Genomic DNA, 47,609 nt, shown 5'->3' with positions numbered 1-47,609 from the left:
GAGGCCCTCCTCGTATGCGCCGAGCACCCGACGACCACCCGATCGGGACGACCGTTCGATCACCAAGTCCCAGGAGCGGTACGACAACGGCTACTGAGTCCGTCGGGGCTCATCCGGCCCGGGACGGCGCGCCCGCCGGTGGAGAGCACGACGTCCCTGAGGGTTCCTCCCTGCACGGTGACACGACCGCTGTGCTGCACGGATGTGTGGCTCTGACCGTCCGTCACCGCCAGGACGATCTGAAAAGGGGGCCTCTTACCGGATTGTGTGCTGCCATGTGCTCCGGCGGCGCCGGAGCTGCCCCCTGCCCTGTCTTGGCCATCGGCGCCGCACCCGGCGAGAAGGAGTGTCAGAACAATCGGTATGGCGGCCGAGGTGGGCAGTCGCATGGGATGCACGGGATCTCCGGTCTGCGTCGAGCGGCAAGAATGAACAAGGATGAGCCCGGACGGCGGAAAGCCCTGCACAGATGTACGGACGACGCCGCGACCGACGAGAGCCGCATGTCACGCGTTCGTGCATCGACCACACCGCACTCACTCGCCATGGGGCACGGCCACAGGTTGGCAGGCGGTTTTCAGGAAGTTGTCAGGATGCGAGATACCACTCTTTGCATAGGATCCGCAGGTCAGCATGGTTAGAGTCATCGCCGTGTGCGCGCATATCCTGATTGCCGAAGACAATGAGCTGCAGTCCGCACTGATCCGACGACTACTGCTGTCGGAGGGTCATGAGGCGGTCGTGGTGCACGACGGCAGGGCCGCCGTCGACGAGGCGCTGAAACGTGTCCCGGATTTGATCGTCCTCGACGTGATGCTCCCCGAGATCGACGGAATCGGCGTCTGCCGCGCTGTGCGGCGCCATCACGACATTCCGGTGCTCATGCTCACCGCTCGTTCCACTGAGGAAGACGTCCTGGCCGGTCTGGACGTCGGCGCGGACGACTACATGACCAAGCCCTACAGCCCCCGGGAGCTCCTGGCCAGGATCCGCAGCGTGCTGCGCCGGACTCAGCGCCACACGGACGGGCGCGACCCGCTGCTCCGGGCCGGTGACATCACGGTCGACCCAGTACGGCACGAGGTCAGGTGCGCGGGCCGGATCGTGCTCTGCACCCCCGGCGAGTTCGAGATCCTGCTCGCCATGGCCGCCGAGCCCGGGCGCGTCTTCTCACGCCGCCAACTGCTGCAGCACTCCAGCGGCTTCGACCGTGCGTCCACCGCTCGGGCCGTGGACGTACACATCATGAACCTGAGGAAGAAGATCGAACCGAATCCCCGCAAACCAATACATCTGCAGACCGTATTCGGTGTAGGATACAAGCTCGTCGGCGGCCGTGGTGCTTCCTGAAGTTCCTCTCCACCGCAGCCTGCTCTTCCGGCTGCTGCTCACCTCAGTGGTCATCGCCGTATGCTCGGTGGCCGCCACCACCTGGCTCGCCGTGCAGACCACGACCAGGGCCGTGACCGAGGCCCGCGGCCACATCCTGTCCGAGGACACGGACATCCTCCGGCGCCTGAGCGGATTCGCCGCCACCCACCCCCGCTGGAACGGTGTCCAGGGCATCGTCACCGAACTGTCCCGCACCACAGGCCGCCGTATCTCCCTCACCACGACGAGCGGGGTCGTCATCGCGGACTCGGCCTCGCAGGACGTCCGCCCCTCGACCCAGGCGTCGGCCATCGTGGATCCGCTCCACGTGGATACCTATACATCGCCCGGGGCACAGCTCAGCGGAATCGATCCGCGTGCGGTGGGACCCTACCGGCTGTCCGACACCGACAGGGAACACCTGCGCACCCTCGCCGACGAACGCCTCGCCTGCCTGCGCAGCCAAGGAGTTGACGGTGCCATCGAAGAGGCTCCGAGCGGTCGCCTCAGTGTGACCAGCGCCGAGCAGACCCCCTGGGAGTGCGCCGACGGCAAGCTGAACACCCCCACACCAGGCGAACTGACGGCGCTGAACAAGCTGAACGACTTCTTCCAGTCGTGCCTGGGCAGCCACGACGCGTTCCTCTCGCTACCGGGGACCGAGCGGGACTCCTACATCCACAGCAAGCCCATCAACGAAAAGCACGGCGAGAAGGCGCGGAACTGCGCGGACGAGGCACGTCGCAGACAGCTCGGCCCCTACGTCGCGCCAGTCGCCGAGCTGTACCTCGGAGACGTCTCACGCAGCGACCCGCGCTTCGACCTCTCCACCGCCAACAAGGTCAAGATCATCGGCGTTACGGGGCTGGTCCTGGCTCTCACGATCGCCATCACCTCCGTGGTCGCCGTCCGGCTCGTACGCCCCCTTCGAGTCCTGGCGGCCGCCGCCCAACGCCCCGCCGACCAGCACATCCTGGTGCCCGTCACCACTCGGGACGAGACCGGATACCTCGCTGCCGCGTTCAACGAGTTCACCGCGCGCCGCGAGCTTTTGGAGGCGCAACGCAAGGCCATGGTCAGCGACATCGCCCACGAACTGAGGACGCCCCTCACCAATATCCGCGGGTGGCTGGAAATCACCCGGGACGGGATCGCGGAACCCGCCCCCGAGCTCATCGCGAGCCTCCACGAGGAAGCCCTCCTGCTGCAACGCGTCGTCGACGACCTCCAGGACCTCGCCGCAGCCGACGCCGGCACACTGAAGCTGCGCCGCGAACTCCTGTCGGCCCGCGAACTCCTCGCCCACGTCGCCGCGGCACACGGAGCACAGGCCGAGGCATCGGGCATCACCCTGCTCCATCAGGTGCCCGACGAGGTTCAACTGGAAGCAGACCCGGACCGGATACGCCAGATCGTGGGAAACCTGGTGTCCAACGCCCTCCGCCACACCTCCGCAGGGGGCACGATCACCCTCACCGCCGAACAGACCGACGACCACGTCCTTCTCACGGTACGTGACACCGGAAGCGGCATCGCTCCGGAGGATCTTCCGCACATTTTCGACCGATTCTGGCGGGCGGAGAAGTCACGCAGCCGACGAACGGGTGGAAGTGGCCTGGGGCTGGCCATCGTGCGGAACCTCGTCACCGCCCACGGCGGCACCGTCACGGCCACGAGTGATCCCGGCGTCGAGACGGTGTTCACGCTGCACCTGCCGAAGCCGCAGCGGGTGTAGCGGCACCAGGCGTAAGCGATGAAGCGTCTCCGGTCACCTGTCTGGCTTTGTCGCTGAGAACCGACAGCGCATGCAGGTGAGTTTCGACAGGCACTTCGTGATCGGTTGGCGGAGGAACGTCGGTCAGTTTTGGCAGCACCAAAGCCCCGCCCGACGTTTGGCCGGGTGCGGTGATCACCCTCGTGTCCGTCACTGCCTGCCATGGAATGAGAGGACGGAGAAGACGTGGATGTGTATGAAGCCGTGGACAGTCGTAGGGCTGTGCGGGCGTTCAGCGATGAGAGGGTGCCCAGGGAAGTTCTCGGATCCGCTACGAGATACGCGGCGACCTCCACCTCGGCCTGCTCCAACTCGCCTGCAGCATCATCTGCTTGAGACGACTCCGGACCTCATTCTGAAATGATCAGTAAAGGGGGCCAGCCAAGCCAGGAAGGTGTGGGCGGCCTGTTCGGGGTCATTGGGGCCGGCCCGGCACACCTCCACACCGGCCTGCGCGTGGGCTGCAACCACGGCCGAGCGGTCGGCAGCGGTGACCCAGAGCAGGACATCGAGGCCCTGGGTGTCCCAGGCGGTGCGGGCGTAGTCGGCGGCGTCCTGGGTCTTGCCCATCCCGGTCAGTACCTGGCACAGAATGGCGGTGTCGCCCCCGCCGACCGCGGCCCGCAGGCGCTCCACCTCGGTGCGCTGCTGGAAGAACTGCGCCTTGGATGGGATGACACCCACCTGGTGCGGCCACTCCCCCGGCTCCCGTGGGCCAAAATGCCGGTGCCGGTGGATTCCGCCGGTGACGACGCCGGCGGCCGAACTGCACTCGCCGGTGCGCTCGGCCAGCAGGGTCGGCACCACGCCCGTGGATGTGGAGGATGGCTTCTTCCGCGGGTCGAGCCCGACCCGTGCGGTCGAGAACCAGGGACACGGCGGCGGAGTCCATGACAGCTCCGTCAGGTCAGCGCGAGGGGCGGCGTCGGCGGGAACTGGACGGGTAGGCCGGTCAACGACCGGTGAAAAGCGCCCGGGGCGGTAGGTCAGTTGCTCAGCGAGAAGGGCCACCGCCATCTCGGGCAGGGCGTCGCGGATCTGTTCGATGGCGCCACCTGGGCGATCAGTGAGGCCAGGGGTTGTGCGGGGCGGAGATAGGGGCCACCGCCCCACGTCAGGTGCGCCCTGCAACACCCCTGCCTCGTGACCACACTGCGCCCGGGCTCCGACCGCCTCCCGCCTCGCCGTTGGGGAGCCAACCTCCCCTGTTCCATCCTCCAGCGCCTGTCCCGTCCATTGACAGAACGTCACACCAATCGCATCATGGGAGCGCTCCCATACGCGGGATTCGGCCGCCGCCCCGCCCGCGCACGAACACACCGCAACCACGCACCGTCCCCCGTGTCACCGACGCGGAACGTCCTGCCGCCGCGCCGGCACTCCGCCCGTCCGGCCGCACGGTCCGGCACCCGCTGCCCCCGCCCGTGCCATCGGACCCCCGAGGGAGGACCCACATGCCCTTACCGCAGAGATCCGGCCGGCCGGCCGGTACCGGCCCCCGCCACCTCGCACGCACCGCCGCCGCCCTGGCCGCCGCGCTCGCCCTGCTGTCCCCGCCGAGCGCCGCCGTCGTCGCGTCCGCCGTCGCGCAGGAGGCGCCCGCCGCGGACGTGGATGTCCGGGTCAACACGCAGGCGTCGCTGGGCCGCATGCCCGACACGGCACGCGGCGTCAATGCCGCGATCTGGGACTCGCACATGAACGATCCCGAGGTCGCCGGCCTGATGAAGGCGGCCGATGTCGGCGCGATGCGCTATCCCGGCGGTTCGTACGCGGACATCTACCACTGGAAGACACACACGGCACCCGGCGGATACGTCGCCCCCGGCACCGACTTCGACTCCTTCATGGGTACCGTCCGCGCCACCGGCGCCCAGCCGATACTGATCGCCAACTACGGTTCCGGCACACCCGAGGAGGCCGCCGGCTGGGTCCGGTACGCCAACGTCACCAAGGACTACGACGCGCAGTACTGGGAGATCGGCAACGAGATCTACGGCAACGGCCACTACGGCAACGGCTGGGAGCACGACGAGCACGAGGACAAGAGTCCCCGGGAGTACGCCCGTCAGGTCCGCGCCTACGCCAAGGCCATGAAGGCCGTCGACCCGACCATCAAGATCGGCGCGGTCCTCACCACCCCGGGCCAATGGCCGGACGGCGTCGTCGGCGAAGGCGATCCGGGCGACTGGAACCACACCGTGCTCTCCGAAGTCACCGACGTCATCGACTTCGTGAGCGTCCACTGGTACGCGGGCGGCTCCGACACCACCGCCGAGGACGCCATGACCAGGCTGACCAGCCTGCCCGGCGAACTGCGGGAGGTACGCAGCCAGATCAACCGGTACGCGGGCGCCGACTCACCGCGCCTCGGCATCGCCCTCACCGAAATCAACACCAACACCGGCGGCGCCAGGCTCACCGCCCGCCCCAACGGCCTTTTCGCCGCCGACGCGTTCATGACGGCTCTGGAGAACGGTGTCTTCACCGTCGACTGGTGGAACACCCACAACGGCCCGGACCAGATCACCACCGTCGACGGCGAGACCGATTACGGCGACATGGGAATGCTGTCCAGCGGTTCCTGCACCGGTGACGTCTGCGAGCCGGCAACGAACACACCGTTCCACCCGTACTACGGCATGAAGATGACCGGCGAAATGGGCACCGCGGGCGACACCCTGGTCGCCACCGCGTCCTCCGCACAGGACGTCTCCGCACACGCCGTGCACCGTCGCGACGGACGTCTGAGCGTCCTGCTCATCAACAAGGACCCGGACGCCCCCCGGACCGTGGGCCTTGAGTACACGGGCTTCACCCCGTCCGCCGCCGCCCCCGAGGTCCGCCGCTACGCGCGCGGCGACAGCGACATCACCCACGTCACCGACGGCGGGTCGTCCGCCTCCCGGGTCACCGTGCCGCCGCTCGGGATGCTCACCGTCACCCTCACCCCACAAGCCGGCACCGGGCCCGGTGCCTCTGATGCCGAGGCCCCGGGGACTCCGCGGCTGGAGGCGGTGACCGACACCACCGCGCGCCTGTCCTGGGAGAGTGCGCGGGGCTCCGCCCGCTATCTGGTCCAGGAACGCGACGGCGCCCACACCTGGCTGGTCGGCGAGACCACCGGCACGTCCGTGACCCTGCGGAACCTGCCCCCGGGCAGCACCCACACAGTCAACGTGCTGGCGGCCGACGCCTCGGGACGGCTCTCCGCCCCGTCCACTCCACTGACCTTCACCACCGGCACCCCGCCGGACGCCACCTGCGTGGTGACCTACCACCACGACACGGGCTGGGGCAACGGATTCGTGGCCACGGTCACCGTCCAGAACCTCTCGGACACCCCGATCACCGGCTGGACCGTGGACTGGGACTGGCCGACCGACCGTCAGTCGGTGACCTCCGGCTGGAACGCCACGTTCCACCAGACCGGCCGGCACGTACGGGTGACCGCTCCCGAGGATGCCGGGCCGCTGGCCCCGAACGGTGGGTCGACGGCCTCGTTCGGCTTCGTCGGCGCCAACGACGGGCCCAACCCGGAACCGACGGTCTTCCGCCTCAACGGCACCGTCTGCTCCAGCGGCTGACGCCCGGCCCGCCCGGGACCAGTGACAGGATGACCTGCTCCCGGGCGGGCCGGCCGACCCCCATCGTGGCCCAGGCCACTCAAAGGGGCCGGTACGGTGAGCTTCCGCCAACCTGCCGGCTGTTCATCGGTCGTGACCACGCTCTACAGAAGAGCACATGCTGGACGGGTTCACGACCATGATCCCCGCTCACCAGGAGCTTCGCGTACTTGTCTACCCGTCGTGCCGTCCGCTTCGCCAGTCATGCCGGGCCAGAAGGCCGGGAGCCCCGAGCCCGGGGCCACGAAGAAGGTAACGGGGCGGGTGGGTGAGTGATGCCGATACGGTTCGCAGCGCGGTCAGGCGGCGCTCTTCTTACGGCGGCGTCCGCTGCTGGCGAGGGCGTCGATGAGCTGCTCGCGGCTCATCTTCGACCGGCCGGGAACGTCCACTTCGGTCGCCCGCCGGTAGAGCTGGTCCTTGCTCAGCTCCTGCAGCTCACTCCTGCCGGCGCTGCCACGGCCGCGGGCCCGTGCCGAAGCCGCCCCGGCCTTCTTCGGCGGAGCCTTCCGCGCCGCCGTCTTCGCCGGCTTGCCTGTCGCAGCAGGCCTGCCGGTCTTGCCCGGCGCGGCCTTTTTCTTCTGCTCCTCCGGTCGCGCCTGGCCGCAGCGGCTGGAGCCGGCGGCCTGGAGGCTGTCCTCGAGGGCCTTCATCAGGTCGACGACGTTCGTCGCCTCCGGCGGCTCCTGCGCTGTGGCGATCTCCTGGCCCTCGGCCTTGGCCTTGACCAGCTCGCGCACCTTCTCCTGATACGTGTCCTGGTAGCGGGCCGGGTCCCAGTCGGCGCTGAGGGTGCCGACCAGCTGCAGAGCCATCTCCAGCTGCTTGCCGCGCTCCGCCCGGCTGGAGGGCAGCTCGGGCAGTTCCTGGCCAGGGTCGCGGACCTCGTCCGCCTCGCAGCCGACGCCCCCCGTTACCTTTTTCGTGGCTCCGCAATGGGGCCTCCGGCCTTCGGGTCCGTTATGACTTCCCCCTCCTGTTGTTGATGATCCGGGGGGGTGGTGTCACCGGGTCCGGAGGCATCGACGGACCGCTGATGAGGGGCTTGAGCACCGGCTTCACGCGAGCCGAAAGAGCTCTCCGTAACGTGGATGTGGCAGTTCGGTGCCGAGGTAAGGCCGGGCGAAAGCGTGATGGAGGGGCCTGCACGTGATCGACACCGGCTTCATGACGTCTTCCTCGGCCTGGACGTCGGCAAGGGCGAACACCACACCACTGCCGTGACACCCTCCCGAGCAAGCCCGGACAGCAAAAACGGCCAAACCCGTGATCCCAACTCGGCACACTCCCTAGTCGAGATACCGCAGGCCAGAGGTCCTCAGGCAGCCGACGTAGGCCTCATCCGTTGCCGGTCGTGACAGGCGTGCGCAGGGTGTCCCTGGCGCCCCGGTGGCCCAGCCCCGCCGTGGCGGAGGCCGAAGACAGCCGGTCGGCCACTCTGGGTTCTCTGACGGACGCCGTCGCCGCCGTGGTGGCGGACGGCGACGGCGTCGAGGTCAGGCACGGTCCCCGGTCGGATTCAGGCCGTCGAGCATGCCGCTGCTCGCGTGGGGGCTGACTGGTCAGCCGATGTGGTAGCTGTCCCCGTACACCTTCCAGTCCAGCGGCGGGTTGAGGTTCAAGTTGCCCTTGCGCAGGAAGACCCGCTGTTCGGTGTCGACCCGGCTGGTGTCGCTGTGGGCCTCCTCCTGCTTCATGGCCCAGACCCGCGCGTCGAGGAAGGCGTTCAGGTACGCCACCTCGTCGCCGCCCTGCGCCGGCGGCTTCGCCGTGCGCAGGGCGCGCTTGCGGATGTTGCGGAAGCTCGTGGGGTCGCTGCCGTCACCGTGCATGACGATGGCGTCGTAGTACGTGAACTGCCCCAGAACTCCGAGGCCGTCGGCCTTGCCCTGTTGGACGGCCGGGTTGAAGGACACCCGGTCGCGTTCGTCGTTCTGGGCCTGTTGGAAGGCCGTGTCCTGTGCCGCCTTGCGCCAGTCACCGGGGAAGTTCGGATCGAGTCCGGCATGCGAGTCGGTGCCGTTCACCCGGCGCAGGGCCGGCAGGTACTTGGCGAGGACGTTGCCGGGCTTGCGGTCGGTGTAGAGCTGCACGAGGTCGAGCATGTCGCCGGTGCCGGAACAGAATCCGATGATGCCGGCGGTGTAGCCGCGGCCGTCGCGGATGTCCTCGATGTACTTGTACTGGGCCTTCCAGTCGAGGGAGGAGTTCTCGGCACTCGACACCAGCTTCATGGCGATCTCCTTCTTCGCCGGGTCGTCGAGTCCGATCGCCTCGGCGGACACCGGGGACGCCGCGACGCCCGGGGCATTCAGGAACGGGACTGCCACCAAGGACGCGCCGATCAGGGCGAGGAGCGAACGGCGCGAGGTGGGGAAGCGGTCTGCGGCGTCGTGGGCTGAGTGGACCACGGGGCCTCCAAATGAGTGTGGGGGGTGGCCAGTTGGAGTCACTGATAGGAAGGTTTACTATCAGATGATCCAAGAGGTGAGTACCCGTCAGGTAAGAAGTTCGTAGGGATGAACAAGCCGCTCATTCCACCGGCCACACCCACATGCCCCACCCGCACCGCTGCGCCGCAGGAGTCACACGCGCGCCACCTGCCGCTTCGCCTTCGACCGCAGTGCTTCGACCCGCGCCGACACCACGTCCATGCCGAATGCTGCGGCCGTCTGCTGACAGGTCAGCGGCTCGGTACCCCGGGCGGCCCCCTCACGAACGGTCGGGGTCAGCGTCCGCAACGGCCCGCAAAGACCCTCGTGACGATCGCCCGCAGAGGTGCTCGGCTCTCCGACCGCCAGGCCGGGCAACGGCACGGGACGGGCCGGGTCATCGGTGGCGGCGCCGGGCGTGCAGTGCGGCGGTGAATTCGTTCAGGGCCGCGAGATTGTGGGCGCTGACAACGGCGTCGCAGTAGGGCAGTGCCGCGGCCATGCCGGCCACGAGCGGACGGTAACGCGGGCTTGCCGTGCGCGGGTTGACCCATACGACGCGGTAGGCGACCCGGGACAGCCGCGCCATGTGAGTGGCGAGGTCGGCGGGCGCGCCGGTGTCCCAGCCGTCGGAGATGAGGGCGACCACGGCACCGTGCGCCATGCCGCGTCGGCCGAACCGCTCGTTGAACTCCGCCAGACAGTCCGCTATCCGGGTACCCCCGGACCAGTCCGGAGCCGCCCGTCCGGCCCGTGCCAGGGCATCGTCCGGTCCGCCCCGCCGCAGGACGGGCGTCAGGCGGGTGAGCCGGGTGGCGAAGGTGAAGACCTCGGCATGGGTGGCGCGGGCGGCGCAGTAGAGCAGTTGGAGCATCGCGCGGGCATAGGGCTCCATCGATCCGGAGATGTCGCAGAGCACGATGAGGTCGCGGGGGCGGGCGCGGACCGCGAAGCGGTGCAGCCGCAGCGGGTATCCGCCGGTGCGCCGGCCGGCGGAGAGGGTGCGGCGCACGTCGATGCGTGCGCCGTGGTGCGCTGTGCGGCGCCGGCGGGACGGCCGGGTCGGAGTGCGCAGCACGAGGGTGCGCATCACCTCGGCAAGCCGTGCCAGTTCCTCGGCGGACAGGTCCGCGAAGTCGCGGTCCGCGAGACGGTCGAGCGGACTGGCGGCAAGGGGCACGGGAGCCGTCCGCGGCTGTGCGCCGGCATCCCGGCCCCGACCGTCCGCGGTGCCTTTCCGGTCGGCGGGGGCGTGGCCGGGAACGGTGTTCGGGAGCGATCGGGGCGGGTCGCCGGGTTGGCCGCGCTGTGCACCGTGGTCGGCCGGGTCGCCGAAGACCTCGTCGAAGACCTCGTCGAACAGGTCGATCTGCTCGGGGTCGGACACCAGGGTGGCGAGCGCGCAGTGCCGCAGTTCGCGCGTCGTCGACGGTGCCAGCACGGTGAGCGCCCGAGCGAAGCTCCGGGTACGGTCGGGGCCCACCGCGACCCCCGCGTCGTGCAGGGCGACGGTGAACGAGGCGGCCAGCTCCGGCAGATCAGGAAGGCCAGACAGGCCAGGCAGGTCAGACATCGGTGCGGGCCTCCGCGTCGACCAGTTCCGCCAGTCCGGCCCGGCGTACGGCCTCCAGGTCCTCCGCGTATTTGAGAACCGCCCCCAGGGTGCGGTCGGCGGCGTCGGCGTCGAGGACGGAGAAGCCCAGCGTGTGCAGCGCGCCCGCCCAGTCGATCGCCTCGGCGATGCCGGGCGGCTTGGTGAGTTCCTGGCGGGCACGCAGGCGCGCCACCCCGCGCGCCACGCGCTCGGCCAGCCACCCGGCCGACTCCGGTACCCGTCTGCGGATGATCGCGGCGACTCGTGCGGTGTCCGGGTAGTCGATCCAGTGGTAGAGGCAGCGGCGTTTGAGCGCGTCGTGCAGATCCCGGGTGCGGTTGGAGGTCAGTACCGCCACCGGCGGCACCACCGCCGTCCGGGTGCCGAGTTCGGGGACGGTGACCGCGGCATCCGCGAGCAGTTCCAGCAGGAACGCCTCGAACTCGTCGTCGGCGCGGTCCACCTCGTCGATGAGCAGCACCGCCGGCCGCGGTCCCGGATGGCGGATCGCGGCGAGCAGCGGCCGTGGCAGCAGGTAGTCCTCGGTGAACAGATCGGCGTCCCGCAACGGCTCCCCGCGGGACTCGGCCAGCCGGATGGCCAGGAGTTGCCGGGGGTAGTTCCACTCGTAGAGGGCCTCGGCCGCGGACAGTCCCTCGTAGCACTGCAGCCGGATCAGCGGGGTGTCGAGCACGGCGGCGAGCGCTCGGGCCGCCTCGGTCTTGCCGACGCCGGGCTCGCCCTCCAGCAGGATCGGCTGCCGCATCCGCACGGCCAGCAGCAGCGCCGTGGCCAGGGCGTCGTCGGCCAGGTAGCCGGCTGCGTCGAGACGCGAGCGCAGGGCGGGGACATCGGGTACGAGGGGGTCGAGGTCAGGCATGCGCGTAACGGGAGGGGTCGTCGGCGAAGGCGTGCCGGCACCCCGGCCCGCAGAAGTACACCCTGCTGCCGGCCCGGTCCAGCGAGAGGGTGTCCGGCGTGACCGCCACGGTCATGCCGCACACGGGATCCACGTCCCCGGTCACGGTCTGCGGCGCGGCGGCTGATCCGGCTCCGGGGCACGCGGCCCGGGCCGCCCGCGGCCGCAGAGCGATGATCTCGGCGTACACCGACAGTGCGACCTCCGCCGGGGTCCGCGCGCCGATGTCCAGCCCGGCCGGGGTGTGAATACGCGCGCGTTGTTCCTCGGTGAGCTCCAGTGCGGTGAGTACCGCCGCGCCGCGCTTCGGGCTGGCCACGAGCCCGATGCACGGGACCCCGGCGCGTGCGGCCTCGGTCAGTACGGTCTCCTCGTCGCGGCCGTGCGTGGCGATGACGACGACGTCCAGGTCGGGCGGCAGCGGCTCCCCGCGCGAGGCCGGGCGGGCGTCGAGGCCGAGCACACGACCGACGTCGAGCAGAGCGCGGGCGATGGGGGCGTGTCCGTAGACGTACGCCAGCGCCGGAGGGAGGTTGGCCTCCAGGAAGATGTCGAGCGTCCCGCCCGACAGGCAGGGATTGGCCACCGTGGCCAGGCCTTCGACAGGCTCCCGCGGGCCCTCGGTGCCGGTGTCCGCGCCGGGCGTGATTCTCAGCAGCAGCGACTCGCCTGTCTGCAGCACGCGCAGGCCCTGCAGTTGCACCGTCGTCTCGGCGCAGCTGCCGCCCACGAAGCCCTCGACGGTGCCGTCGGGCAGCACCAGTGCACTGTCCCCGGGCTTGGCGCTCGTGGGCCGCTCCGCGTGGACGACGGTGGCCAGGACGAACGGGGTACGGCCGTGCCGGAGCGCGGCCGCGCGGGTCAGCAGTTCGGTGTTCGTCATCACGGGGCCTCAGGTGATGGCCATGTCGGTACGCAGCGGCCGGCCCTGGGCCGCCCGCCACACCGCGGCGGGCGTCAGCGGCATGTCGACATGACGTACGCCGAGCGGCTTCAGGGCGTCGACCACGGCGTTGACCACCGCGGCAGGCGATCCCACCGTGGCGGACTCACCGACGCCCTTGGCTCCCAGCGGGTGGTGCGGAGAGGGGGTGACGGTCTCACCGAGCTCCCACGAGGGGCATTCGACCGAAGTGGGCAGGAGATAGTCCATGAACGACCCGCCAAGGCAGTTGCCGTCCTCGTCGAAGGCGATCACCTGCATGAGCGCCATACCGAGGCCGTCGGCGAGTCCGCCGTGCACCTGACCCTCGACGATCATGGGGTTGATCCGATTGCCGCAGTCGTCCACGGCGATGAACCGGCGCACCTTCACCCGGCCGGTGCCCGCGTCCACGTCGGCGACACATATGTACGCACCGAACGGGAAGGTCAGGTTCGGCGGATTGTAGACACAGGTGGCGTCCAGTTGGCCCTCGACACCGTCGGGGAGTTCCAGGTTGGAGTGCGCGGCGAGCGCGATCTCGGACATGGTCCGTCCCTGGTCGGGGTCGCCCGTGACATACCAGCGGCCCTTCTCCCATTCCAGGTCGTCCGGGCTCACTTCGAGCATCGCGGAGGCGACGAGCTTCGCACGTTCACGCACCTTGCGGGCGACGATCGCGGCCGCGGCTCCGGAGACCGGCGTCGAGCGGGATCCGTAGGTGCCGAGCCCGAACGGGGTCTGGTCGGTGTCGCCGTGCACCACCTCGACGTCCTCGGGCGGGATACCCAGTTCCTCGGCGACGATCTGCGCGAACGTCGTCTCGTGGCCCTGCCCCTGAGTCTGCACGGAAATACGCAGAACAGCCTTACCCGTCGGGTGGACCCGCAGCTCGGCACCGTCGGCCATGCCCAGTCCCAGGATGTCCATGTGCTTGCGCGGCCCCGCGCCGACAGCCTCGGTGAAGAAGCTGACCCCGATGCCCATCAGTTCGCCGCGCCGGCGTTTCTCGGCCTGCTCCCGGCGCAGGTCCTCGTAGTGCGCGATGTCCATGGCCAGCCGCAGGGCGCGCGGGTAGTCGCCGGAGTCGTACTCCCACCCCGTCCGCGTCCTGTACGGAAACTGCCCGGGCCGCAGCAGGTTGCGCATCCGCAGCTCGGCCGGGTCCGTGCCGAGCCTGTCCGCGAGCACGTCGACCATCCGCTCGACCAGGTACACGGCCTCGGTGACGCGGAACGAGCAGGCGTAGGCGACGCCGCCGGGGGCCTTGTTCGTGTAGACGCCGGTCACGGCGCAGTGCGCGGCGGCCAGGTCGTACGAGCCGGTGAAGACGCCGAAGAAGCCGGCCGGGAACTGCGTCGGCTGCGCGGTGGCGTTGAACGCGCCGTGATCGGCGATGACGCGGACCCGCAGGCCCAGCATCTTCCCGTCTTCCGTCGCCGCGATCTCGCCGTGCATGTGGTAGTCACGCGCGAAGGAGGTGCTCATGAGGTTCTCCGAGCGGTCCTCCACCCACTTCACCGGCTTCCCGGTGACGATCGAGCCGACGACCGCGCACACGTAACCGGGATAGATACCGACCTTGTTGCCGAAGCCGCCCCCGATGTCCGGGGAGATGATCCGGATCTTGTGCTCCGGGATGCCGGCCACCATCGCGTAGATCGTGCGGTGGGCGTGCGGGGCCTGGGTGGTGGACCACACCGTCAGCTTCCCGGTGATGGCGTCCATGTCCGCCACGGTGCCGCAGGTCTCCAGCGGCGCCGGGTGCACCCGCGGATAGAGCATGTCCTGCTCCACCACGACGTCGGCGGCCGCGAAGACCTCGTCGGTTCGCTCCTTGTCCCCCGCCGACCAGTCGAAGATGTGGTTGTCGGTCTGCTGGTCCTTGTCGTCGCGGATCACCGGCGCGTCCGGGTCGAGCGCCCGGCGGGCATCGACGACCACGGGGAGCGGTTCGTACTCCACGTCGATCAGCTCGAGGGCGTCCCGGGCGGCGTAGCGGTCCTCGGCGACGACGAAGGCGACCTCCTGGCCCTGGAAGCGCACCTTGTCGGTGGCGAGCACGGCCTGCGTGTCGTACGAGAGCGTGGGCATCCAGGCCAGCCCGAGACCGGCCAGGGTCTGTCCGGTGATCACGGCCTTGACCTTCGGGTGCGCCTCGGCCGCGCTGGTGTCGACGGACACGATCCGGGCGTGGGCCAGCGGGCTGCGCAGGATCGCGCCGTGCAGCATCCCGGGCAGCCGTACGTCGTCGACGTAGGTCCCGTGGCCGCGGACGAACCGCGCGTCCTCCTTGCGGGGCATCCGTCCGAAACCGACCGGCCGTTCCTCGGTGGTCGTCATGCCCGCACCTCCTCGCGGCCGGGCGCCGGCTCGGTGTCCGCGTCCGCGGTCCGCGCCCCAGCTTCGTGCTCGGCGGCCCAGCGGATGGAACGCACGATGTTCTCGTAACCGGTGCAGCGGCACATCTGACCGGAGATGGCCTCCCGGATGTCCTCCTCGGACGGATCCGCGTCGTGGTCGAGCAGCCAGCGGGCCGTCATCATCATCCCCGGCGTGCAGAAGCCGCACTGCAGCCCGTGGCAGGCGATGAATCCCTGTTGCACCGGGTCGAGTTCGCTCCCGTGCGCCAGTCCCTCCACGCTCCGCACCACATGGCCGTCGGCCATCACCGCGAGCACGGTGCAGGACTTGACAGGCGTCCCGTCCAGCCAGACGGTGCACACCCCGCAGTTGGAGGTGTCACAGCCCCAGTGGGTGCCGGTGAGTCCGAGTTCGTCACGCAGGAAGTGCACGAGCAGCAGCCTGGGCTCCACGTCCCTCGTGTGCTGTTCGCCGTTCACGGTCACGGTGATCCGCATGTCACGCCTCCTGCCCCTGGGCACGTGCGGCGGCGACGCGCAGCGCCCGCGTGGTGAGCTCCCCGGCCAGATGCCGCTTGTAGTCGACCGGGCCGCGCTGGTCGGCCGTCGGCCTGCACTCCCGCGCGGCGATCCGGCCTGCCTCCTCGAAGCTCTCGTCGTCCGGCCGCCGGCCGCGCAGGAAGTCCTCGGCCTGCTCGGACACGAACCGTGGGGCACCCACCGCGGTCAGCCCGATCCCGGCCTCGGTGACGACCCCGTCGGAGATCTCCAGCACCGCTCCCGCGGCGACGACCGCCCAGTCGCCGACCCGGCGCTCGACCTTGTGGTAGGCGCTGGCGTGCGAACGGATGGGCACGCGGATCTCCACCAGAAGCTCCGCTTCGTGCAGCGCGGTCTCGTACGGACCGAGGAAGAACTCCCTGATCCCGATGGTGCGCCTGCCGTCGGGGCCCTGAGCGACCAAGGTCGCCCGCAGTGCCGAGAACGCCGCGGACAGGTCCTCCGACGGATCGGCCTGGCACAGCGAGCCGCCCACGGTGCCGCGGTTGCGTACGAGCGGATCGGCGATGACCCGTTCCGCGTCCCGCAGGATGGGGAAGTGCTCGCCGACGACCGGCGACGCGAGCAGCTCCGCGTGGCGGACCATCGCCCCGACGGCCAGATCGTGCCCGTCCACCCGGATCAGCGCCAGCTCGCCGAGGCCGTTGATGTCGATCAGAGCTTCGGGCTGAGCCAGCCGCAGCTTCATCATCGGCAGCAGGCTGTGTCCGCCCGCCACCACCCGGGACTCGGGGCCGTAGCGTGTGAGCAGCTCGATCGCGTGCTCGACGCTGGTGGCCGATTCGTACTGGAAGGCAGCTGGAACCTGCATCGGGCCCTCCTGAAACGCTGTGCCCCTTCAGGCTGCGCTCTTCCGCACCGGCCGTGCAATGGGTCGATAAGCATTCACTTATCCGTCCAAATGCGGGAAAATCAGGTGGTGACCGTCACACAGCTCAGCACCTTCGTGCTGGTCGCCCGGCTCGGTTCCGTCGGCGCGGCGGCACGAGCCCTGGGGGTGAGCGAGTCCGCCGTATCGCAGGCGCTGACCGCGCTGCGCACCCACTACAGCGATCCGCTCATCCGGCGCACCGGCGGCGGTGGGATGCGTCTGACGCCCGCGGGCGCGCGACTGCTGCCGGTCGCGTCGCAGATGGTCGCGCTGAGCGCGGATGCCGAGGCGGCGGTACGAGCGGCACGGGGTGCGCCCGACGAGCTGCGGGTCGTCGCCACGAGCACGCCGGCCGAGTTCGTGCTCCCCTCGCTCGTGGAGGCTTTCGCCGACCGCTCCGGGCACAGGACCGAGACCTCCTTCGGGGTGGCCGCCGACCACGAGATACGTGTGCTGATCGAGAACCGGCTGGCCGACGTCGCGCTCGGACCGTATCTCGGCGCCGACCATGGGGGCGAGCTGGTCAGCGAGCCACTGTTCCGCACCCGGCTGGTCGTGGTGACCGGCGCCAGGTCACCGCGGCCGCCCGGACCGCCGTCGCAGTGGTCGTGGCTCGTCGATTCCTCCGGGACCGATCCGGACGCGGACACCGGGCGGCTGCTACGTGAGCTCGGAGTGGCCGAAGGACACGTGTGGGTGTTCCCCAACCAAGCAGCGACCTGGGCTGCTGCCGCCGAGGGCGCGGGGGTGGCACCGGCGTTGGCCCATCTGGTGTCGCCCCGCATCCGACGTGACGAGCTGCGCGTTTTGGATACCCCGGCCACGCCGTCGGACGCCACCTGGCACGCCACCGTCCTGCAGGCCGAGCATCGTTCCCCGGCCACCGACGCGTTCCTGCACTTCCTGCACACGCCCGCGGCGACCCGCATCATGCGCGCGCCCGGCGCGGGCGTCCCGCCGTCCCGCTTCCGGCCCCCGGTGTACGTCACGCTCTGGGGCACGTAGGAGAGCAGGTTCTCCTGTGGGACGGATGGCGTCCTCGACGCGGGCGCGCTTGGCGTAGCGCTGTGTCCGGGCGGCTGCGCGGCGGAGGCGGAGACCCCCCGGCCTGCCTGACGGCATCAAGACGCGCTACGTTCCTTTGGGCTTCGCCGGCACGCACAGCCACGCCAGGCCTGCGGCGGTCAGGTAGGCGAGGGCGCCGATGGCCATGCTGGTGCGCAGCCCGGTGTCGTAGTGGGTGGCCGTGGCGAGCAGGCTGCCGCCGAGCGCCACGCCGGTCGCGCTGCCGACCTGGCGAGTCGTGTTGAACAGGGCGGAGGCGGCCCCTGAATACGCCGGGGGCGCGGCGCCCATCACGGTCGCGGTCGAACCCGTGAGGGCGAAGGAGGTACCGAACCCCGCGGCCATCATCGGGGCCACCAGCACCGGGTAGGCGGGGTGGGCTCCCGATGAGGCCCAGCCGGCCAGGCCCAGGGCAGCCACGAGCATGCCGGAGATCACCAGCGGACGATCGCCGGTGCGGCGGCTCAGCCGCCCGGACAGGACGGAGGCGAACATGGTCATCGCCACCGCCGGGAACAGGGCCAGTCCGGTGCCGAGGGCGCTGAAGCCGCGCTGGTGCTGGAATTCCAGGCTCGCGGTGAACACCATGCCGTAGAAACCGAAGTTGAACAGCAGGCCGATGACGGCTCCGCCGATCATCGTACGAGACCGCAGCAGGCTCAGCGGAAGGGCAGGAGACCGGGCCAGCCGCTCGCGCACCGCGAACGCCGCGGCGGCCAGCCCGGCCAGGCCCACCCCGGCGAGAACAGCCGGAGCGGACCATCCCCGCCGTCCGGCCTCGTTGAGCGCCGCGGTCAGCAGCGCCACCGCCGCCACGACCGCGCACTGCGCCGGCCAGTCCAGGCGTCGCGCGGCGTGCCGGGGCGAGCGTGCCACATGCCGCAGCGTCAGCACCAGGCAGGCCGTACCGACGGGCAGGTTGATGAGGAACACCCAGCGCCACCCGACCGTGGAGGCGAGCAGCCCGCCCAGCAGCGGCCCGGCGGAGGCCGCGATGCCCGCCATCGAACCCCACAGCCCGAAGGCGCGCGAGCGTGTGGCCGGCGCCGGGTAGGCCTGCTGGAGCAGGGCCAGGGACCCTGGCACGATCAGCGCCGCGCCGAGCCCTTCCACCAGCCGCGCCGCCACCAGGAAGGGGGCGTTCGGCGCCAGCGCGCACGCGGCCGAGGACACGGTGAACACCGCCACGCCCGAGCAGAAGACGCGGCGGTTGCCCAGCCGGTCGCCCAGCGCGCCACCGGTCAGCAGGAGGCCGGCGAAGACCAGGGTGTACCCATCGGTGATCCACTGGATGCCGGTGAGCGAGGCCGACAGTTCCCGGCCGATCACCGGCACGGCGACATTGATGACCGTCACATCCAGGATCACCATGAAATACCCGGTGCACACCGCCAGCAGCGGCGCCCAGGACCGTGGCCGGGACTTCGGGGCCGACTCGGGCGAGGGCATGGACCGACCGCCACCGGCCGACTCCGCGAACGTCACGGCCCCAACTCCATCCCTTCCGCGGAGACCCTAAACCGAAAGCCACAATAAGGGACATATGTGCCAGCTTGTGAGCTCAGCTGCTCACATCGCCTCCAGGCCGTGTCCCCCAATGTGATTGGTTCGCTGGTCACGGATATATCGGGCAGGCATCCGCGATGCCCTCCGGGGCCTGTTCCGTACCCTGGCGGGTATGCGCATGCGCCCCACGCTGAGTTGGACCCCTGCCGAGGACCTACCGCCCGGCACCACGGATCCGGAGCCGGTCGCCGATGCCCTCGGCACCGGCGGGGTGCTGGTACTCAGCGGGGCTGGCCTCTCCACGGAGTCGGGCATTCCCGACTACCGGGGCGAGGGCGGCAGCCTGAGCCGGCACACCCCGATGACCTACCAGGACTTCACCGCCGGCGCCCAGGCCCGGCGCCGTTACTGGGCGCGCAGCCACCTCGGATGGCGCACCTTCGGCCGCGCCCGCCCCAACGCCGGGCACCGGGCCGTGGCCGCGTTCGGACGGCACGGTCTGCTCTCGGGCGTGATCACCCAGAACGTCGACGGCCTGCACCAGGCCGCCGGCAGCGGGGACGTCGTGGAACTCCATGGAGGCCTGGACCGGGTCGTCTGCCTTTCCTGCGGCGTCCTCAGCCCGCGCAGCGAACTCGCCCGGCGACTGGAGGAGGCCAACGCGGGCTTCGAGCCGGTGGCCGCCGGCATCAACCCGGACGGTGACGCCGACCTCACCGACGAACAGGTCGGGGATTTCCACGTGGTGCCCTGCACGATCTGCGGCGGCATCCTCAAACCGGACGTGGTGTTCTTCGGCGAAGCGGTTCCGCAGCGGCGGGTCGAGCACTGCCGCGAACTGGTCCGTGAGGCGGCCTCGCTGCTGGTCCTGGGCTCCTCACTGACGGTGATGTCCGGGCTCAGGTTCGTCCGCCAGGCGGCCCAGGCCGGGAAGCCGGTACTGATCGTCAACCGCGACCCGACCCGGGGCGACCGCCACGCCCTCACCCGTATCGCACTCCCTCTGGGAGCCGCCCTCACCATCGTCGCCGACCGACTGGACATCCCCCTCGATGACCAGGCAGCGGCCCGGTGAGAAGGTGACGGTGGTGGGGGTGTCGCCGGGGTGCACCGCGTAAGCCCCGGCCTGCGCGGCCGGCGCGGCCAGCGGCCGGTGGTCAGAGGTGCATCGGCCCCTTGTCGATGAGCTGGGCCAGCCGGCGGGTGAGTCCTGGATGAGCGCGGAGGACGGGTCGGAGTCCGCCCGCGCCATGGGAGGCGGTTGCTAGATCGCGCCAGCCTGCCACCTGGTCGTCGCCGACCAGAGCGCATCGCCCACCTCGGTCCGTGTCTCCCTGCAGGTCATGGAGGAGACCCAGGGCATCTCCGACACCGTCGACGCTGTCAGCCACCCGACCGCCGCCATCGACTCTGGGGGCTGGTTGCTCAGGAAGGCGGGTGGGCGGGTGCGCCGGCACGAGCCCTACGGGTGCGGCGGTGTCTGTGGTGCGGGCAGGTCCAGAGCCCGGCCGAGGGCGGCGGTGACAGGGGTGGCGTAGTCACGCAGGTGCAGGGCGGCCCAAGCGGCGGCCAGTTGGAGGAAGTCGGTCAGGTCGCGCTCCGCGCCGGCAAGCAGGCGTCGCAGGTCGGTGACGGGTAGCTCGATCACTGGGCTGTCGTCGTGCTCGGCATCGACGGTCAATCGGACGACTTCGCGGTCACGTTCAGCGAGCGGAGACGGGTCGTGACCGAAGGAGGCCCGGCCATCGCCGTCGACGACCTCAAGCCAGTCGCGCCTCTCGCCCAGCCCGTTACAGCAGCCCGGCAGGACTGTAGTGCCGGTTTCGGTGTCAGTGATCCGCAGGCCGCCCGATACAAAGAGGTCGTCCGTGGTGAGCAGTCCGTGCAGGAAGCCCCCGAGTGGGTCGGCGGGACGCGGCGGGCGACCACCGTCCTCAGGGTCGATGTTGTTGCAGTCGGCAATGCTCATGACGGCTGTGCCGACCTCGGCAGGATCGAGTACGCCGCTGAGCGGTAGGAAGCCGTACGGCGCGGACTCCGCGACAGGCCAGAGGGTCAAACCGTCCGTGGGGTGGATCTCCAGGACGGGCTGCAGAACGATCACGCGGGAAGTCTGCGGCACGCCTGCTCGCGCCGCACTGCGATTACTACGCGACCTCCTGTCGAACTCGGCAACTGCGCCCACCCTTAGGCTCAGGACGTGAGCCGCCCGCATACCTCGGCAGCCAGCCCGTCAGCGGCATCGAGCACGGTGTGCAGAACGTCTGAGGTCGTGCCGGGCATGGCGAACAGTCCGTGAGCCCGCGCCGCGAAGTCCGCCGGAGCAGCCGGGAGTTGTCCCGCAGCCTGAACAGCTCCCTTCTCGTTCAGCACCCAACGACCCGCGTGGGCATGCAGGCCCTGCACGAGAAGCCCTACCGCGCGGAAGATGCAGCCGGCGACATAAAAGGCGTCTCCGCGAATTGCTCCCTTGCGGGCGTTGGCCAGGGTGAAGGGAGCCTCCCACTGCGCGTTGGCGATCAGCGCCTCGCGCAACGGCTCCGGATAGCGGCGGGTCTCCTGCTGCAGGGCCCGCAGTTCGCCACCGGGATCGGCGAGAACGCGCCCAACGGACACCTCGCCGACATAGGCATGGGAGTACACCCCAAGCGGGTGACCAGCCTGCATGCCCACCTCGAAGCGCCCCGCCCGGCAGTCTTCCCAGATCCGGTGAACGCGCTCCAGATCGCGGTAGATCCAGTCGACACGGCAGCCGTCGACGGTCAGCCAGGCCCCACCGTCCACCCACGGCCCCCAGCCGCCCGGTTCCGTCACGCCGACCGACTCGCCAGTCAGCTCGGACGCGAGGAAACGCAAGGCAGCAGTGTCCAGCGGCGGCCGGTAGTACAGGCCCAGGTCGACATCCGAGTCAGGCCGGTGCGTTCCCGTCGCTCGGCTGCCGCCCAGACACACCCCGGCCACTCCGCCGACGCCGGTCAACCGATCCGCCATCTCCATCAGACGATCCACAGACCAGAGTCTGCAGAACCAGATCACTCACTGCGACCGCATTTCTGAGCACCCTCCGCCCTCAGGCCCATCCAGCCGGGTGAAGTGCGGAGAAGGCCGTGCAGGGCGTAGGCGAGGTGGCCTCGGGCTGCGAGCCGGAATGTGCTCGATTCCGTCGTTTGCACACTTGATTCGAGCGAGGCGATGCGTCATCGTACTTGAAACGATGACACGACTTGCCGTTCACGCAGACGAGGGAGGTCCTTCATGGACGACATCGACCGGGCCATCCTGCGGGAGCTACAGGTCGACGGTCGCATTCCCTATGCCGAGCTGGGGCCGAAGGTGGGACTGTCGCCCTCGGCCGCGAGGCACCGGCTGCAGCGCCTGTTGGACAGCAAGGCGGTCCAGGTCGTCGGGGTGACCGACCCGATGACCATGGGCCAGCAGACGATGGCTCTCCTGGGCCTGCGCATCGGGGGCGATTCCCGGGCGGTGGCCGATGAGCTGTCCCGGCATGAAGAAGTCGTGTACACGGTCCTGACCTCCGGCCGCTACGACCTGTTCGCCGAGGTCGTGTGCAGTCGCCCCAGTGATCTTCTGGACTTCATCAACGACGTCGTACGGGCCGTCGAGGGCGTCGCGTCCGTGGAGAGCTTCCCCTACTTCGCGATTCACACGCACCGCTTCCTGTGGGAAGTCGACTGAGGCATCCGAGCGTCCGAGCCCAGCCCGCCCACACCACGCTCCACACCAGCCGAGGAACCTCGCATGCCGCACGACGAGCACCGCACCATCGACTTCTTCGCCCAGGAAGCGCTTCCCGTGCCCAAGGTGACAGCCACTCAGGCAGAGCACATCGCCGCCCGGCACTTCGGCATGAACGCTCGCGCGGAGGCGTTGGGAAGCCAGCAGGACGCCAACTTCCTGCTGCGCGGCGATGACGGGACGGCTCTGGCGATTCTGAAGATCGCCAACCCCGCCTTCAGCCCCACGGAGATCGAGGCCCAGGACACCGCCGCCGACCTCATCGCCGCGGCTCACACGGAACTGCGCGTCGCCACCGTCCTGCGCCAGCCCGACGGCTCCCCGTACCGCGCAACGGTGGACACCGAGAGCGGGCCGGCCCTCGCGCGGCTCCTGCGATACCTGCCCGGCGGCGCGCTCTCGGGACCACGGCACCTGTCCCCGAGCACCGTGGCGGCCATGGGCACGATCGTCGGAAAGGTCAGCACCGCCCTGCGCGACTTCCACCACCCGGGCCTCGAACGCGTTCTGCAGTGGGACCTGCGGCACGCCGATCGCGTCGTCGCCAAGCTCGCAGAGCACATCGACGAGCCGGACCGGCGCGCCGCCGTTCAGGTCGCGACCGCCGACGCCTGGGCGCGGGTCCAACAGCTTGCCGCCGCGCTCCCGTCGCAGGCGGTGCACCTGGACCTCACCGACGACAATCTGATCCGTTCTCCCGACGAACGCCTACCCATGCCCGACGGAGTCATCGACTTCGGTGACGTGACCACGAGCTGGGCGGTCGGCGAACTCGCCGTCTCGCTCTCCTCGATGCTCCACCACGACGGGGTCGAGCCCCATCACCTGCTGCCCGCCGTCCGGGCCTTCCACGCTGTTCGGTCGCTGTCCCCGGAGGAGGCGGAGGCGTTGTGGCCGCTCGTGGTCCTGCGCGCGGCCGGCCTGGTCGCCAGCGGCCGGCACCAGGCCGCCGTCGACGAGGAGAACGCCTACGCCACGGCCGCGCTCGACCGCGAGTGGCGCATATTCGAGCAGGCCACGCGTCTGCCCATGCCAGTGATGGTCCACCTCGTCAAGGACGCGATCGGCCTGGCCGACGTCCCTGCCCGCGCCGATTCACCGGCGCGCTTCCTGCTGCGCGGCCTCGCCGCCGACGACATCACCCTCCTCGACCTGTCCACCAACGCCGACTCCATGGACCACGGAGCCTGGCTCGAAGCCGGCACCGAGGACCGGCTCGCGGCCTCGGCGCTCGCGGACGGAGCAGCCGCGGTGGCCACCCGGTACGCGCACCCACGGCTCACTCAGGCTCCGGCACTGTCGGCCGTTTCCGCTCCCACGGTGCCCACCGGCATCGACCTGTGGCTCGGCCGGCCCGCCGAGGCGCAGGCCCCGGCCGCGGGGAAGGTCCTCGCCGCGGCACCGGGCCGGGTGGAGATCACCTACGGCCCGCGGACACTGACCTTGTCCTTCCCCCGCACGGTCCACCCAGTGGTCTCCACCGGCTCGACGCTCCAGGCAGGCGAGGACCTCGCCCAGCTCCCCTCCGGAACCCCGCTCCACCTTGCGCTGCGCAACGCCGACGGCCCTTCCGTCCCCGCCTCGGTGCGCCCCGAGTACGCCGCCGGCTGGCTCGCGCTCACCGCGGACCCCGCCCCGCTCATCGGCCTCCGGGCCGCCGGCCGTGCGCAGGACAGAGACCTGCTCGACCGACGTGACGCCGTGTTCGCGACCGTGCAGGAGCACTACTACGCCGAACCTCCCCGCATCGAGCGTGGCTGGCGCCACCATCTGCTCTCCACCGACGGCCGCTCCTACCTCGACATCGTCAACAACGTCACCCCGCTGGGCCATGCGCACCCCCGCGTCGAGCAGGCGGTCTCCCGGCAGTTGCGGCGGCTCAACACCAACTCGCGATTCCACTACGCCTCGGTGGTGGAGTTCACCGAACGCCTCGCCGCCCTCCTGCCCGAGCCTCTGGACACGGTGTTCCTGGTCAACTCCGGTTCCGAGGCGGTGGATCTGGGCCTGCGGCTGGCCATCGGAGCCTCCGGACAGGACGACGTCGTCGCACTGCGAGAGGCCTACCACGGCTGGACCTACGCCTCCGACGCGGTCTCCACCTCACTCCAGGACAACCCGAACGCTCTGGCAACCAGGCCGGGTTGGGTGCACACCGTGGACTCGCCCAATTCCTATCGCGGCCTGCACCGCGGGGCGGACGCGCTGCGCTACGGGCCCGAGGCCGCCGCGGTGATCGACGAACTGGCCGCCTCCGGCCGCCCGGCAGGGGCTTTCCTCAGCGAGACCTTCTACGGCAACGCCGGAGGAGTCGCCCTGCCCGACGGCTACCTCGCCGAGGTGTACGCGGCGGTCCGGCGTCACGGTGGCCTGGCCGTCGCCGATGAGGTCCAGGTCGGCTACGGCCGCCTGGGACACTGGTTCTGGGGTTTCGAGCAGCAGCAGGTCGTCCCCGACATCGTCTGTGTCGCCAAGGCCATGGGCAACGGGCACCCCCTCGGCGCCGTCATCACGTCCAAGTCGGTTGCGGACCGGTACCGCGACCAGGGTTACTTCTTCTCCTCCACCGGTGGCAGCCCGGTCTCCAGCGTCGTGGGCCTCACCGTCCTGGACGCCCTGCGGGATGAGGACCTCCAGGGCAACGCGGCGCGCGTCGGTGGCCGTCTGAAGAGCCGGCTGGAGGCCCTGGCCGACCGCTACGGCATCATCGGCGCCGTCCACGGCTCGGGCCTCTACCTGGGCCTCGAACTCGTCCGCGACCGCGTCACCTTGGAACCCGCCACGGAAGAGACCGCCGAACTCTGCGACCGCATGCTCGACCTCGGCGTCGTCGTCCAGCCCACCGGTGACCACCTCAACATCCTGAAGATCAAGCCGCCGTTGTGCATCGACACCACCGCGGTGGACTTCTTCGTCGACATGCTGGACCACGCCCTCGCCCAACTCGGGCACTCTCACTGACGTCGTACGCCCGGCACCCGGATCGGACGCCGCCTCCGAGACGGGTGCCGGTCCGGTCGGCATAGCCGTCGTCGTCTCCGGCGGGCCGGCACCCGCGGCGAGCTCTCCGGCGCATCGACCGAGCGCGGAGATGGCTTCGGCACGCTGCTGCTCCGCGGAAGCTCTCGAGGTGAGGGATAACCCTCGAATCGGCGTTCGCCGAGTGACATGAACCGATCAATGCTGCCACTCTTCCTCCAGCCACGACCGGACCGTCGCGGTGTGACGGTTCCCCACGCACCGTTCAGCTCGTTCCGGACAGCACGTCCCGTCTGCCCGGTCTCTCAACGGCCGCAGGACTCGCGGCCGCAGCAGGAGGAGTACGAGTGAGACACAATCCCCGTCGGGCGATGGCGGCAGGCGCTCTGGTGGCGTCCACCACCCTGCTCGTCCTCGGCACTCAGGTCGTCCCCGCGACCGCCAAACCCGCCCCCCACACCGGTTCCCTGCGAACGGGCGCGCTGCAGGCGAAGCTCACCGGCGCCCAGCGCACCGCGCTGATCAAGAGCGCGCATGACAACTCGGCGCGGACGGCGCGCTCCCTCGGCCTGGGCTCGAAGGAGAAGCTGGTCGTCAAGGACGTCGTCAAGGACAACGACGGTACGGTGCACACCCGCTATGAGCGCACCTACGACGGTCTGCCCGTCCTCGGCGGCGACCTGGTCGTACACACCCCGCCGGCCTCCGAGGCGTCCGGCACGGTGAGCACCACCTTCAACAACAAGCGCTCCCTCAAGGTGTCCACCACCACCGCGACGGTCACCAAGTCGGCCGCCGAGACCAAGGCGCTCAAGACGGCCAGGGCCCTCGACGCCGAGAAGCCCGCGACGGACAGCGCCCGCAAGGTGATCTGGGCCGGCGACGGTACCCCGAAGCTCGCCTGGGAGACGGTGGTCAGCGGTTTCCAGGACGACGGCACGCCCAGCAAGCTGCATGTCATCACCGACGCGACCACCGGCGACGAGCTGAACCGCTTCGAGTCCGTCATGACCGGCACCGGCAACACCCAGTACAGCGGCACGGTGACGCTGAACACCACGCTGTCCGGCTCGACGTACCAGCTGTACGACACCACCCGCGGCGGCCACAAGACGAACACCCTCAACGGCGGCACCTCGGGCACCGGCACCCTGATGACCAGCTCCGACGACGTCTGGGGCAACGGATCCGGGTCCAACACCGGGACCGCGGCCGCGGACGCCGCCTACGGCGCCCAGATGACCTGGGACTTCTACAAGAACACCTTCGGCCGCAGCGGCATCAAGAACAACGGTGTCGCGGCCTACTCCCGGGTCCACTACGGCAGCAACTACGTCAACGCCTTCTGGGACGACAGCTGCTTCTGCATGACCTACGGCGACGGCTCCGGGAACACGCACGCGCTGACCTCGCTGGACGTCGCCGGCCACGAGATGAGCCACGGCGTCACCGCCAACACCGCCAAGCTGAACTACTCGGGTGAGTCCGGCGGCCTGAACGAGGCCACCTCCGACATCTTCGGCACCGGCGTGGAGTTCTACGCCAACAACCCCGCGGACCCCGGTGACTACCTCATCGGCGAGAAGATCAACATCAACGGCAACGGCACCCCGCTGCGCTACATGGACAAGCCCAGCAAGGACGGCGCCTCCGCCGACTACTGGTCCTCGACCGTGGGCAGCAAGGACGTGCACTACTCGTCCGGTCCGGCGAACCACATGTTCTACCTGCTCGCCGAGGGCAGCGGCGCCAAGACCATCAACGGCGTCAGCTACGACAGCCCGACCTCGGACGGCGTCGCCGTCACGGGCATCGGCCAGGCTGCGGCCTTGCAGATCTGGTACAAGGCGCTGACCACGTACATGACGTCCAGCACCAACTACGCCGGTGCCCGCACCGCCGCCCTGAACGCTGCCGCGGCGCTGTACGGCACCAACTCCACCCAGTACGCCGGTGTGGGCAACGCTTTCGCCGGGATCAACGTCGGCAGCCACATCACGCCGCCCACCTCGGGCGTGACCATCACCAACCCCGGCGACCAGTCCTCCACCGCGGGCAAGGCGGTGAGCCTGCAGATCTCGGCCTCCACCACCAACGGCGGAGCGCTCACCTACAGCGCGACCGGTCTGCCGGCCGGTCTGTCGATCGACAGCTCGACCGGTGTCATCTCCGGCACCCCGAGCACGGCGACCACCTACAACACCAAGGTGACGGCGACCGACAGCAAGGGTTCGTCCGACTCGGCCTCCTTCACCTGGACGGTCAGCGCCTCCGGCGGCGGCTCGTGCACCTCGGCCCAGCTGCTGGGCAACCCGGGCTTCGAGTCGGGCAACACCGTCTGGAGCACGACCAGCGGCGTGATCGACAACAACCAGAGCCAGCCGGCGCGCAGCGGTTCGTGGAAGGCCTGGCTCGACGGGTACGGGAGCACGCACACCGACACGCTGTCCCAGTCGGTGACGATCCCGGCCGGCTGCAAGGCGACCTTCAGCTTCTATCTGCACATCGACACCGCGGAGTCCACCACCGGCTCCGCGTACGACAAGCTGACGGTGACCGCCGGGTCGACCACGCTGGCGACGTACTCGAACCTCAACGCCGCCCCCGGTTACCAGCTGAAGTCCTTCGACCTGTCCTCGTTCGCGGGCTCCACGGTCACCCTGAAGTTCACGGGTGTGGAGGACTCCATCCTGTACACGGGCTTCGTCGTCGATGACACCGCCCTGACGGTCAGCTGACCTGTGTTCCAACCGTGGGGGCCGTCCGCCGGGACGGCCCCCACGGCACGTTTGCCGGTCCTGATCGAACCAAGGGGGCCAACGCCGCCAGTCACATAAGCATCCCTGACTACCGACTATCCAGTTCAGATGCGCTCTGAGCCACGTCCTGTCCGTCGCGGTTAAAGGATTTCCCTCGGGGGATGAGAATTACCTTGAAGCGGGTTTCTTTGGCGTAGTGGGCTCGCGTGGTGTCGAAGACTGCTGTGCATGGCTACGACAGTCCTCGACCCGACCGCCGCAGGGGCCAACCGCCGAGCACCCTGGAGAGCGCCGGCGGACCAGCCGGCGTACGCGCGCCCCGCGCTGCTGGCCATCACCGTGCTGGCCGCCGTGCTTTACGCCTGGGGGATCAGCCACAGCCAATACCACACCTTCTACGCCAACGCCGTCCGCAGCATGACGGAGAGCTGGAAGGCCTTCTTCTACGGGTCTTTCGACCCGGGAAATTCCATCACGCTCGACAAACTGCCGGGATTCCTCTGGCCGCAGGCCCTCTCCGTCCGCGTCTTCGGATTCCACCCCTGGGCACTGGTTCTTCCTCAGGTCATCGAGGGCGTGGCGAGCCTGCTGGTCCTGTACCGGTTGGTGCGGCGCTGGGCCGGAGTCGCGGCAGCGCTCATCGCCGCCACGGCGTTCCTGCTGACCCCGGTGGCCGTGGGGCTCTTCCGGACTGCCGTCGAGGACCCCGCCTTCACCCTGTGCGTGCTGCTGGCGGCCGAGGCGACCCAGCGGGCCGCCCGGGACGGCCGGCTGCGCCCGCTGCTGCTCGCCGGGGTGTGGGTCGGTCTCGGCTTCCAGGCCAAGATGCTGGAGGCGTGGGCGGTGCTTCCCGCGCTCGCCCTCGTCCACCTGCTGTCGGCACCGATCGCGCTGCGCAGGCGGCTGGCGCACCTGGGCCTGTCCGCCCTGGTGATGGCCGCGGTCTCGATGTCCTGGATGCTCGCCGTCACCCTCACCCCGGCCAAGGACCGGCCCTACGTCGACGGCACCACCGACAACTCCGCCTTCAGCATGGTCGTCGGCTACAACTTCCTCAACCGCTTCTCCTCACTGGGCATCAGCGCGGCCTCCACGGGCAGCGTGAGCGCGACGCGGAACGGCGCAGGCGGCCACGGGGGCTCCGCCGACCGTGAAACCGGTACGGTCGGTACTCCGGGCGCCCGAAGCTCGCGGGACACCCCTTCGGTCACCCATGTGCCGGAAACCGCCCAGGCCACGGCGGCCTCGGCGAGCGAGGTGCGCCAGGTCGGGTCCGGCGGCAGGGGCGGGGACCAGGACGGCTGGTCGAAGATGTTCGGCACGTCGCTCGCCTCGCAGACCGGCTGGCTCTACCCGGTCGCCGCCGTCGCCGTCGCCTGCGGTGTGCTGTGGCGCCGTGGCCGGCCACGCACCGACCGGATCCGTGCCGGATTCCTCCTGTGGGGTACCTGGCTGGCCACGTACTTCCTGGTGTTCAGCGCGGGCAGCGTCGGTGGCCACACGTACTACATGGGCGTCATCGCCGTACCGCTCGCCGCGCTCACCGGCGGCGGCGTCACACTGATGTGGCGCGCCTACCGTGCGGGCGGCCCCCGCGCGTGGGCGCTGCCGGGCGCGGTGGCGGCCACGGCGGCGTGGAGCGTGTATCTCGCTGGAGAGTTCCCGTCGTTCCTGCCCTGGCTGGCACTCGTCGTGGGGCTGCTCGGCGTGGGGGCCGTCGTCCTGCTGGTGCTGGGCCGTCGGGGCCGTAGCGCCTCCGGCAGCGGCCTCGGCCTCGTCGGGCTGGCCGTATCCCTCGCCGCCTTGCTGTTCGCGCCGAGCGCGTGGGCAGCGCAGGTCTTCAACCCCGCCTACGCCAGTACCGGCAGGGGCGCGGTCGGCCCGTCCGGCCAGCACCGCGGCCACCGCTCGGTGACGACGGCCGGCGGCCGGACGGGGCAGCGCCCCCTGACCGGTGCCGGCAGCCGTGGGGTGACCCGGGGCGCGCCGGGCGCGCAGGGTGGCTTCAGCGTCCTCCAGGACGACGGCCGACTCACTGGTCCCCAAAAGGAGTTGCTCCGGTACACCACCTCGCACCAGGGCTCGGCCACCTACGTCTTCGCCACGACCGGGTGGAGAGGCGCCTCCCCCTACATCCTCGCCACCGGCGCCCATGTCCTGCCGCTGGGCGGCTACAGCGGCAGTGTGCCGTTCCCGACCGAGGCACAGTTCCGGCATCTGGTCGACTCCGGCAAGCTCCGGTACGTGCTGCTGGGCGCCGGCGGTCGCGGCAGGGGTGCCCTGTCCGGCAACCGCACCGGCAACGGCACCGGTGCCATGCAGATCACCGCCTGGGTCCGGTCCGCCTGCGCCCTCGTACCGGCCTCCGCTTACGGTGGATCGGAATCCGCCGACACCTCGAGACCTTCCGGCGCAACGGGCGAGCTGTACCGATGCACCTCCGGCGCCGCGTGAACCGCCCCCCGGCCGCCGCGTCCAGAACACGCACCCAGCCGGCCACGACCGCCCTCCGCTACCGGTCCAGCTGCGCCCGTAGCCACTCCTCCACCTCGCCCACGTGCGCGGCCGCGGCTGCCCTTGCGGCCTCCGGATCCCGGGCGGTCAGTGCCCGGTGGATCGCGGCGTGTTCGCGGCGGGTCCGGGCGAAGGCCCCCTCCTCCTGGTAGCCGCGCCAGACGCGGGCGCGGAGGGTGCGCGAGGACAGGCCGTCCAGGATCGCGGCCATCGTCTCGTTGCCCGCAGCCACCGCGATCTCCTGGTGGAAGGCGAGGTCGTGGGCGAGGATCTCCTCCGGATCGTCGGTGGCGTTCATCGCCGTCAGGTGTTTCTCCACCTCGGCGAGCTGGTCCGGGGTGATCCGGGCCGCCGCCAGCGCGGTCGCCGTCGACTCCAGGATGCGGCGCACCTCAAGCAGCTCCACCAGGCGCGGGCCGCGGGAGAGGTCGGCGACCACTCCCAACGTCTCCAGCAGGTCACCGGCCTCCAGCCGAGTGACGTAGATGCCGGAGCCGTGCCGGGCGTCCAGCACGCCGAGCGCGGTCAGAGCGCGGATCGCCTCACGCATCGAACTGCGGGAGATGCCCAGCTGCGCCGCGAGGTCCCGCTCGGTCGGCAGGCGTTGCCCGGGCTGCAGGAGACCCTCGGCGATCATCGCCTTGATCCGCTCGATGGCGCGCTGCGTCACCGTGCCCTTCCGCGGAGCGGCCGCAGTGCTCTCCGGTTCCGTCTCCCCCGCAACGGTTTCGCCCACGCCACTCCTCCTGTCGCCGTGCGCCGCAGCTTAGTTGTCAATGTGGTCCGACCACTACGGTCGGAACATCGCAAATATTGAATCCAGAGGGTGTCGTGGGCGCCAAGTGGTCTGATAAGCATGCGTCAACTGCTCGATTTCGCTGACGAGGAGCCGCCAGATGACCGGCAACACAGCGCGGAACGGACGGCAGGACAGGCGCGGACGGGACTGACCCGCCGGTTCCCCCGTCACCGACCGAAAGGCCATCCGTGTCTGCGACGCCCGCCCGCATCATCGCGGTCGACACCCACGACATCCGCTTCCCCACCTCGCGCGAGCTCGACGGCTCCGACGCCATGAACCCGGACCCCGACTACTCGGTGGCCTATGTCGTGCTGCGCACGGATGAGGACGGCGGAGCGGAGGGACACGGCTTCACCTTCACCATCGGACGGGGCAACGACGTCCAGGTCGCCGCGATCCATGCGCTGCGCCACCACGTGGTCGGACGTCTGGTCGACGACGTGTGCGGTGACCCCGGCTCGCTGTCCAGGGATCTGATCGGCGACAGTCAACTGCGCTGGCTGGGACCGGAGAAGGGCGTGATGCACATGGCGATCGGCGCGGTCGTCAACGCCGTGTGGGACCTCGCCGCCAAGCGCGCGCGGCAGCCCCTGTGGCAGCTGCTCGCCGAGGCCGCCCCCGAGTGGCTGGTGAGCCAGATCGACTTCCGCTACATCACCGACGCGCTCACCCCCGAGGAGGCGCTCCAGATCCTGCGCGGCGGCCGGGAGGGCATGAAGGAGCGCACGACGCGCCTGCTCCAGCGCGGCTACCCCGCCTACACGACCTCGGCGGGCTGGCTCGGCTACGACGACGACAAGCTCAGCCAGCTCGCCGCCCAAGCCGTTGCCGACGGATTCACCCAGATCAAGCTGAAGGTCGGTGCGGACCTCGACGACGACGTGCGCCGCTGCCGGGTGGCCCGGACGGTCGTCGGGCCGGATGTCCGCATCGCCATCGACGCCAACCAGCGCTGGGACGTGGCCGAGGCGATCCGCTGGACCCGGGCGCTCGCCGTGTTCGCCCCGTACTGGATCGAGGAGCCCACCAGCCCCGACGACATCCTCGCCCACGCGACGGTCCGCAAGGCCGTGGCGCCCGTGAAGGTCGCCACCGGCGAGCACGTGCACAACCGCGTCATCTTCAAGCAGATGCTCCAGGCAGGCGCTCTCGACGTGCTCCAGATCGACGCGACCCGCGTCGCCGGCGTCAACGAGAACCTCGCGATCCTGCTGCTGGCCGCCAAGTACGGAGTCCCCGTCTGCCCGCACGCGGGCGGGGTCGGCCTGTGCGAACTGGTGCAGCATCTTTCGATGTTCGACTACGTCGCGGTCTCCGGCACCACCGAGGACCGCGTGATCGAGTACGTCGACCACCTCCACGAGCACTTCCTGAACCCGGTGGTGATCCAGGACGGTCACTACGCGGCCCCCACCGCCCCGGGCTTCTCGGCCGCCATGCGGCCTGAGTCCATCGCGCGGTACACGTTCCCCGGCGGGACCTTCTGGGCCACCGACCCCGACCCGCAGAAGGGACAGGCGGCATGAGCGACTTCCAGGGGCTCAGGGCGCTGGTGACGGGAGGCGCCTCCGGCATCGGCCAGGCGAGTGCCGAACTTCTCGCCGAGCGGGGCGCGCAGGTCGCCGTCCTGGACCTGGACCCGGCGTCCGTGGTGAAGCCGCTGCTCGCCTTCCGCGCCGACGTCACCGACGACATCTCGGTGCGCAGGGCCGTCGAGCAGGCCGCCGGAGCCCTCGGGGGACTCGACATTCTGGTGAACAACGCCGGCATCGGCGCCCAGGGCACCGTCGAGGACAACGACGACGAGGAGTGGCGCCGCGTCTTCGACGTCAACGTCCTCGGCATGGTCCGCACCGCCCGCGCCGCCCTGCCTCACCTTCGCGGCTCCTCGCACGCGGCGATCGTCAACACCTGTTCCATCGCGGCCACCGCGGGACTGCCGCAGCGCGCCCTGTACAGCGCCACCAAGGGCGCCGTCTACTCGCTGACCCTGGCCATGGCCGCCGACCACGTCCGCGAGGGCATCCGCGTCAACTGCGTCAATCCCGGCACGGTGGACACGCCGTGGGTCGGCCGTCTACTGGACGCCGCTCCCGACCCGGCCGCCGAGCGCGCCGCCCTTCAGGCCCGCCAGCCCACCGGCCGGCTCGTCACCACCGCCGAAGTCGCGGGCGCCATCGCCTATTTGGCCAGTCCACTGTCCGGCGCCACGACCGGTACCGCACTCGCCGTCGACGGCGGCATGCAGGGCCTGCGGCTACGCCCGGCGGGCCGGTGACCGCCCTCTGCCGCAGCGGCGTCGAGGCCGGAGGGGAGTGCGCGAGACGGGGCTGCAGACCACCGAGGAGACGTCATGAGAGTCGCCGCGCACACCAAGGTCCGGCCCGACCGGATCAACCACCACGAGGCCGCGCACCGGGAGGTACCGGCCGAGCCGCTCGGCGTCGTGCACGACTGCTCCCGCGGGGGCGCCGACGCGGGGCTGCCCGTCGTATGGGAGCTGCCGTGACCGTGGACGCCCACCATCACGTCTGGGACCTGTCGATCCGCGACCAGGAATGGATCGCGGGACCCCGACTCCAGCCGCTCAGAAGGAACTTCACCATGGACGACCTGGTGCCCCGTGCCGAGGCGGCCGGAGTGGCCCGCACGGTCCTCGTCCAGACGGTCACCGTGCCGGAGGAGACCCCCGAACTGCTGGCTCTGGCCGCCGGGCACGATCTGATCGCGGGTGTCGTCGGCTGGACCGACCTCACCCGCCCCGACGTCGCCGACGAACTCGCCCGCCTGCGCGCACTCCCAGGCGGCCGCTTCCTGAAGGGCATCCGCCACCAGGTGCAGGGCGAGCCCGACCCGGGATGGCTGCTGCGGGCCGACGTACGGCGGGGCCTGGCCGCCGTGGCCGACGCGGGCCTCGCCTACGACCTGGTCGTCCTGCCCCACCAGCTGCCGGCCTGCGCGGAGGCGGCCGCGATCCTCCCGGAACTCACCTTCGTCCTCGACCACCTGGGCAAGCCGCCCATCGTCTCCGGAGAGCTGGAGCCCTGGGCGGGCGCCGTACGTGCGCTCGCCGGCCGGCCCAACACCGTCTGCAAGCTGTCGGGCATGGTCACGGAGGCCGACCTCACCTCCTGGACGCCGGCCGACCTGCGCCCCTATGCGGAGGTGGCACTGGATGCCTTCGGCCCGGACCGCCTGCTGTACGGCTCGGACTGGCCCGTGTGCACCCTCACGGCCCCGTACGAGGAAGTCCTGACCACGGCCCGGGACCTGACCTCCGCACTCACCGAGCACGAACGCACCGCGGTGTTCGGGGGGACGGCCGAGCTCGTCTACGATCTGGCTCAGTCGGGCTCGTAGTCGACAAGGTCCGGGACCGGAGGCCCCGATCAGGGGCTCCGGGGTGGCGGCCGCGACAGCCGGGCCCGTCTCCCGTCTGCTCGATGGTCTCAGGCCTCGCCCGCCTGACGAACCAGTGCGTCGGCCAGAGCCGCAGCGGCGGGGGACGGTTTCCGTCCGTCGGGGACGGCCAGGGACAGACGCCATGTCACGGTCGGGACGAGGGGCAGCGCACGCAGCTCGGCGCAGGGGGTGGCCGCTGATCTGGGGACGAGCGTGGTGCCGAGCCGGTGGCGGACGAGCCCGGCGGCGGTGGCGTAGTCCGAGACCTCGTAGGGTGCGCCGGGTTCCACGCCGGCGTCCCGAAACGCCTGGTCCACCTGGCGGCGGACGCCCCAGCCCGCGACGAAGTGCACGAACGTCTCATCCGCCAGGTCGGTGATCCGGATCTGTCTGCGGCGGGCCAGGGCATGATCCGGGCGGCACAGGAAGACCATCGGTTCTTCGACGAGTGGTCGTAGCGAGACCATCGCGGGCTTGCCGCTCAGGGAGACCAGGGCCAGGTCGAGGGAGCCCTCGGCGATCGCCGCGACATGCCCGGCCGATCCCGCGGGGCTCTGCCGCAGCCGCACCGACACCAGCGGATACGCCGCGTGGAACCGGCCGAGCGCGGCGGGGACGTCGACCGGGCCGGATGACATGAGCGTTCCCAGATCGACGGTGCCGCTGAGCTGCCCGTGGAAGCCGGTCACCGCATCCTTCGCCCGCTGGGCGGCGTGCAGGGTGGACCTGGCCTCGGCCAGGAAGGCCCGTCCGGCGGGCGTGAGCTCGATGCGCAGCTTCGACCGGTCGAAGAGCGGCGTACCGAGTTCGCGTTCCAGCTTCCCGACAGCGGTGGAAACCGCTGACTGGACGACGTTCCGCCGTCGTGCCCCCCGGGAGAAGCTCATCTCCTGGGCGACCGCGACGAAGTACTCCAACTGCCGGAGCTCCATGCCTCCCATTATCTCCGATGGAGATGGAGCTGATCGAAAACTGTCGTTGGACGTGATGAGGGGGCTGCGCGATGCTCGGTGGTACGGGGGCTTTCGCACGGCGGGCGAATGACCCGTCCCAGCTCAGAGAGGTGCCGTCATGCGTGCTCTGCGTTTCGACCGCTTCGGCGATCCGCACGTCCTGGGCCTGACCGAGGTGCCGGACCCCGTGGCGGGGGACGGCGAGGCCGTCATAGCCGTCAAGGCTGCCTCGGTGAACCCGTCGGACCTGAAGAACGTCGCCGGTCAGATGGAGGGAACGACCCTTCCCCGTGTCCCCGGGCGCGACTTCGCCGGCGTTGTCGTCGACGGGCCGCACGACTGGGTCGGCGTCGAGGTCTGGGGCACCGGAGGGGATGTCGGGTTCACCCGCGACGGCTCACATGCGCAGATGATCACTGTTCCGGCGGCGGCACTGGCCCGCAAGCCCGACCGGCTGAGCTTCGAGGAGGCCTCGGCCGTGGGGGTCAACTTCGTCACCGGCTGGCTCGGCGCCGTCGAGGCCGCCCGACTGGCCAAGGGTGAGACCATCGGCGTCTTCGGCGTCTCCGGCGGAGTCGGCGGCGCCGTCGCCCAGATCGCCCACGCCCTTGGAGCGCGGGTGATCGGCGTGGACCGGGTCCACCCCGCCGACGGTACGCCCGCCGCGTCGATCATCAAGGAGTTCGTCGCGCTCGACGGCAGTGCGCGGGACACCGCCTCGGAGATCAAGCGGCTCACCGCGGGCAGGGGTGTCGATGTGGTGTACGACGCCGTCGGTGGCGTCACCACGCCGGCGGCGCTGGCCTCGCTGGCCTGCCGAGGCCGACTCGTGGTGATCAGCGCCGTGGGCACGCGGACCGTGGAGATCGACCTGGTCGAGCTGTACCGCGACGAGATCCGGGTCTACGGGTGCAACAGCGGGCACTACGACGTCGTCGAGTCGGGCGCAAGGCTCCGACAGCTCGCCCCGTTCTTCGACTCCGGAGAGTTCCGTCCCCTGCCCATCGCCAACCGCTACGGCCTGGAGAACGGCCAGGACGCCTACCTCGCGGTGGAGAACCGGATACGCGGCCGCGTCGTCATCTGCCCCTGACCGGGCTCCAACACACCTCAGGCAGGGCTCACCATCATGGACCAGACCGCCGCACCGTACGGCCCCCCGGACGGCCCCGCCCCGACCGGCCCGGTCACTTGGCGGACGCTGACCCGAGGCAGCGCCCTGGAATGCCTGCTGGCCACCGCGCTGCTCTTCGGCGTCACCACGATCGTGCGCTGGGTCGCCGGGCCCTCCCCCGTCTCGGCGGCGATCCCCAGAGCCCATGAGGAACTGCTGGTCATCGGTGCGTGCGTGGGCGTGCTACTGGCAGGGCTCATCCTCAGCCCGGCGGGGAAAGTCTCGGGCGGACACATCAACCCCGCCATCTCCGTCGCCATGTGGCGCTTCGGTCTCTTCCCCGGCGCCGCGGTCGCGCCCTACATCGCGGGCCAGCTCGTCGGCTCCCTTCTCGGCACACTCGCGGGCCTCGCCGCGTGGGGTCCCGTCGTGGGCAGGCCGCCGATCGACGACACGTCACTCCAACCCGGTATCGGCTGGTCCACCGGGGCGCTGTTCGCGGCGGAGACCGCCTCGATGGGCATCATCGTGCTTCTCGTCGGGCTCTTTGTTGCGGTGCCCAGACTGGCGCCGCTGGTCCCATGGCTCGTCGGAATCCTGATCGGAGCGGCGATCGCACTGCTGGGCACGACGACGGGCGGTTCGGTCAACCCCGCCCGCCAGTTCGGACCGGCCATCGCCGCAGACCGACTGGACTACCTCTGGGTCTACCTGCTCGCCCCGATGGTGGGCGCCCTCCTGGCAGCTTCGCTCCGCAATGCCCTCCTTCACCAGCGGGCAGGAAGAGCACGTACAGGGACGGGTGGCGGGGTTGCGTGCTGAGTACGAGTACTCATGTGCGCCGCAACGCCGACTGACAGCCTGAAAGATGTGACGGTGGCAGAGCGGCGCTGACGGCCCTGCATCTCTTCCTGGTCCGGGCGACGACGGCGGCCGTGGCTCCGGTGCTCGGGTTCGGGCTGGTGGCTGGGCGGTATCGGTCTTCGTCCCCGGTATGCTCGGCGTCCTGGCAGGTCTGGCCGCCGGGCTCAGGCCGGCCAGTGCCGACGGCCTCCTCCACTCGCGACCGTCCCAGCGCACCGTACGGGCCGGGCGCGGCTGCTGCGTGCTCGCCTGGACCGGCCACCAAGACGACGCCACTGAACGGCTGCGCACCGCGGCGGCCGCTCACTTGGCAGGGAACCCTGCCGTCCGTGTTCCGGGGGCCACGGCCACGCCTCGTCCGGCTCCGCGACGTCTCCGCTCACGCGTGCGCCACACCGGGCCGCGATCCCGGCTCGGGGCCGAGGGTCACCGTGTGACGTGCGCTGCGGCGCGGAGGCGGTGCGCCTCCGCAGCCGCGGATGGGGCGTTCCCGGGGCCGGTTTGACCCTCTTTAGCTAACCGCTGTCTAAGAGGGCCTTTCTGGTCGCCGGTGCAGATGTCGCAATCCACACCGAGCCAGAAGGCCCTCACCCATTTCAAGATCACACGTCAGTGACCGCTGTCACCAACCTCCGTGGACAGAACAGCTAGTTCACCGTGAGGACAGCCGTGTTGTTCGTCAGGTCCGGGTCGTGGCGGAACTCGCCGAACGGCGGATGGATGCTGACCTCACCAGTCGCTGAGGGCACCACCGTGTCGATGCGGAGCTTGAAGGCGAAGGACTGCTCCGTGTTCTCCAGCACCCAGTACGGCAGTCGGCAGTCGTAGCGCGGGGCGCCCAGACGGCCCTGGTAGTAGGCGTCGCCGGACAGGGTTCGCGGAAGGCAGCTCTCCGGCACGCCCGTGGCCGTGGTACCGGGCGGAACGATCAGCCGGAGCACGGCGACCGGGTCCCCGGAGCTCAGGTTGCCCAGCCAGCCGGGCCCGTTGTTCCTGAAGGTGAGTGAGGCGGTGACCGTCTCGCCCGCGGCGCCCGTGACCGAGGCGTCGGTCACCGAGAAGTCGGCGGTGTTGTCGGCGCCGATCTGCAGCGCCACATAGTCGTCGTAGCCCCCCAGGTCGGTCGCGCCGACCGGCTCCGCCGAGATGTCCACCCGCTCCTGGAGCGCGTGCTGGGTGAGCGCGATCCGCAGCGGCTCGGGCAGTTGGAAGGAAGCCCCCGGAGCCAGATCCTGGTCGAAGGTGCACGTCGCGTACGACATCGGGGCGTACTCGTCCCCGCTCGACGTCGTGTAGACGCAGTCGTCGTACCGGTTGAGGTACCGCACTCCGTACGAGGCCATCGCCCTGATGGTGAACCCGTGCGCGGTCTCGTTGCCGTGGTTGGTGAGCGTGAACGGGAGCGTCTGCGTGCTGCCCGGCCGGGCGTGCTCGATGTCACCGCCGGCCGTGAGCCCGAGGTCGGGTCCCGACGCGACCGTGACCGTGGTGCTGCCCCGGGCGGTGAGCGTACCGTTCAGGCCACCGGTCGCCGTCGCCTTGAAGGTGATGCGGCCCCGCGCCCCGACGGCCGCCCCGTCGGCCGCGCGGACCTTGAGATGCACCTCACCGCCGGTGTTCCCGGTCGCCGGCACCTCGGACACGTCGCACACCGCGCTCGCGCCACTCGGCGTGCAGTTGTCCGGCCAGGTGATCTCCGCGACCCCGGCAATGCCGGAGGCGTTCACGGTGAGGCGGCCGTCGGTGACCTTGAAGTGGTCGTTGTCGTGGTTGAGCCGGACGTCGAGCGTGCGGGTCAGCGGTGTCCCACCGTCGATGCCGAGCGGCAGGTTCGGCTCGTAGGGGGCCGTGATCCACAGTTGGTCGGTCTCGGGCTCGGTCTCGGCGAACGCGGGAGCAGTGGTGAGCCCCAAAGCGACGAGTCCGGCGGCGAGCGTCGTGCAGGCTCCGAGCCGCAGTAGGCGGCGCACGGAGTCAGCTCTCATGACATCTCCAGGTGAGAGACGGTCAGGTCAAGCAGCCGGCATGGGCCGCCGATCAGCGGCCCACGCCAAGCCGCAACTCCCAAGACGATCAAGATGAGTTGAGGGTTGCACGAGAACTCCGACCATGGTCACGTGACCATCAACACGGTTTCCGGTAGGGCCCGTTGGCAAGGCTGTGTGGTTGCCGCTTCGCCACACCTGCGACCATAGGATGGCGCACCCACGGAGACGCTCCGTCGGGCCGCCCTCCCTCCCCCGCCGCGCGGGCGCCGCGCTCGAAGGGAGCGCCTCCACTCCCCGCAGAGAAACGTCTCCTCATGCTGATCGCAACCGCCGCCGTGGGCATCACGGTCTTCTGCCTCACGCTCTGGTGCTCACTCGCTGTTGCCCGGATGCGGAACCTTCCCGCCTGGCGCAGATACCTCCCCCTGTCCCTCTTCCTGATCGCGCTCGGCGCCAGCCTCCTGCGCGCCTTCGGCATCGCCGAGATTGCCGGCGCCATCGCCTTCCCCTTCACCCTCGCGGCCCTCGTCCTGTCGGTGAGCGAGATCCGCAGCCGGCGGAGCAGAAGCCGAGCCGGACTTCACACGGGCTGAACCTGCGCACACGAGCGCGAAGACAGCCGTCTCAGCTTCGGAGCTGTCACGGACCACGGGGGCTGCCGGTCGCTCAAATCGCGTTATGCGCCGAAATCTTGAAGCAGCCATGCCAGATACGGACTTCCCCGCCCTCGGATGCAGCGTCTCCTGCCGGCCACGCCTGAACGAGCCCCGCGTTGTTCCGGCCGAAGCCACTGGTACAGGATCTTCAGGTCGGGACGCAGCTCCAGGAGCCTGCACGGCATGGTCGTCGATGCCGACCTGCCTCACGAATGGCTCCAGGGGACCTACCTCGCGGCGGACCTCCCGCCGGGCACGGATGCGACAGCACTCGTGAACACCCTGGAGGCACCCGCCCAAGCCGGCGCTCTCCACTGGGAGATCGACTCCTGAGCCGCAAGCTCATTCTTGTCTTCGGCAACGCCCGGGCCCAGGCCGGCGAGCCGTTCGTGTGCGGGATCGTCTGCCGCTTCCTCGAAGGCTGGGTGATTTCGTCGGTGAGACGGTCGCTCCCGGTTGCACCGGAGGGCCGGTGGTGTCCCGGCCGTCGTCGCGGGCCTCCTGGTCGTTCTGGTCGGTCCGCTCGGGACCGTCCTCGGCTACGGCGTCGCCGCCATGGCCCTCGGGTTCCTGGCGCGGTACCGCATCGGCAGACACCACTGAGCCGGTCCGCGGGAAACATCAACGAGACACCCGTCTCCGTAGGAACAAGGTGACCAGCTCATGAGCACCGTCGAGGACAGCAACAAGGCCATCGTCCGCGAGGCGTTCGACACGCTGTTCAACAAGCGGGACTACGCAGCCGCCGAGCGGTTCTGGTCCCCCGGCTACATCCAGCACAGCGCCCACATCGCGCCCGGCCGCGAGGGACTCTTCGACCTCGTGAGGAGCTTCCCGGCGGAGCTGCGGCACGAACGCGAGCTGATCATGGCCGACGGGGACATGGTCATGGTGCGCGGCCGGTTCTCCGGGCACGGGCAGTCCGCCCCGTGGATCGCCGTCGACTTCCTCCGCATCGAGGACGGTGTCCTCGCCGAGCACTGGGACGTGATCGAGGTGGAGGCCACCCGTGAGCAGTCCCTGAGCGGCCTGCCGATGTACGGCGACGACTTCCCAGAGGATCGTCGAGCATGACCACTTACCGAGCCACGCACGCTCGGGTACGGCTGGAGAGCTCGCCGGCGCGGAGTAGTGAGCGGACCGGACATCCCGGTCCGGAAGACAGGAGGCGATCGACATGGGCGTAGGACCCATCCTTGTCACCGGTGTCGGTGGCACGGTCGGCGGAGTCGGAGGCATGGTCCTCGACCGTGTGCGTGCGCAGGGGGTGCCGGTGCGGGCTCTGGTGCATCACGACGACGAGAGGACCTCGGCGCTGCGGGCCCTGGACGGGGTGGAGGTGGTGGTCGGCGACCTCACACGCGGCGCCGACGTGGTGCGAGCGCTGGCGGGCTGCCATCGCGCCTACTTCGGCATGAGCGTGTCCCCCGTCTACCTGGAGGCCGCCACCACGGTCGCGGCCGCCGTCCGGGAGAGCGACGGCCTCGATCTGCTGGTGAGCATGTCGCAGATGACGGTGTCGCAGATGAGCCTCACCAGCGCCGCCGAATCCAGGCAGCAGCGACTGCACTGGCTGGCCGAGCACGTCCTCGACTGGTCGGGGGCGCCGGTCGTGCACGTGCGGCCCACGGTGTTCATGGAGAATCCGCTCTTCACCCAGGTCGCCGCCGCGTCCGTCAAGCGGGACGGCACGATCCGCCTCCCGTTCGGCTCCGCCCGGACCTCTCCGGTCGCCGCGGCCGACGTGGCGGATGTGATCGCGCACCTCCTGCTCGACCCGGCCCCGCCTTCCCGCCGGGTCTACGAACTGACCGGTTCGCACTCCCGCGACATGGCAGCCATCGCCGCCGAGGTCTCCACCGTCCTGGGCCGTACCGTGACCTACGTGGACGTGCCGTACGAGGAGTGGCTGGAGAACGACCTGAAGAAGCAGGATCTGCCGGCCCACGTCTTCGATCACATCGCCACCATGGCCCGGCTGCACCGCGAAAACCGCTACGACCGCGCCACGAACGACATCACCGAGCTCCTCGGACACCCTCCGAGGGAGTTCGACAGCGAATGCGGGTCCAGGACCTGATCATGTCGACGGCAGGTCCAGCCCGGCTGTCGGAGATCCTGAGGTTCCCGCCCGCCGGTCCACCGGTTTACCGGTCCGGCGTCAGGACGATGCGGGCGCCGTCGGCGGCTCGGGGGCGAGCGGCCCGGTGGTCTCCCAGGTGAATCCGTCCGGATCGGTGAAGGGGTCGGCGGTGGTGCCGAGGACGATGCGGTGGGAGCCGGTGCCGTCGTCGGGGACGCCGAGGTCCTTGGCCAGGCCGCGGCGCTTGTACAGCGCCAGCTTGACGGGGCTGGAGTCGCCGGCGGCGAACTCGGCGTACTTGCCGCCGAAGCTCCTGGCCACGGTCATGCCGCGGCCGACGTAGAACTGCTTGCTGGCCTTCACGTCCTCGACGCCGAGCAGGAGGACGACCTCGTCGATCTCGCGAGTGGCCGGGCCGGTGTCCTTCTTCGCCGAGGTCGCGACCTTCCAGATCGTCCCGTCGGGGGCCTGGACGACGCCGCCGTAGCCCCACAGCGACTTCGCGGCGGGCTTCAGCACCGTGGCGCCCGCTTCCACGGCAGCGTTCAGGAAGCTGTCGACGGTGGCGGGCCCGGACACCGTGAGCGCCAGGGTGAAGCCGCGGAACCCCGTGGAGTGCGCCTCGGACGCCCGTAGGCGTACGTACGTGTCCACTCCGAAGGCGGTGTAGAAGCGGTGGGCGGCCTCGGGGGCCGCCACCTCAAGGGTGACGGATGCGATGGACGTGGTGGATGCGGTGGAAGTAGTGGTTGCCATGACCATCACGCTAGGGGCTGCCCGGGGGCCGGGGCTTCTCGATTCCTGACCGGTCTTGTCACCTGCTTCGCCACACATGCCGGCATCCCCTCCACCGTGATCGCGGAAACCGCGTCGTGGGACGCGCCCACCGCATTCGCGTGGCCCGCCGCCTCCGCCGCCTGGCGCCGGAAGGCCCCGGGCGGCATGCCGACGAGCTCGGTGAAGCGGGTGGTGAACGTGCCCAGCGACGCGCAGCCGACCTCGAAGCAGACCTCGGTGACGCTGAGGTCGCCCCGCCGCAGCAGCGCCGTCGCGCGCTCGATGCGCCGCGTCATCAGGTACGCGTACGGCGACTCGCCGTAGGCGGCCCGGAACGACCGGCTCAGGTGCCCGGCGGACATGTTCACGTCCCGGGCGAGCGCCTCCACGTTCAGCGGCTGCGCGTACTCCCTGTCGATCCGGTCACGGACGCGGCGCAGCCGCGCGAGATCAGCCAGGCGCTGCGCCTGGACGCGTGCACGCCGCCACTCCGGCTGGCACATGGGCACACACTCCCCCTTCTTTCGGCCTTCCGGCTCAGCGAAGCTCCTGAATGCGGACCAGGTTGCCCGCAGGGTCGCGGAAGGCGCAGTCGCGGATTCCGTACGGCTGCTCGGTCGGCTCCTGCACGACCTCCGTGTCCCCGGCCTGCACCCTCTCGAACGTGGCGTCGAGGTCCGGGGTGGCAAGCAGGATCCAGCCGTAGGTCCCCTTGGCCATCATCTCGGTGATGGTGCGGCGTTCGTCCTCCGTGATTCCCGGGTCGGCAGCCGGCGGCGCCAGAAGGATCGACGTGTCGGGCTGACCGGCCGGGCCGACCGTGATCCAGCGCATCTTCCCCTGACCCACGTCGCTGCGGACCTCGAACCCGAGGACGTCGCGGTAGAAGGCGAGCGACGCATCCGGGTCGTCGTGCGGGAGGGCACTCGCGTGAATGGTGATGTTCATGACGGCCAGATTAGAGGCGGCACTGTGCAAGCGCTTCTCGATTCCTGATCGATCAGGACGGTTCCTGAGGGCGTGGCTCGCCGCTGCGGCTGGGCCCGAGCCGCACTCGCGTGTCACAAGGGCAGGGGGCGGGCCGAGACGACGCCCGCCATGACGAGGGTGGAGCTGAGGCGCTGGACACCGGGCAGGGTGGCGAGACGCTCGTCGTAGAGCTGTCGGTACGCCTCCAGGTCACGGGCGACGACGCGCAGGAGGTAGTCGGGGTCACCGAACAGGCGCTGGGCCTGGATGACGTGGGGAATGTCGGCGACGGCCTCCTCGAAGGCCGCGACGGTCTCGCGGTCCTCGTAGCGCATGGTGACGAAGGCCAGCGACTCGAACGTCAAACCGAGAGCGGCCGCGTCGAGCCGGGCGTGGTAGCCGGCGATGGCGCCGGAGCGTTCCAGGGCACGGAGGCGGCGGTGGCAGGGGGACATGCTCAGGCGGACCCGCTCGGCGAGTTCGGAGAGGGTCAGACGCCCGTCCTGTTGCAGCTCGGCAAGGATTCTCCGGTCCACGTCGTCCATGGACGGTGTCGTTGCTGCTGATGCTCGTCCCGGGTGCGGACTGGGCCTATGCGATCACGGCTGGACTGGGGCATCGGACGATCGTGCCCGCCGTCGGCGGACTGCTGGCCGGTTACCTGCTGCTGACTCTTGTGGTCGCGGCCGGTGTGGCCGCGCTGGTGGCCCGCTCACCGCTGGTACTGACCGTGCTGACTGCCGTCGGTGCGGTGTACCTCGTCTGCCTCGGGGTCACCACCGTGATATCCCCGTCGACGCCCCGTGCGGCCGAGGACGAGAGCGCCGGCTCGTGGCTGGGTCGGGCCACCAGGGGCGCGGGCATCAGCGGGCTCAACCCGAAGGCCCTGGTGCTGTTCCTGGCCCTCCTGCCGCAGTTCGTCGCCCGTGGCGCGAGTTGGCCGTTCATGGCTCAGATCGCTGCGCTGGGTCTGGTGCACACCGCCAACTGCGCCGTGGTCTACACCGGCGTGGGCACCGCGGCGCGAAGGGTACTGCGCACACGTCCAGCCGTCGCCGGCCGTGACCCGCTTCTCTGGAGCCGCGATGATCGTGATCGGTTTCCTGCTGCTGGTGGAGCGGTTGCTCGCGTAGGTCCGACGGCGTGGCTTCCCGTGGCCGTGGCGGCGCCGAGGTCTGTCCTGGAACCCTGGCGCCGCCTGCCGCGAGCCCTTCTCCTACCGCAGTACGGCCTGCATGACGCTGCGGGCGATGGGAGCGCCGAGCCGGCCGCCGGAGATGTCCTGGCGGGAGATGTCCATGTCGGTGGGGTCGATGAACACGGCGACGGCGACCGAGGCGCCGTCGGGCTTCTTGCCGTAGGAGACGAACCAGCCGTAAGGCACTGCGTCGGCGACGTTCACGCCTCGCTGCGCGGTGCCGGTCTTGCCGCCGACCACGATGCCGTCGATCAGCGCGCGCTGGGCGCTGCCTTCCTTGGCTGTGTGCTCCATCATCTGCTGCACCTTGAGGGCGGTGGCGGCGGAGACGGCCTGGCTCATGACGGTCGGCGTGGTCTTCTCCAGAGCGCTGAGATCCGGTCCGCGGATCTCGTCGACGATGTAGGGCTGCATGAGCTTGCCGTCGTTGGCCAGTGCCGCGGTGACCATGGCCATCTGCATGGGGGTGCTGGTGAGGCTGCCTTGGCCCATGCCGGTCAGAGCGGTTCCCGGCTTGTCCAGGTCCTGCGGATAGATGCTCTTGGTGGCGCGCAGGTCTCCGAAGTCCGGCGAGTAGACGTCCTCGTTGAACCCGAACTTCTCCGCCGTCTCGCGCATCCGGTCCTGCCCCAGCTTGGCGGCGGCGTCGAGGAAGACGTTGTTGCAGGAGTACTGCATCGCGGTCTTCATGGAAGCGTTGCCGCAGACCGCGTCGCCGGCCTCGCTGCCGATCCGGTTCGTCGACTGGGGCAGCGGGTAGGGGGAAACCGCCCCGCTCGGAGCGTCGATGTCCGTGACCACGCCGTGCTCCAGGGCCGCGGCAGCCGTGAGGATCTTGAACGTGGATCCGGGCGGATAGGTCTCCCGCAGCGGCCGGTTCGCCAGCGGCTTGCGCTTGTCCTTGTCCAGGGCCACGAACCTGTCGGACTCCTTGAAGGTGTTGCCCGCGAACACCGACGGGTCGTAGGACGGCGCCGACGCCAGGGCCAGCACCTTCCCGGTCTTCGGATCCAGAGCGACCACGGCTCCTCGCGCACCCTTCAGGCCGGTCAGGCCCTTGTACGCCGCCTTCTGCGCCCGCGGGTCGATCGTGGTCACCACGGCTCCCGTGCCACGTTCCTTGCCCGTCGCCACGTCCAGGAAGTGCTGGAACGCCAGACGGTCGTCCTGCCCCGACAGGATGCCGTCGTAGGTCTTCTCCAGCAGCGACATGCCCTGCGCCTGCGACGCGAAGCCGGTCACCGGCGCGTACATCGGACCGTCGGCGTAGGTGCGCTTGTACTTGAGTTCCCTGCCCGCCACGGCCTTCGCCCCGGTCACTGCCTCGCCACCGACGATGATGTCACCCCGCGGGGAGGCGAACCGTTCGATCAGCACGCGGCGGTTGTTCGTGTCCGACGCCAACTCCTCGGCATTCACGTATTGCAGCCAGTTCGCCCGGACCAGCAGAGCGAGCATCAGCACGCCGCAGAAGACGGCGATCGCCCGCACGGGCCGGTTCATCGCCGGCCTCCGGCTACCAGCCCGGGCGTGGTGGCCGCAGTCAACTGGACAGGTTGGAGGCGGTTCTTGGCGGGTATGAGGGTGGGTTGAGCCATGCGAGCACCATAGCCGCACAGCTCGTACACGGCTTCGGGCTCCCCTGTCGCTGCGGTGGATCGCTGACGGGGCGGCTCACCACACAACGCACTTTCTTAGTAGCCGTTGTCGTACCGCTCCTGGGACTTGGTGATCGAACGGTCGTCCCGATCGGGTGGTCGTCGGGTGCTCGGCGCATACGAGGAGGGCCTC

Annotated in this window: 40 protein-coding genes and 3 pseudogenes; 23 read left to right on the top strand and 20 right to left on the bottom strand. The window is 70.1% G+C overall.

Translation table 11 applies throughout. The annotated features are described in order from the left end of the window. The first annotated feature begins 651 nt into the window (after positions 1-651). The 4 genes and pseudogenes from ACIP4X_RS34540 to ACIP4X_RS34525 form a co-directional block, all read left to right on the top strand. Positions 652-1,350 (top strand): response regulator transcription factor, encoded by a 699-nt coding sequence (locus tag ACIP4X_RS34540; RefSeq protein ID WP_358738344.1) that lies wholly within the window; start codon positions 652-654, stop codon positions 1,348-1,350. Beyond that, positions 1,337-3,106: an ATP-binding protein gene (locus ACIP4X_RS34535; protein ID WP_391457799.1), complete on the top strand. Its 1,770-nt coding sequence runs from the start codon at positions 1,337-1,339 to the stop codon at positions 3,104-3,106. Before ACIP4X_RS34540 ends, ACIP4X_RS34535 begins: the two co-directional genes overlap by 14 nt. A 225-nt stretch (positions 3,107-3,331) precedes the next feature. After that, positions 3,332-3,413 (top strand): annotated as a pseudogene (locus ACIP4X_RS34530) (nitroreductase); the annotation flags it as partial. Continuing rightward, positions 3,409-3,504: pseudogene (locus ACIP4X_RS34525) on the top strand (IS5/IS1182 family transposase); the annotation flags it as partial. The pseudogenes ACIP4X_RS34530 and ACIP4X_RS34525, both read left to right, overlap by 5 nt. On the opposite strand, the gene ACIP4X_RS34520 reads toward ACIP4X_RS34525, so the two are convergent. Further along, a complete protein-coding gene (locus ACIP4X_RS34520; RefSeq protein WP_401352277.1) occupies positions 3,470-3,952 on the bottom strand; it encodes a hypothetical protein in 483 nt (160 codons plus the stop codon). The pseudogene ACIP4X_RS34525 and the gene ACIP4X_RS34520 overlap by 35 nt on opposite strands. A 647-nt stretch (positions 3,953-4,599) precedes the next feature. On the opposite strand from ACIP4X_RS34520, the gene ACIP4X_RS34515 reads away from it, so the two are divergent. Further along, positions 4,600-6,732: a cellulose binding domain-containing protein gene (locus ACIP4X_RS34515; protein WP_401352275.1), complete on the top strand. Its 2,133-nt coding sequence runs from the start codon at positions 4,600-4,602 to the stop codon at positions 6,730-6,732. A 338-nt stretch (positions 6,733-7,070) separates the two neighbouring features. On the opposite strand, the gene ACIP4X_RS34510 is transcribed toward ACIP4X_RS34515, so the two are convergent. From ACIP4X_RS34510 to ACIP4X_RS34475, 8 genes are all read right to left on the bottom strand, one after another. Beyond that, entirely contained in the window at positions 7,071-7,586 is a 516-nt protein-coding gene (locus tag ACIP4X_RS34510) for a hypothetical protein (RefSeq protein ID WP_401352272.1), read from the bottom strand. Between the two features lie 747 nt (positions 7,587-8,333). After that, positions 8,334-9,182, bottom strand: a complete 849-nt coding sequence (locus tag ACIP4X_RS34505; RefSeq protein ID WP_401352269.1) for a chitosanase — start codon at positions 9,180-9,182, stop codon at positions 8,334-8,336. A 418-nt stretch (positions 9,183-9,600) separates the two neighbouring features. Continuing rightward, entirely contained in the window at positions 9,601-10,776 is a 1,176-nt protein-coding gene (locus tag ACIP4X_RS34500; RefSeq protein ID WP_401352267.1) for a VWA domain-containing protein, read from the bottom strand. Further along, complete coding sequence (locus ACIP4X_RS34495; protein ID WP_391457786.1) at positions 10,769-11,677, bottom strand: AAA family ATPase; 909 nt, start codon at positions 11,675-11,677, stop codon at positions 10,769-10,771. The genes ACIP4X_RS34500 and ACIP4X_RS34495 overlap by 8 nt, the downstream gene beginning before the upstream one ends. Continuing rightward, positions 11,670-12,599 (bottom strand): XdhC family protein, encoded by a 930-nt coding sequence (locus tag ACIP4X_RS34490; RefSeq protein WP_401352264.1) that lies wholly within the window; start codon positions 12,597-12,599, stop codon positions 11,670-11,672. The genes ACIP4X_RS34495 and ACIP4X_RS34490 overlap by 8 nt, the downstream gene beginning before the upstream one ends. A gap of 9 nt (positions 12,600-12,608) precedes the next feature. Next, positions 12,609-14,981, bottom strand: coding sequence for an aerobic carbon-monoxide dehydrogenase large subunit (locus tag ACIP4X_RS34485; RefSeq protein WP_401352262.1), 2,373 nt, complete (start codon positions 14,979-14,981; stop codon positions 12,609-12,611). Beyond that, the gene (locus ACIP4X_RS34480; protein WP_401352259.1) at positions 14,978-15,499 is read right to left on the bottom strand and encodes a (2Fe-2S)-binding protein; all 522 of its coding nucleotides are present in this window, start codon (positions 15,497-15,499) and stop codon (positions 14,978-14,980) included. The genes ACIP4X_RS34485 and ACIP4X_RS34480 overlap by 4 nt, the downstream gene beginning before the upstream one ends. A 1-nt stretch (position 15,500) precedes the next feature. Then, positions 15,501-16,373, bottom strand: coding sequence for a xanthine dehydrogenase family protein subunit M (locus ACIP4X_RS34475; protein WP_358730376.1), 873 nt, complete (start codon positions 16,371-16,373; stop codon positions 15,501-15,503). Between the two features lie 108 nt (positions 16,374-16,481). Here ACIP4X_RS34475 and ACIP4X_RS34470 point away from each other — a divergent pair, with 108 nt between their 5' ends. Continuing rightward, positions 16,482-17,438, top strand: coding sequence for a LysR family transcriptional regulator (locus tag ACIP4X_RS34470; protein ID WP_358730375.1), 957 nt, complete (start codon positions 16,482-16,484; stop codon positions 17,436-17,438). 126 nt (positions 17,439-17,564) lie between these two features. On the opposite strand, the gene ACIP4X_RS34465 is transcribed toward ACIP4X_RS34470, so the two are convergent. Then, positions 17,565-18,983, bottom strand: a complete 1,419-nt coding sequence (locus tag ACIP4X_RS34465; RefSeq protein ID WP_401352255.1) for an MFS transporter — start codon at positions 18,981-18,983, stop codon at positions 17,565-17,567. Positions 18,984-19,176: 193 nt separating this feature from the next. Here ACIP4X_RS34465 and ACIP4X_RS34460 point away from each other — a divergent pair, with 193 nt between their 5' ends. After that, entirely contained in the window at positions 19,177-20,079 is a 903-nt protein-coding gene (locus ACIP4X_RS34460; RefSeq protein WP_401352251.1) for an NAD-dependent protein deacetylase, read from the top strand. A gap of 387 nt (positions 20,080-20,466) precedes the next feature. Here the strand turns inward: ACIP4X_RS34460 and ACIP4X_RS34455 are convergent, their stop codons facing one another. Next, on the bottom strand, positions 20,467-21,108 hold the full coding sequence (locus ACIP4X_RS34455; RefSeq protein WP_401352248.1) for a hypothetical protein: 642 nt from the start codon (positions 21,106-21,108) through the stop codon (positions 20,467-20,469). An 89-nt stretch (positions 21,109-21,197) separates the two neighbouring features. Further along, positions 21,198-21,995, bottom strand: coding sequence for a nucleotidyltransferase domain-containing protein (locus ACIP4X_RS34450; RefSeq protein WP_358730395.1), 798 nt, complete (start codon positions 21,993-21,995; stop codon positions 21,198-21,200). 264 nt (positions 21,996-22,259) lie between these two features. On the opposite strand from ACIP4X_RS34450, the gene ACIP4X_RS34445 reads away from it, so the two are divergent. The 4 genes from ACIP4X_RS34445 (at position 22,260) to ACIP4X_RS34430 (ending at position 30,952) form a co-directional block, all read left to right on the top strand. Beyond that, positions 22,260-22,700: an Lrp/AsnC family transcriptional regulator gene (locus ACIP4X_RS34445; protein ID WP_358730371.1), complete on the top strand. Its 441-nt coding sequence runs from the start codon at positions 22,260-22,262 to the stop codon at positions 22,698-22,700. Positions 22,701-22,763: 63 nt separating this feature from the next. Further along, positions 22,764-25,721 carry an aminotransferase gene (locus ACIP4X_RS34440; RefSeq protein WP_401352244.1) on the top strand — a complete coding sequence of 986 codons (2,958 nt, stop codon included), beginning with the start codon at positions 22,764-22,766 and terminating at the stop codon, positions 25,719-25,721. Positions 25,722-26,110: 389 nt separating this feature from the next. Beyond that, complete coding sequence (locus ACIP4X_RS34435; RefSeq protein ID WP_401352280.1) at positions 26,111-28,477, top strand: M4 family metallopeptidase; 2,367 nt, start codon at positions 26,111-26,113, stop codon at positions 28,475-28,477. Between the two features lie 249 nt (positions 28,478-28,726). Beyond that, the gene (locus ACIP4X_RS34430) at positions 28,727-30,952 is read left to right on the top strand and encodes a glycosyltransferase family 39 protein (RefSeq protein ID WP_401352241.1); all 2,226 of its coding nucleotides are present in this window, start codon (positions 28,727-28,729) and stop codon (positions 30,950-30,952) included. A gap of 58 nt (positions 30,953-31,010) precedes the next feature. Here ACIP4X_RS34430 and ACIP4X_RS34425 read toward each other — a convergent pair whose 3' ends face one another. Beyond that, positions 31,011-31,748, bottom strand: a complete 738-nt coding sequence (locus ACIP4X_RS34425) for a FadR/GntR family transcriptional regulator (RefSeq protein ID WP_401352238.1) — start codon at positions 31,746-31,748, stop codon at positions 31,011-31,013. A gap of 251 nt (positions 31,749-31,999) precedes the next feature. On the opposite strand from ACIP4X_RS34425, the gene ACIP4X_RS34420 reads away from it, so the two are divergent. From ACIP4X_RS34420 to ACIP4X_RS34405, 4 genes are all read left to right on the top strand, one after another. Beyond that, complete coding sequence (locus ACIP4X_RS34420; RefSeq protein WP_401352235.1) at positions 32,000-33,340, top strand: L-fuconate dehydratase; 1,341 nt, start codon at positions 32,000-32,002, stop codon at positions 33,338-33,340. Next, positions 33,337-34,092 carry an SDR family oxidoreductase gene (locus tag ACIP4X_RS34415; RefSeq protein WP_391457759.1) on the top strand — a complete coding sequence of 252 codons (756 nt, stop codon included), beginning with the start codon at positions 33,337-33,339 and terminating at the stop codon, positions 34,090-34,092. The genes ACIP4X_RS34420 and ACIP4X_RS34415 overlap by 4 nt, the downstream gene beginning before the upstream one ends. A 75-nt stretch (positions 34,093-34,167) precedes the next feature. Next, complete coding sequence (locus ACIP4X_RS34410) at positions 34,168-34,323, top strand: hypothetical protein (protein ID WP_391457757.1); 156 nt, start codon at positions 34,168-34,170, stop codon at positions 34,321-34,323. Beyond that, positions 34,320-35,174 carry an amidohydrolase family protein gene (locus tag ACIP4X_RS34405; RefSeq protein ID WP_358730364.1) on the top strand — a complete coding sequence of 285 codons (855 nt, stop codon included), beginning with the start codon at positions 34,320-34,322 and terminating at the stop codon, positions 35,172-35,174. Before ACIP4X_RS34410 ends, ACIP4X_RS34405 begins: the two co-directional genes overlap by 4 nt. 89 nt (positions 35,175-35,263) lie before the next feature. Here ACIP4X_RS34405 and ACIP4X_RS34400 read toward each other — a convergent pair whose 3' ends face one another. Beyond that, positions 35,264-36,148 carry a LysR substrate-binding domain-containing protein gene (locus ACIP4X_RS34400; protein ID WP_391457754.1) on the bottom strand — a complete coding sequence of 295 codons (885 nt, stop codon included), beginning with the start codon at positions 36,146-36,148 and terminating at the stop codon, positions 35,264-35,266. Between the two features lie 139 nt (positions 36,149-36,287). On the opposite strand from ACIP4X_RS34400, the gene ACIP4X_RS34395 reads away from it, so the two are divergent. Then, complete coding sequence (locus ACIP4X_RS34395) at positions 36,288-37,262, top strand: zinc-binding dehydrogenase (RefSeq protein WP_391457752.1); 975 nt, start codon at positions 36,288-36,290, stop codon at positions 37,260-37,262. A 36-nt stretch (positions 37,263-37,298) separates the two neighbouring features. After that, positions 37,299-38,105 (top strand): aquaporin, encoded by an 807-nt coding sequence (locus ACIP4X_RS34390; protein WP_358730361.1) that lies wholly within the window; start codon positions 37,299-37,301, stop codon positions 38,103-38,105. Between the two features lie 689 nt (positions 38,106-38,794). Here ACIP4X_RS34390 and ACIP4X_RS34385 read toward each other — a convergent pair. Next, positions 38,795-40,132, bottom strand: a complete 1,338-nt coding sequence (locus tag ACIP4X_RS34385) for a hypothetical protein (RefSeq protein WP_391457750.1) — start codon at positions 40,130-40,132, stop codon at positions 38,795-38,797. A 317-nt stretch (positions 40,133-40,449) separates the two neighbouring features. Here ACIP4X_RS34385 and ACIP4X_RS34380 point away from each other — a divergent pair, with 317 nt between their 5' ends. From ACIP4X_RS34380 to ACIP4X_RS34360, 5 genes are all read left to right on the top strand, one after another. Beyond that, positions 40,450-40,728 (top strand): hypothetical protein, encoded by a 279-nt coding sequence (locus ACIP4X_RS34380; RefSeq protein ID WP_358730359.1) that lies wholly within the window; start codon positions 40,450-40,452, stop codon positions 40,726-40,728. A gap of 246 nt (positions 40,729-40,974) precedes the next feature. Beyond that, complete coding sequence (locus ACIP4X_RS34375) at positions 40,975-41,124, top strand: hypothetical protein (protein WP_358730358.1); 150 nt, start codon at positions 40,975-40,977, stop codon at positions 41,122-41,124. Positions 41,125-41,247: 123 nt separating this feature from the next. After that, positions 41,248-41,394, top strand: a complete 147-nt coding sequence (locus ACIP4X_RS34370; RefSeq protein WP_391457746.1) for a hypothetical protein — start codon at positions 41,248-41,250, stop codon at positions 41,392-41,394. Between the two features lie 60 nt (positions 41,395-41,454). Then, complete coding sequence (locus ACIP4X_RS34365; protein WP_358730356.1) at positions 41,455-41,865, top strand: ester cyclase; 411 nt, start codon at positions 41,455-41,457, stop codon at positions 41,863-41,865. A gap of 103 nt (positions 41,866-41,968) precedes the next feature. Beyond that, complete coding sequence (locus tag ACIP4X_RS34360) at positions 41,969-42,871, top strand: NAD(P)H-binding protein (protein ID WP_358730355.1); 903 nt, start codon at positions 41,969-41,971, stop codon at positions 42,869-42,871. Between the two features lie 81 nt (positions 42,872-42,952). Here ACIP4X_RS34360 and ACIP4X_RS34355 read toward each other — a convergent pair whose 3' ends face one another. The 4 genes from ACIP4X_RS34355 to ACIP4X_RS34340 all read right to left on the bottom strand — a co-directional run bounded on the left by ACIP4X_RS34355 (position 42,953) and on the right by ACIP4X_RS34340 (position 45,165). Further along, positions 42,953-43,636: a glyoxalase gene (locus ACIP4X_RS34355; RefSeq protein WP_358730354.1), complete on the bottom strand. Its 684-nt coding sequence runs from the start codon at positions 43,634-43,636 to the stop codon at positions 42,953-42,955. After that, positions 43,636-44,154 carry an AraC family transcriptional regulator gene (locus tag ACIP4X_RS34350; protein WP_358730353.1) on the bottom strand — a complete coding sequence of 173 codons (519 nt, stop codon included), beginning with the start codon at positions 44,152-44,154 and terminating at the stop codon, positions 43,636-43,638. The genes ACIP4X_RS34355 and ACIP4X_RS34350 overlap by 1 nt, the downstream gene beginning before the upstream one ends. A gap of 34 nt (positions 44,155-44,188) precedes the next feature. Then, on the bottom strand, positions 44,189-44,599 hold the full coding sequence (locus ACIP4X_RS34345) for a VOC family protein (RefSeq protein ID WP_358730352.1): 411 nt from the start codon (positions 44,597-44,599) through the stop codon (positions 44,189-44,191). Between the two features lie 113 nt (positions 44,600-44,712). Further along, complete coding sequence (locus tag ACIP4X_RS34340; RefSeq protein WP_358730351.1) at positions 44,713-45,165, bottom strand: Lrp/AsnC family transcriptional regulator; 453 nt, start codon at positions 45,163-45,165, stop codon at positions 44,713-44,715. A gap of 20 nt (positions 45,166-45,185) precedes the next feature. Between ACIP4X_RS34340 and ACIP4X_RS34335 the strand changes: the two are divergent. Then, a pseudogene (locus tag ACIP4X_RS34335) lies at positions 45,186-45,753 on the top strand (LysE family translocator). Positions 45,754-45,836: 83 nt separating this feature from the next. Here the strand turns inward: ACIP4X_RS34335 and ACIP4X_RS34330 are convergent. Next, positions 45,837-47,321: a penicillin-binding transpeptidase domain-containing protein gene (locus tag ACIP4X_RS34330; RefSeq protein WP_391457741.1), complete on the bottom strand. Its 1,485-nt coding sequence runs from the start codon at positions 47,319-47,321 to the stop codon at positions 45,837-45,839. Positions 47,322-47,609 lie beyond the last annotated feature (288 nt).

Origin of the sequence: Streptomyces sp. NPDC088817 (assembly GCF_044750345.1) — a bacterium.
Classification (GTDB): domain Bacteria; phylum Actinomycetota; class Actinomycetes; order Streptomycetales; family Streptomycetaceae; genus Streptomyces.
The sequence above is the reverse complement of the archived record's forward strand: the minus strand, read 5'-3'. Positions and strand labels throughout refer to the sequence as shown.

Coding starts and splice junctions, on each gene's coding strand:
- ACIP4X_RS34415 (WP_391457759.1), top strand. CDS start 33,337: ATGAGCGACTTCCAGGGGCTCAGGGCGCTGGTGACGGGAGGCGCCTCC.
- ACIP4X_RS34430 (WP_401352241.1), top strand. CDS start 28,727: ATGGCTACGACAGTCCTCGACCCGACCGCCGCAGGGGCCAACCGCCGA.
- ACIP4X_RS34340 (WP_358730351.1), bottom strand. CDS start 45,165: ATGGACGACGTGGACCGGAGAATCCTTGCCGAGCTGCAACAGGACGGG.
- ACIP4X_RS34390 (WP_358730361.1), top strand. CDS start 37,299: ATGGACCAGACCGCCGCACCGTACGGCCCCCCGGACGGCCCCGCCCCG.
- ACIP4X_RS34490 (WP_401352264.1), bottom strand. CDS start 12,599: ATGACGAACACCGAACTGCTGACCCGCGCGGCCGCGCTCCGGCACGGC.
- ACIP4X_RS34365 (WP_358730356.1), top strand. CDS start 41,455: ATGAGCACCGTCGAGGACAGCAACAAGGCCATCGTCCGCGAGGCGTTC.
- ACIP4X_RS34375 (WP_358730358.1), top strand. CDS start 40,975: ATGGTCGTCGATGCCGACCTGCCTCACGAATGGCTCCAGGGGACCTAC.
- ACIP4X_RS34495 (WP_391457786.1), bottom strand. CDS start 11,677: ATGCCTGACCTCGACCCCCTCGTACCCGATGTCCCCGCCCTGCGCTCG.
- ACIP4X_RS34410 (WP_391457757.1), top strand. CDS start 34,168: ATGAGAGTCGCCGCGCACACCAAGGTCCGGCCCGACCGGATCAACCAC.
- ACIP4X_RS34400 (WP_391457754.1), bottom strand. CDS start 36,148: ATGGAGCTCCGGCAGTTGGAGTACTTCGTCGCGGTCGCCCAGGAGATG.
- ACIP4X_RS34445 (WP_358730371.1), top strand. CDS start 22,260: ATGGACGACATCGACCGGGCCATCCTGCGGGAGCTACAGGTCGACGGT.
- ACIP4X_RS34435 (WP_401352280.1), top strand. CDS start 26,111: ATGGCGGCAGGCGCTCTGGTGGCGTCCACCACCCTGCTCGTCCTCGGC.
- ACIP4X_RS34355 (WP_358730354.1), bottom strand. CDS start 43,636: ATGGTCATGGCAACCACTACTTCCACCGCATCCACCACGTCCATCGCA.
- ACIP4X_RS34510 (WP_401352272.1), bottom strand. CDS start 7,586: ATGGCTCTGCAGCTGGTCGGCACCCTCAGCGCCGACTGGGACCCGGCC.
- ACIP4X_RS34380 (WP_358730359.1), top strand. CDS start 40,450: ATGCTGATCGCAACCGCCGCCGTGGGCATCACGGTCTTCTGCCTCACG.
- ACIP4X_RS34500 (WP_401352267.1), bottom strand. CDS start 10,776: ATGTCTGACCTGCCTGGCCTGTCTGGCCTTCCTGATCTGCCGGAGCTG.
- ACIP4X_RS34440 (WP_401352244.1), top strand. CDS start 22,764: ATGCCGCACGACGAGCACCGCACCATCGACTTCTTCGCCCAGGAAGCG.
- ACIP4X_RS34330 (WP_391457741.1), bottom strand. CDS start 47,321: ATGAACCGGCCCGTGCGGGCGATCGCCGTCTTCTGCGGCGTGCTGATG.
- ACIP4X_RS34515 (WP_401352275.1), top strand. CDS start 4,600: ATGCCCTTACCGCAGAGATCCGGCCGGCCGGCCGGTACCGGCCCCCGC.
- ACIP4X_RS34345 (WP_358730352.1), bottom strand. CDS start 44,599: ATGAACATCACCATTCACGCGAGTGCCCTCCCGCACGACGACCCGGAT.
- ACIP4X_RS34475 (WP_358730376.1), bottom strand. CDS start 16,373: ATGCAGGTTCCAGCTGCCTTCCAGTACGAATCGGCCACCAGCGTCGAG.
- ACIP4X_RS34450 (WP_358730395.1), bottom strand. CDS start 21,995: ATGGCGGATCGGTTGACCGGCGTCGGCGGAGTGGCCGGGGTGTGTCTG.
- ACIP4X_RS34460 (WP_401352251.1), top strand. CDS start 19,177: ATGCGCATGCGCCCCACGCTGAGTTGGACCCCTGCCGAGGACCTACCG.
- ACIP4X_RS34385 (WP_391457750.1), bottom strand. CDS start 40,132: ATGAGAGCTGACTCCGTGCGCCGCCTACTGCGGCTCGGAGCCTGCACG.
- ACIP4X_RS34350 (WP_358730353.1), bottom strand. CDS start 44,154: ATGTGCCAGCCGGAGTGGCGGCGTGCACGCGTCCAGGCGCAGCGCCTG.
- ACIP4X_RS34395 (WP_391457752.1), top strand. CDS start 36,288: ATGCGTGCTCTGCGTTTCGACCGCTTCGGCGATCCGCACGTCCTGGGC.
- ACIP4X_RS34485 (WP_401352262.1), bottom strand. CDS start 14,981: ATGACGACCACCGAGGAACGGCCGGTCGGTTTCGGACGGATGCCCCGC.
- ACIP4X_RS34360 (WP_358730355.1), top strand. CDS start 41,969: ATGGGCGTAGGACCCATCCTTGTCACCGGTGTCGGTGGCACGGTCGGC.
- ACIP4X_RS34480 (WP_401352259.1), bottom strand. CDS start 15,499: ATGCGGATCACCGTGACCGTGAACGGCGAACAGCACACGAGGGACGTG.